The organism is Nocardia takedensis NBRC 100417 (genome assembly GCF_000308695.1).
In the GTDB taxonomy this organism is placed as follows: Bacteria; Actinomycetota; Actinomycetes; order Mycobacteriales; family Mycobacteriaceae; genus Nocardia; species Nocardia takedensis.
The window spans coordinates 172,464-223,346 of sequence record NZ_BAGG01000266.1; the positions used below are offsets into that span (position 1 = coordinate 172,464).

The window sequence follows — 50,883 nt, forward strand, 5'->3', positions numbered from 1 at the left end:
CGTCGCCCGCGAACGCGTCGAGGCCGCGGGCTTCCGGGTGGATGTCATCGGCGGCACGGGGCGCGGTCCCGGCGGCGGGCAGTGCGTCGTCGGCGAGCAGATCCCCGACGGCGGTCAGCAGGCGCCCGCCGATTCGCTGGTCACGCTGCGCACCCACGAAGTGGGGCCGACGACGCTCGCGTGCTGAGCGGCGGCGGATAGGGTTGGCAGGGGGGTCGGCTAGGAGGCGGCATGCGGTCGGCGGTGCGACGGTTCGGCGGAGCGGTCCGGTGTCCGCGCGTGCTCGCGGCCGTCGCCGCGGTGCTCGCCCTGCTCGTGGCGACGGGGTGTGCGGAGTCCGGGCGGGAGTCCGCCGTCCCGCGCGGCGAAGTCGTCTCGGTGGAGCCGCTGAAGTCGCTGTCGCAACCCGAGACCGCGGCCTACCTGGGCCGGTGGTCGATCGAGACGCCGGTGCGCAACGGTGTCGAGGCGTACCGGGTCGTCTACCGGACCGTGGACCCGCACGGTGACCCGATCACCGCCAGCGGACTGGTGGCGCTGCCCACGACCGAGCAGCACCGGTTGCGCGTGGTCAGCTACGCGCACGGCACCATCGTGCGTCGCGACGAAGCCCCGTCCGCCGACAGCGAGACCGACCGCGTCCGCACCCTCATGTTCGCCGCGGCAGGTCACGCCGCGGTCGCCCCCGACTACCTCGGCCTCGGCTCGGGCCCGGGCCGCCACCCGTACCTGCACGCGGGCGCCGAGGCGAGCGCGTCGCTGGATCTGCTGCGCGCGGCACGCGCCGTCGCCGCGGACAAGGGCCGCGAACTCGCCCCCGAGGTATTGGTCACCGGGTACTCCCAGGGCGGTCACGCCGCCGCCGCGCTGGCCCGGGCACTGCACGATCGCCCCGGCGATTTCACCCTCGGCGCGTTGTCGGCGATCAGCGGGCCGTACGCGCCGCGCGCAGTGCAGAATCCCGCGTCGTTCGACGGCCGGGTCACCCCGCGCAACGCGGTGGTCTTCCTGACCTACTGGATCACCGCGATGAACACGATCTTCCACCTCTACGACGATCCGGCCGAGGCGTTCCGCGAACCATACGCCGCCCGCGTCGGCGACCTGTTCGACGGCGACCACGACCTGCTGTCGATCAGCGGCTCGCTGCCTGCCGCCCCGGCGGATCTGCTCACCCCCGAATTCCGGGCCTGGGCCGACGACCCGACCGGTGCGGCGCTGCGCGCCCTCGACGCGAGCGAGGGCGTCTGCGACTGGACCGCCGATGTTCCCGTGCGACTGTCGGTGTCGAGCGCCGACCGCAGCGTGCCGCCGGAGAACGCCGACCACTGCCTGCGCACGCTGCGCGGCGACCGGGTCGAACGCGTCGATCTCGGCCCCATCGACCACGGGGCCACCGCGCGGGTGGGACTGGCCCTGACCCTGGAGTGGTTCGATCAGCTCACCGCCGCGCACTGAACCGGATTCGTCGTCCCGGTGAGGTCGGCGCTGTTCTGTCGTTTCGACCGAAGACCGCAACGCCGCGCACGCGGCGACGATGGCATGGAACCCCGATCCGGTCGGTCACGGAGGTGACCTGGTGAGCGGGTGCGACTTCGCGCGCACCGACTCGACATCCTGCGGCATCCCCACGGCGCCTGCCGAGACGGCAGTTCTACCGGCAGCGATTTCGATGTCGGGCGATGTGACGACGAAATGCTCTGCGTACCAGTGATTCTGGTACGCTAGCGAGCCGCGCGGATCACAGCCAGTGGTTGCGGCGGAAGACGACGACCAGGGACGTGCACAGCACGGCGATCAGGCCCAGCACCAGCGGGTAACCCCACGGCTGGTCCAATTCGGGCATGTGCTCGAAATTCATGCCGTAGATGCCGGCGAAGACCGTCGGAACCGCGGCGACGGCCGCCAGCGAGGAGATCTTGCGCATATCGGTGTTCTGCTGCACGCCGATCTGCGCCAGCGCGGCGTTGATCAGCGAGTTGAGCGATTCGCCCGCGTCGTGGATGCGGTCGGCGGCCTGCACGTGGTGATCGGCGACGTCGCGCAGATAGCGCCGGACCTCCTTGGGGAACGGTGTCTCCGGTTTGCCGAGGGCGATCAGCGCGGGCGCGAGCGGACCCACCGTGCGCCGCAACTCCACCACATCGCGTTTGAGCTGGTACAGGCAAGTGATCGGGACGTCGCAGCCGGGCGTGAACACGTCCTCCTCCATCGCGTCCACATCGCGTTCCACCGCGGCGGTGACCTCGAGGTAGGTGTCGACCACGCGGTCGGCGATCGCGTGCAGGGCCGCGCCCGGCCCCAGTCGGAGCCTGTCGGCGTCGGCGGCCGGCGCGCGCCGCAGGCCCGACTGGTCGCCCCGCCCCACGGCGACGACGAATTCCGGCGCGGTGAAGACCAGGAGTTCGCCCGTCTGCGCGATCGCCCCGGACTCGTGCGCGGCCTCCGCCCGGTAGGCGACGGTGCGCAGCACCAGGAACAAGGTGTCGTCGTAGCGTTCCAGCTTCGGCCGCTGACCGGCCTCGACGACGTCCTCCACCGCGAGCGGGTGCAGACCGAACGCCGTCGCCAGTTCGGCCATGTCCTCGGCGTCCGGATCGTGCAACCACACCCACACGAACCCCTCGCCCCGTCGGCGCACCTCCGCGAGCGCGTCGGCGGGCGTGAACCGGTCCGGTAACGCCCGCCCGCCCACGAAGACCGCGCAATCCGGCAGCGCGGCCTTCGCGAAGGTCTCGGCGGGCCGCTCAGTCGTAACCGTCATGCCACGCGGTTTTCCGGTCCGCCGCCGCCCAAACCCCTACCGCCGGTTCAGAGATAGCGGCGGATGGGGCGGACGGCGGCTTCGCGCAGGCGTTGCAGGGGGGAGCGGCGCTTCCAGCGGGAGCGTTCGATCCGGACGCTGACCTCGGCGTCGTCATCGAAGTGGGCGTCCAGGGTGGCCGTGAATTGCTCGTCGAGGACCGCGAGCATGATCTCCTCGTCGTGGTCGAGGGAGCGGCGGTTGAAGTTGGTGGAGCCGACCAGGGACGCGATGCCGTCGACGGTGATGATCTTGGCGTGCATCATCGTGGGCTGGTACTGCATGATCCGCACGCCGCAGGCCAGCAAGTCCTCGTAGTAGTGCTGTCCGGCCAACTGGCAGACCCGCTTGTCGGTGTGCGGTCCCGGCAGCAGGATCTCCACCTGCACGCCGCGACGGGCGGCGGCGCAGAGCAATTCGATGAAATAGCTGTCGGGGGAGAAGTAGGCGGTCGCCAGGCGCAGGCGCGACTCGGCGGATTCGATCACCACGCGCAGCAGGGTCTGCATGTCCTGCCAGCCGAAACTCGCCGATCCGCGCACCACTTGGATCAGGGCGTCACCGTGCTGTTCGTGCGCGGTGAACCGGTCGCGCTGGTCGTAGAGTTCGTCGTGGCATTCGGCCCAGTTCTGCGCGAACGCGGCGGCGATGCCGTCCACCGCCGGGCCTTGGACCCGCACGTGGGTGTCGCGCCACTCGTTCTCGTCGCGAGCGTCACCGCACCACTCCTCGGCGATCCCGACGCCGCCGGTGAACGCCGCCGTCTCGTCGGTGACCAGCACCTTGCGGTGGCACCGATGATTCTGCTTGAGCGGCGACAGGTACAGCGGTTTGCGGAACCACGCGATCTGGACGCCCGCGTCCTCCATGTCGGACAGCAGATCCTTCTCGATGGATCGGCTGCCGAACCCGTCGAGGAGCAATCGCACCCGCAGGCCCGCGCGCGCCCGTTCGGCCAGCGCGGCGGCGAATTCGCGGGCGATGTCGCCGCGCCAGTACACGAAGGTCATCATGTCGATCGTGTGCTCGGCGGTGCGGATGGCCTCGAGCATCGCCGGGAAGATCTCGTCGCCGTTGCGCAACACCGTCAGGGCGTTGCCTTCGGTGACGGTGATCCCGATCAACCGCTCCAATCGCCTGCGCATCCGTGCGACGCGCTCGTCGGGTGCGCCGACGGTGGGCGCGTCAGCGAGGGACCGATCCTGGGTACTGGTCACGACAAACTCCTCCACGGGCGGCCGCCGTTCCGGACCCGGCATGTCCGGTTCTCGCGGCCGGTAGATATCCAGTGACCCGGTGGACTCGCCGACGCGCCCCGTTTCCCATCGTGGCCGCGCCGCCGCGTCCGGCGTCACCGCATCATCTGGTACCCGCTCAGCGCCGGAATTCACCCCCTGGGACGGTTGTCACTCCTGGTGACCGATAATTCGGACAAATAGGGCGCATTCGCGATCAGGTGTCGGACCGCCGTGCGCGGGCGATACGGACGGCGCGCAGACCCTGAGGTGGCGCGTCGCGGAATTCGGGGGTGTCGTAGGCGGCCAGGAGGTCGGGGGCGGCGTGGTCTTCGAGGTCGGTGAAGCCGAAGGTGCGCAGACGCGCGGCGAGGTCGGCGGGTGTGGTGGTGCTCAGCACCGGTTCGCCTTCGGCGGCCAGACGTTCGGCGCGGGCGCGCGCGTAGTCGCGGTCCTCGTCGGTGTCCGGCGGTCGCAGGTAGTCGAAGATCACCTCGGTGGGCGCGGCCTGGGTCGCGATGTAGTCGAGGGTGGCGTCGACGGCTTCCGGCGTGAGATAGAAGACGACGCCGAGCCACACGAAGACCGCCGGCGCCGTGCGATCGAACCCCGCGGCCGCGAGTCCCGCAGCCAAGGTGTCGGTTTCGAAATCGACGGGGGCGAAGGTCAGCGTGGCGGGGACCTCGATTCCGGCGTCGGCGAGGCGTTCGCGCTTCCACGCCTGGGTCGCGGGGTGGTCGACCTCGAAGACGCGCAGATCCGTCCGCCGGCCGCGGTAGCCGAAGGTGTCCAGGCCCGCGAACCTACACATCGCGGCTGAGCCTGCGGGACCCTCGCGTGCGTTATCGTCGGGAGCCGAGTGACGCCGACTGTCCGGCGCTCGCCTGACGCGCGTATCAGGGAGGAATCGTGGACATCACCCAGCTCATCCTCGACGACCACCACGAACAGCGGCGACTGTTCGCGATCCTGGAACAGATCGACCGCGGCGACACCGGCGTGCTCGCCGCGATCTGGGACAGGCTCGCGGCCTTCCTCGAACTGCACGCGCAGGCCGAGGAGGAGATCTTCTATCCCGAACTGCTGCGCGTGGGCGTCGCGGCCCACCGGGCGGCCGGCGTCGAGGACGAAACCATCGACGCCATCGGCGATCACAACGAGATCAGGGACGCGGTCGCCGAAGTGGCGCGTCACCAGGTCGGCACCGACGAGTGGTTCGCGGCGGTCACCGCGGCGAACGAAGCCAACAGCGATCACATGGCCGAGGAGGAACGCGAAGGTCTCACCGACTTCCGCCGCCTGGCCGACCTCGCGCGCCGCCATCGCCTCGCCGTCGCCTTCGCCGCCTACGAGGCGCGCAACTACGCGGGCGTCCGCGCCGTCGACAAGGACCCCGTCGACTACGTCCGCGCCGAGGAGCGCAAACTGCGCACCACCGCGGCCGGTTCGCTGAGTGTGGGCACGCTCAAACAGAGCTGACCGCGCGCCCCGCGCCGGGATGCGCGTACGGTAGCGGTGCGGGGGCGGGGACCCTCGACCAGTGCCGTTTCCCGGAGGGTTCAGTGAAAGCGCTCGCCACCCGCGCGGCCCGGAGTCTGCGCGCCCGGGCCCGCCACGTCGCGGACCGGGTCGGCCCGCGCGCCGACGAACAGCGCGTCATCGCCGAAGCCGCCGACTACTGGACCAGCCCCACCGCGCGGGCCTGGGCGGGCAATTCGCATTGGCGAGAAGGCATTCCGGATCATTTCGACCGGGTCGGCCGCGAACATCTGGCGTTGTTCGACAAGCTCGCCCGAGTCCTGGACGCCCCGCCCGCCTCGGCGCGAATCGTGGAATGGGGTTCCGGCGGCGGAGCCAACGCGGTCGCCTTCGCCCCGCGCGCCGCGGAATTCGTCGCCGTCGACGTCGCGCGGGGCAGCCTCGACGAATGCGCCCGCACCGTCGGCTCGGTCTGCGACACCCCGGTCCGGCCCGTGTTGATCGACGTGGCCGACCCGGAGTCCGCCGTCGCGACCATCGGCCCCGGCAGTTGCGATATCTTCCTGTGCCTGTACGTGATCGAACTCGTGCCGTCCCGCGACTACGCCGCGCGCATCCTGGACATCGCCGCGCGGTTGCTCGCGCCCACGGGGGTGGTGTTCGTCCAGATCAAGTACCGCGACAGCGAGAATCGTTCACCGCACCGCCGCAACTACGGACGAAACCTGGCCTCCCAGACGATCTTCCCGATCGACGCCTTCTGGCAACTCGCCCGCGAGCGCGGCCTCGCCCCCGAGGCGATGACCCTCGTCCCGGACACCGACCTCGACAAGAACTACGCCTACTTCCTGTTGACTCTCGCGCGCTGACCGTCAGCGGGCGATGTCGCGGCCCAAGGTCCGCAGGATGTCCAGACACGCGGCGACCGAAGGCTGCGCCGCCGCGCCCGCGCGGGTGACGGCCTCGATCCGGCGCGCGACGCGGATGTCGCTGACCGGAATCCGAACCAGATCGCGGACCAGGCCGACGTAGCGGGGCAGCAGCGCGATGCCGACGCCCGCGTGGACGAGTTCCTCCACCACACGGAAGTCGTTGAGCCGCTGCACGATGCGCGGGGGAGTCCCGGTGATCGCGGACAGCGACCGCAGGACGTCGTCGGCCATCAGGCCGCCCTCGACGCCGATCCAGTCCTCCGCCGACAGTTCCGCGAGTTCGACGCTCGCGCGGGCGGCGAGGCGGTGGTCGGGCGCGAGCAGGATGTCCAGCGGTTCGCGCAGCAGGACCGCGGTGTCGAGGCGGTGGCTCCACGGCGTCACGTCGCGGTCGTCGCGGTGCACGACCACGATGTCGAAGTCGGCGAGTTGGCGCGGGGCGTGCGCGGCGGGAACGTCGATATCGCGGCCGACGATCTCGACGCCGAGCGCCCGCGCGGCCGACAGCAGACCGGGGAGCAGCATCGCGGCCCCCGACGGGAACAGCGAGATCCGCACCGCGCCACGGGGTGCGGCGCGGTAGCTGTCCATCTCGGCACGGGCGCGGTCCAGATCGCCGAGGACACGATCGGCGTGCCCGGCCAGCGCCCGGCCCGCCTCGGTCAGGCGGACTCGTCGTCCGTCGGGTTCCAGCAGTGCCACGCCCGCCTCGCCGCGCAAGGTCCGCAATTGCTGGGAGACCGCCGACGGCGTCATGGCCAGCGCCTCGGCCACCGCCGTGACGGTGCCGCGTTCGGCCAGTTCGCGCAGGATGCGCAGGCGTTCCAGATTCATGAAGGAACCCTACACAGATGTGCGGAACCCTTCGATTGTGCTACTCTGATCGCGCTGCCAGGCTCGACGGCGTGCCCGAAACGACAACCCTGCCCACCGCCGCCCGCGTCGACATCGCCTTGCTCGCCGTGGCGGTGACGTGGGGGTCGAGCTACGCGGTCGCCAAGGACGTCGTCACGCCGGACACCGTCTTCGGCTTCCTGGTCGCCCGGTTCGGCATCGCCGTCGCGGCGCTGTCGATCCCGCTGATCCCGAGCCTGCGCCGCACCACCCGCGCCGAATGCGGACTCGGCGTCGTGTTCGGCGCGATCCTCGCCGCGATCCTGGTCCTGGAGACCTCCGGCGTCACCCGGACCTCCGCCGCCAACGCGGGCCTGATCATCTCGCTCACCATGGTCATCACGCCGTTGCTCGACCGCCCCCGCGAGTTGCCGCGCGCCTTCCACGCCGCCACCGGCGCGGCCGTCCTGGGCGTCGTACTGCTCACGCAGGGTTCGGGTTTCGCCCTTCCCGGCCTCGGTGACCTGCTCGTGCTGCTGGCCGCCTGCACGCGCGCACTGCACGTCACCGCCATCGCGAGACTCACGGCGGGGCGCGAACACGACACCTCCCGGATGACCCTGATCCAGCTCGCCACGGTCTTGGCGGTCGCCGCTCCGCTCGCCGAGATCCACGGCGCCGGTCTCGCTCCCACGCTCGCGTCGATGACCGCGCCCGACTGGCTCCGCACCGCCTATCTCGCCCTGGCCTGCACGATCTTCGCCTTCTACGCGCAGATGTGGGCCGTCCGCCACACCTCGCCCTCCCGCGTCGGACTCCTCCTGGGTACCGAACCCGTATGGGCGCTCACCTGCGGCCTTCTCCTCGTCGGGGAGGCGCTGACCCCGACCGGTCTCCTGGGCGCGGCCCTCGTCCTGGCCGGAACCACCTGGGGCCGAGGCATCGACACCGCCTTACGCGCCCGCCCAACGCCGGTAGTGACGGGGCCACCTCCTGGCTCCGCACGCCCCGGCAGCCGACCTCCGCCCAATGGCCACGGGCAAACCTCTGGCCTGACCACGAGAGTCCGGATCGCGAACGGTCCAACTCGGCCGAGCGGATGTCCGGGTCGTGAATACGGGTCCGTCCGGGACAGTGGTCGTCGATACTGGGGTGGACGGTGCGGGTGTCCCTGGTCCGCTCGTTCGGCGCGTTCGAGGAGGAACGATGGGGATTGCACTGACCGATGAGCATCGGGAACTGGGCGCGGTGGTGCGCGCGTTCCTGGTCGGGCACAAGGCGCGGGCGGCGGCCCGGGAGACGCTGGACGCGGCGGAGGAGTCGCCGCCGGGGTTCTGGTCGGAGCTGGGGTCGGTGGGGTGGTTGGGGCTGCACGTCGACGCGGAGTACGGCGGGTCCGGGTACGGGCTGCCGGAACTGGTCGTGGTGGTGGAGGAGTTCGGGCGGGCGGTGGCGCCCGGTCCGTTCGTGCCCACGGTGATCGTGTCGGCGGTGGTCTCGGCGCGCGGGAGCGCCGAGCAGAAGGCGCGGCTGCTGCCCGGTCTGGTGGACGGAAGCGTCACGGGGGCAGTCGGTTTCGGGGGTGATGTGCGGGTGGCCGACGGTCGGGTCGAGGGCTCGGCGGGCATCGTGCTCGGGGCGGGCAGCGCGGATCTGCTGCTGGTGACCGCCGGTGACGACGTCCTGATCGTGCCGCGCGACGCGGACGGTGTCTCGGTCGAGACGCCCGCGAACCTCGATCCGACGCGGCGGTCGGGGCGGGTCGATTTCGCCGGGGTGGACCTCGGCGCGGTGCAGGTGCTGCCCGGCGCGCGTGCCGCGGCGCTGGCGCGGGCCCGCACGCTGGTGGCGGCCGAGGCGGTCGGCGGCGCGTCGGACTGCGTGGAGGTGGCGGTCGACTACGCCAAGGTGCGCAAGCAGTTCGGGCGCGTCATCGGCACGTTCCAAGCCGTCAAACATCATTGCGCGAACATGCTGGTGGCCGCCGAGGCGGCGTTGGCGACCGTCTGGGATGCCGCGCGCGCCGCCGCCGACGACGAGCAACAGTTCGAGTTGATGGCGGCCGCGGCGGCGACCTTGGCGCTGCCCGCCTACGTGCACAACGCCGGACTCGAGATCCAGGTGCACGGCGGTATCGGGTTCACCTGGGAGCACGACGCGCACCTGCACCTGCGGCGCGCCTTGACCGCGCGGGCGCTGCTGGGCGGCGACGGCCCGTCATGTGACGTGTTCGCGCGCACCGCGGACGGTGTGCGCCGCGACGACGCCTTGGACCTCCCGCCGGACAGCGAGGACCGGCGTGCCGCGATCCGAGCCGAGGCGGAGCGCTTCGCGGCCCTCGAGGGCGACGCGCGCCGCGACGAGTTGATCGCCACCGGCTATCTCATGCCGCACTGGCCGGAGCCGTGGGGTCGCGCCGCCGACGCCGTCGAACAGTTGTTGATCGAGGAGGAGTTCGCGCGCGCGGGTGTCCGCTCGCCGGACTATTCGATCACCGGGTGGGTCGTGCTGACGTTGATCCAGCACGGCACTCCCGACCAGATCGAGCGGTTCGTGGAGAAGGCTCTGCGCCAGGACGAAGTGTGGTGCCAGCTGTTCTCCGAACCGGACGCCGGGTCGGACGCGGCGGCGGTGAAGACCCGTGCGACCCGGGTGCCGGGCGGCTGGAAGATCGACGGCCAGAAGGTGTGGACCAGTGGCGCGCACTACGCCCAGCGCGGATTGGCCACGGTGCGCACCGATTTCGCGGCGTCCAAGCACGCGGGCATCACCACGGTCATCATCGATATGCAGGCGCCGGGCGTGCAGGTCCGGCCGTTGCGGATGCTGGTCGGCGGCTCGGAGTTCAACGAAGTGTTCTTCACCGACGTATTCGTGCCGGACGAGGACGTGGTGGGCGCGCCGGGCAGTGGGTGGACCGTGGCGCGAGCGACGTTGGGCAACGAGCGGGTCAGTATCGGCGGTGGGTCCGGGGCGGCGGCGTTCCCGGCGCGACTGTTGGTGGACGCCGTCACCCACCATCCCGCCCCGCTCGCCGACAGCGTCGTGCGGGTCGGGAAGTTCGTCGCCACCGATCACGCGTTGCGCCTGCTGAATCTGCGGCGGGCGGCGCGCAGCGTGACGGGCGCGGGACCGGGTCCGGAGGGCAACATCACCAAATTGATGGTCGCCGAACATGTCGTGGAGCGGGCCGCGATCCTGGCCGAACTGACCGGCCCCGATCTGGCCTTGGTCGACGGACCGGCCGCGACCGCGGGTCTCATGGCGCTGGGCGCGCGCGGGATGGCCATCGCGGGCGGCACGTCCGAGGTGACCCGCAATCAGATCGCGGAGCGCATCCTCGGTCTCCCGCGCGACCCGCTGATCGACTGAACCGCACGGGGATAGGCCGCGCGGTGTCGGATCAGGCGTCGAGCCATTCGGCTCGCGACGACCCGCGCGGCACCAGGACGGTGCGGTAGCGACCGGGCGTGCCGCTCATCCGGATCTGTTCGGTGACGCCCTGGTACCGGCCCAACGGCGTGTCGGCGGTGAAGGTCTCGGGGGCGAGGTAGCGGTGGCGCTCGTCGCTGTCGGCGATCTCGTGCGCGTACTGCCTGTCGAATACGCCCATGCCGAGAATCCACAGCGCGGCGCGGGTCAGCGAGACGTGCACGCGGTAGCTGCCGCCGTCGCGGGCGCGCCGCGCAAGCGCTTCGACGATGCCCGCGGTGAGCAGCCACGAGACGATGTAGTCGTTGACCACCAGGATCGGCGGCAGGGCGGGGACGCCGTCTTCGCCTTCGAGCAGCATCATCCCGGTCAGACTGCCCGCGGTCTGGTCGAAGCCGACCCGGCCCGCCCACGGACCGGATTCGCCGTTGAGCGAGGCGGTGGCGTGGATGATGCCCGGACGTTCGTGGGCGACCTGGTCGGCGGACAGTCCGAGCGAGTCGAGGTAGCCGGGTCGCCGGTTGGCGTAGAAGACGTCCGCCTCGGCGAGCAGTGCGCGGATGCGCCGCGCGCCGTCCTCGGTGTAGGGGCTGACGGTCGCCGAGCGCACGCCGACGTTGGCGCTGACGTAGGTGGCGTCGTGCTCGAATTCGGTGGGACGCCACAGGTTCAGCGCGTCCGCGCCGTGCAGGGCCAGCGCGCGGCCGACGCCCGCGCCCGCGATCACGTGGCCCATCCCGAGGGCGCGCACTCCCGAGAGCGGCTGGTCGCCCCCGGCGGGCAGCGGGATCGGATCGCTGTCACCGATCCTGGTGATCTCGACGAGCGGCAGGTCGGCCAGCACCTCGCGGTAGTGCGGTTCGGCCAGGATCTCGGTGACATCGCGCAGGACGGGCAACACCACCCCGGCGTCCACGCCCGCCGCCTCGAGGTCGGCGCTGTTCCACCTCGCGACGGCCTTGGCGACCGCGGCGTCCTCGTCGGGCACGCCGAGCAGTCGCTGCGCGCGCACCTTGATCTTCGGGTACGGGTTGAGCGGCATGACCCAGCGATCGTCGGCGGTCGGGTAGAAGCGGAAGCCGAGCGCGTTGGACGGGTTGGCGGGTGTGCCCGCGGGATAGCCGTTGACCAACTCCCAGCGGCGATCGTAGAAGGGGCACAGGCGATGCGGCGCGCTGCGCAGGTCCGCGGTGATGTCCTGCCCGTCGCCGCCGCGCAGTCGCCAGAGTTTCGCGACGGCCACCGATTTGGCCGCCAGCGCCAGCGCGGACGCGCCGCCGAGTCGCAAGGTGCTGGGGACCACCGGGTCCGCGCCCAGGAAGGTGATCCGGCCGCCCGCGTCGTCGGCGGTCTGTCCGATGCCCGCCAGCACCTGCTCCAGTTCCCGGTGCGGGTCGAAGGCGTCGTCGGTGGCCGGGTGGGCGACGGCGGCGGTGAGCCGTTCGGTCAGCGAGGTCAACGGGTCGACTCCTGGGTCGTCGCGGTGAGCAGGTCTTCGGGGACGGGCACGCGGCGCGCGCGCACGTATTCGCCGATCGCCTTGCCCACCTGGTCGATTCGGGTGTTGGCGGAGCCGCCCGCGCCGAGCAGTCCGCGCAGCACGAAATGCACCGCGCGCAGGTCGGGGAATTCGTGCCGGACGATGTCGAGGTCGGCGGCCTCGGGGATCAGCGTCCTGATCCGGTCGGTGCTCAGGTAGGCGCGCAGCCACGGCCACACCCGCGCGTCGGCGGTCCAGATCCCGAGATTGCTGTTGCCGCCCTTGTCGCCGCTGCGCGCGTGCGCGACCGTCCCGAGGGGGACTTCGCGCACCCGCTCGGCGGCCGGGGCGGGATCGGGTTCCGGATGCTCGGGTTGACGCGCGGTCTCGGTCCGCGCCGGCGGGTCGACGGTGAGTTCGCTGCCGTCGTCGAGTCGGACGCGGTGCGCGAGCGCGGCTTGGGGGAGCAGGCCCGGCCAGAACTCGACGCGCGGTCGCGGGGTGGTGTTCAGCCCGGCCGCGACATCGTGGAAATAGCCCGGAATGCTCTGGAGGTACAGGCCGCCGAGTCGGCGCGCGAGATCGGCGCGGTCCAGCGCTCCGGCGGTGGGCGCGGTCAGCATGACGCGCACCGCCACCGTCGCCGCCCACTGCGAGGCCGGGTCGGGGTCGGGTGCGCCGATGGTCGTCAGGTGCACCGTGACGTCCTCGGGCAGATCGTGTTCGAGTTGGGCCCGCAGCAGGTCGACCTTCTCCGCCACGTGCGGCGCGGTCACGTAGACCGTGTTCACGATCGTGTATCCGACGGGGGCGAACAGCGCGACTTTGGTGGTGGGTGGCGGGGGACCGCCGCGCGCGCCGCTCACCAAAACCCGGTCCGGTCCGGCCGCGGTGACCCGCACATCGTCCAGGCGCACACTGACGTCCGGGTTCAGATACAGCGGCCCTTGGATCTCGTAGACCACCTGCGCGGTGACGGTGTCCGGGGTGACCGTGCCGCCGTCGCGCGCGTGTTTGGTGACGACGCAATTGCCGTCGGCGGCGATCTCCGCGAGCGGGAATCCGGGGACGACGCGATCGGGGATGTCGAGGAAGCCCGAGAAGTTGCCGCCGACGGCGTGCGGACCGCATTCGATGATGTGTCCGGCGACGACGGCCCCCGCCAGTGCGTCCCAGTCCTCGGGCGACCAGTCGTGCCACCAGGCGGCGGGCCCGACGGTCAGCGACGCGTCGGTGACGCGCCCGCAGACCACGATGTCCGCGCCGGCGCGCAGGGCGGCGGCGATGCCCCAGCCGCCGAGGTAGGCGTTGGCCGCGAAGGGCGTGGCGGCCCAGTCGGCGAGCGCCGCGCCGGTGTCGAGGTGGTCGAAACGATGACCCGCCGCCCGTAGGCTCGCCAGGTCGGCCAGGATGTTGTCGCCTTCGATGTGGGCAACCCGCAGTGCCACGCCCGCCGCCGCGATCTCGGCGCGCAGCACCTCGGCCAGTATCGCGGGCCGGAAGCCGCCCGCGTTGGTGACGACCTTGATCCCGCGCTCCGCGATCGCCCCGAGGTGCGGGCGCAGTTGGTCGACGAAATACTCCACGTACCCGCGACTCGGATCGCGATGGTGGGCGGCCGAGAGCGAGGCGAGGGTGATCTCGGCCAGGTAGTCGCCGACCAGCACGTCGAACGGGTCGCCGCCCATCGCCTCGTCGAACGCGCTGAAGCGGTCACCGTAGTAGCCGGAGAAATTCGCTACGCGGACGGGCTGCCTGGCCATCGGCCACCTCCTCGTGGTCGGGATGTCCGCTCAGGCTAGGGCGCGGCCGCGGCCGGTCACCAGCATCGTTTCGCGAAGGTGGAGATGACCGGATCGGTCCTGGCGCGGGGGCCGCGGATAAGGTAGCGGCTGTGGACCTACTGCACCTGCGCTACTTCGTCGCGGTGGCCGAGGAACGGAGTTTCACGCGCGCGGCGGTCCGCTTGCACATGGCGGCCTCACCGCTGAGTCAGCGCGTCAAGGAATTGGAGCGCGAATTCGGCGTGGCCCTGTTCGTGCGCGCCCACCACCGCATCGATCTCACCGAGGCGGGCGCGGCGCTGCTGCCGCGCGCGATCGACGTCCTGGCGCGCGCCGACGCACTGCCCGCACTCGTGCGCGAAGTGCGCGCGGACACCGTGCGCACCGCGGTCGTCGGGATTGCGCCGGAGGTCTCGGCGCAGGTCCGCGACACGTTCCTGGCCGAACTGGCGCACCGGCACCCGGACATCGCGCCGCGCCTGGTCCCGGCCAGCACCGAACCCCTGCTGCGGGATCTGCGCGCGGGCAAGGTCGACCTCGCCCTGGTACACGGCCCGGTCGGCGGAACCGATATCGGCACCTCGCTGATCGAACGGCAACCGGTCGGCGTCGCGGTCGGCGTCGGCGCGGTGGCCGCCGACCGCACCTCGGTCCGCCTGGCCGAGTTGACCGGCATCGCCTTCGCCTCGATCAACCACTCGGCCGCACCGGAGATCTACCGCGACCTGGACCGCCTGCTCGACCGGCACGGCATCCGTGAGCGCGTCACCCTCGGCGGGGACAATTTCGCCGGCTTGGTGCACCTGGTCGCCACCGGTCAGGCGTTCACCCTCGTCGGACTCGGCAACGGGATGGTCAACCGTCTCTTCCACGGCGAACCGGTGCGCATCCTGCCCATCGAGGGCATGCGCGCGCGGATCAGCACCGTCGCCGCCTGGCGGGAGAACCGCGCGCGAACCGAGCGATTGGTGACCGAACTGGTCGCCGCGGTCGCCGATCTGCGTCTCGGGCCGTCCCCGACCGCCGACCGCGAGGCCGGCTGACCCACGGTCAGGGTTGCGGGGCGTAGCGCAGGATGCCCGCGGCCTGGACGCCGTCGGGAAGGTCCTCGGCGCGCACGGCCAGCACCCGACCGCCGGTGAGCAGGACCCGGCGGCTGACCTCGTCCAGCACGCCGGGCGCGCCGCCGTTGGCCGCGCCGCCGAAATCGACCGCGCCGTCCGGCGATATCGAACCGGGGACCGAGGCGTCCATGTCGACCAGCAGCGTGTCCACCGCGCCCGCCGAGGCGGCCCGGGCCAGATCCGACAGGTCGGTGGCGGCGCGTCCTTCGCTGCCGCGCTGTCCCAGCAGATCGACCAGATCGGCGAGTTCCTCGGCGTAGTGCCGGTCGAGGATTTCGCGGGACCGGTCGGCCAGTTCCTGGTCGGAGGTCTTCTCCGGGTTGCCGGGGATGCTCTCGGGCAACAGGTTGTCGTAGCTGTTGACCGAGCGGAACAGCGCGTCGGTGGGTTCGGCGGCGGCCAGGATCAGCGGGACGTGGCGGCCCGCGAGCACATCGCGCAGTTCCGAGTCGACCGCGCGGGCGTACTGCCGTACCCGCATCTTGCGGCCTTCGTGGCCCTGCACCCGCCCCTTCGGCGCGCGATCGCCCAGGCTGGCCTTGCCCGCGTGATCGGAGGCGCTGGTCGGCAGTCCCGGCACCCGCAGCGTCTCGGCGGGTTGGTCCGCGCTGACCTCGACCACGCGCACACTGCCCTCGGCCAGCGCGAGCACGAACGCCGACTGCGGGAAGGTCACCGTCCGCAGCAGGCGGGTCAGGTCGAAGCGGTCGCCGACGGTCTCCGAGGCGCGCAACTGGTTGGGCACCCGGAAGGTGCGGATGCGCGCGGGGGTGGCGAGGGTGACCAGGGTCCGGGCCTGATACCGCCAGAAGTCCGCGTCGTCGACGTAGGTGTCGAACTCCTCCTGCATCGCCTCGCGCGCGCCGGCGTCGGTGACGTTCTCGAGCGCCCGCCGGACCTGGTCGGCGAAAGCGATCCGGTTGCGATCCGGGTCGGCGGTATCCGATTCGGTGGGGGTGTAGATCGTGACGCACCAGTCGTCGGTCACGGCGGCCAGGGCCTGGATCTCGCGGTGGGTCGGGATATCGGTGTGCAACACGGACGAGCCTCCTCTGTCGGTCGGACCGGCGGCCCGCGCCGCATCCGGCGCGCCGGCTACTTTTCAGCGAACTCTACTGGACCGGGGTGGGCGCGCATTCCCGTCTCGGGCAACCCGCCGGTAGGCCACCGATCCGCGCGACGGGCGGCGCACATCGAGCCGGCCGACATCTCGGCCGCCCTTGTCGGGGGCCGTGGAATCGGCGGTGGTCGGCCCCGTGCCCCGGAGCAACCGGACGACCGCGGCGGTCGACTGCGGAAAATGCGGCGGTCGGCGGGCCCGGCCACGACGCGGTCGGTCGACGCCCCGAACAGTTACTCCGGCCGCCGCGGACCCGCGCCGCCGCCGTCCGTTTGCGGGCCTCGCGCCCCGCCGGCCGGCACCTGACAGGTCGGGTTCGAACCTCCGTGGTTTCGCAAAAACCGTTGATACAGTCCAGGTTGCGAACGCGGCACGATCCGTCCGGCCACGCAACGGGGCAGGCCCGGACCCATGCTCGACCGTTCACCCGAGGGGAGTGCACAGTGTCTTCGAGGTCAGGGACAGAGCTGCCGACCGGCGGTTCCAGGCCGTGGGCCGAGGCCGTCGCCGGAGCGACCGCGCGGGCCAAGTGGGGGGTGCTGGTCCTCTGGCTGGCGCTGCTGGTGCTCGGTGGGCTCGGCGCGGGATCGCTGGCCGAGCGGCTGAGCAACGGTTCGGGTCCGCCGTCGAGCGCGGACAGCGTACGGGTGGACGCCTTGCTGGCGGACGGATTCCAGGGCCGCAGCGAGACCACGATGGCGCTGGTGGTGCGCGACGAGCGCAACACCGCCGAGAGCGCGGCTTTCGACGCGCGCGTGCGCGGGGTCGTGGACGAGGTGCTCGCCGACCCGCGCCTGGGCGGGACCAGCGCCTACGGCTGGAACACCGCGGCCCCCGAACGGCGCGACGCTTTCGTCGGCGCGGACGACCGCACCGCGCTAGTCTCCGTCGGTCTCGGTCTCGACGACACCGCGGCGACCACGGCGCTGCCGTCGATGCAGCGGGAATTCGACGACCGGTACGGGCCCGAGGGGCTGCGGGTGGCGCTGGTCAACATCCAGGCGTTCCAGGGTGAGCTGATCGAGGAGAGCGCCGAATCGCTGGCCCGCGCCGAGATCCTGGCGCTGCCGCTGATCGTCGTCGTGTTGCTGCTGCTGTTCCGCAGCGTCACCGCCACGGTGGTCGCGCTGGCCACCACTCTCACCGGGATCGCGTTCACCCTGGGCATCCTGGACGTGATCGCGCAACACGTCCTGCTCAACGTCTTCGCCCAGAACATCGTCGTGATGCTGGGGCTGGGCGTAGGCGTGGACTACGCGCTGGTCATGCTCAAACGCTTCAAACAGGAACTGGCCGAAGGGGCGACGACGCACGCCGCGGTCGCGCGCACCGTCGCCACGGCGGGCCATACCGTGATCGCCTCGGCGTTGACGATCATCGTCGCGGTCGCGGCCTTGTTCGTGACGCCGATGAACGCCGTGATCTCCCTCGCGATCGGCGCGGCGCTGGTGGTGGCGATGGCGATGCTGGTCGCGGTGCTGCTGCTGCCCGCGCTGCTGCACGTGCTCGGGCACCGGATCAACGCGGGTCGGGTCTGGGTGCCCGCCGCACTGCGCCGCGACGAATCCGATCCGGAGTCGACCCGCTGGTACAAGGTGACCCTGTGGGTGATGAACCGGCCGGTGCTGTGCCTGGTCACCGTGGTCACCGCGCTCGCGCTGCTGGCCGTCCCGGTGTTCGGCATGAAGCTGTACACGCCCGACGCGCGCAGTCTGTCCGAGGAATCGGCGGTCGGCGCGGGCGCGCAGATCGTCGCCGAACAGTTCGGTCCCGGCGCGGCGAGCCCGATCGTGGTGGTGCTCGAGCCGAAGGACGACGGGCCGTTCGACGCCGCCGCGCTGGCCGAACTGACGCGCTTCGTCGGGGAGGTGAAGGCGCTACCTGACGTCGCCGCCGTCAACTCGGCGCTGCCCTTCCTGCAGGGCCTCTCGCCCGCCGATCCGCGCGCCGCGCTCGATCCGGCCGTGCTGGCGCGCGTTCCGGCGGATCTCGCCGCGGGCGTGCGTCACTTCGTCGCGGGCGACGGCGAGAAGTTCGTGGTGGAGGTGGTCGCCACCGGCCGCAGTTCCGAGGACGTGTCGCGGCGACTGCTCGACGACGTGCGCGCGCGTGCCGCCGAATCGCGCGTGCTGACAGCCGTCGTCGGTGGTGAGACCGCGCGCGGTGACGATTCGAACGCCGAGATCGCGCGGGCGCTGCCGCTGGTGCTGATCCTGATGCTGGTGGCCGTGTACCTGGTGCTGTTGGGCACCTTCCGCTCGGTGTTCCTGCCGCTCAAGGCGATCGCGACCAATGTGCTGACCGTCGGCGCCACCTTCGGCGTGATGGTGATGATCTTCCAATTCGGTTGGGCCCCCGACTGGCTGGGGCTGGGGTCGGCGGGCGGACTGTTCTTCATCGACCCGCTGATCGTGTTGGCGCTGATCGTCGGCCTCAGCACCGACTACGAGGTCTTCCTGCTCAGCCGGGTCCGCGAGGAGTATCTGGCCTCGGGGGACAACCGCGCGGCGGTGGCGCGCGGCATGGCGCGCACCGCGCCGATGATCACGGGCGCGGCGGTGTTGATGATCGTCGTGTTCGGCGCGTTCGGCTTCTCCGGGCTGATGCCGATCCAGCACCTGGGCATCGGTCTCGCGGTGGCCGTCGCCATCGACGCGACGGTGGTGCGCGTGGTCGTGGTGCCCGCGGCGATGCAGCTCATGGGTCGGTGGAACTGGTGGAATCCGCTCGAGCGCAACCCGGTTGGCCGGACCCTGCCATCCTCGTCGACAGGGTCGTCGCCGCGTTCGCCGTCCAGTAGCGTGGGTTGAGGCACCGGAGCGACCCGAAGTCGCGGTGCCGTGGAAGTATCCGCCGATCCGACCCGACTCGAATCAGTCCGCATCGTGGCGGGCCGCGATTCCACGTCGGCATGGTCCCTGCACAGCGTTGTTCGATGGTCCGGGAATCGGTAGCCGGCCGAATCCCGCATGTTCCCCGTGGCTCTCGCGCGTATTCACGGTGTACGACCAGCGATGGACCGTGCCGTCGGATCGGCGTGTCTCCGGAGATCCCGAGGGAGCCCGACAGTGAACAATCCAGCACGACAGGCATTGCACGGAGCTATCGCCACGAACAACAACACCCGGATATCGGTGAGCGCGGTGGCCTGGGAGCCGGTCGCCGCGATCGAATGCGAAGAATGGCTGCGCCACGGCGGACGCCTCGGCACGATCGGCCGGGCAGCGGCCTGGTGGATCGGTGACTGGGTCAACTACGGCAACATCAAATTCGGCGAGAAGTATTCTCGGGCCGCGCGAATCACGGGCTACGATGTGCAGAGCCTGATGAATATGGCCTATGTGGCGTCTCGTTTCTCGATCGAGCGTCGCCGCGAACGGCTCTCGTGGAGTCACCACGCCGAAGTCGCGGCGCTCGAGCCGCACGCGCAGGACCAGTGGCTGCTGCACGCCGAGGAGTCCAAGTTGTCGGTGCGCGGCCTGCGCGAGGAATTGCGGGCCGAGCGACGCAAGGCGGCCGCCGCGGAGGACGGCGAGACGGCCGAGGCGAGCGCGATGGAACCGGTGGAGGGGTTGCCCACCGCGGAGCCGGTCTGTCCGCAATGCGGATTCCATCTCGCCCAGAGCGCGGAATCCGGCACGCGGGTCACGCGCAAGACGGCGTTGCGATCGGCCTAGCCGCGCGCGTCTCCCGACGTCGGTAGATTCGTCGCGTCCGCCGCCACGGACGCGTCATCACCGAAATTCGCTGCGATTCATCGACTTTGCGGCCTTTGATCCCGCTCCGGTAAATGTGGGATGCGTCGGATGTTCCTGTTCCATCGACAGTGATTCGGGGTGCGTTGATCCATGACGGACGACCAGAAGATGCTCGACTACCTCAAACGAGTCACGGTCGAGTTGCAGGCGGCGCGCAGGCAGATCCAGGACTCCGAGGACCGGACCCACGAACCGATCGCCGTGGTCGGGATGTCGTGCCGCTATCCCGGTGGCATCGATTCCCCCGAACGGCTGTGGGATCTGGTGGCCGAGGGCGGCGACGCGATCGCCGATTTCCCCCGCGACCGCGGGTGGGATGTGGACGGACTCTACGACCCCGACCCCGACCATCCCGGAACGACCTACACCCGGCAGGGCGGATTTCTCGCCGGGGCAACAGATTTCGACGCCGAGTTCTTCGGCGTCGGCCCGCGCGAGGCGCTGGCGACCGACCCGCAACAGCGTCTGCTGCTGGAGGGGACCTGGGCGGCGCTGGAATACGCGGGCATCGACCCGATCGCGCTGCGCGGCAGCGACAGTGGCGTGTTCATCGGCGGATCCACCTCGGATTACGCCCATCTGGCGCGCTCGAGCGGCACCGATCTGGGCGGCTACTGGGGTATCGGCACGGCGGGCAGCGTCCTGTCGGGGCGGCTGGCCTACTCCTTCGGGCTCGTCGGCCCGGCGGTGACGGTGGACACCGCGTGCTCGTCCTCGCTGGTGGCCGCGCATCTGGCGATGCAGTCGTTGCGACGCGGCGAATGCGGTCTCGCCATCGCGGCAGGCGTCGCGGTGAACGCGACTCCCGGTGTGTTCGTGGAGTTCTCGCGGCAACGTGGGCTCGCCCCCGACGGCCGGTGCAAATCCTTCGCCGCGGGCGCGGACGGGACCGGATGGTCCGAGGGTTTGGGCGTGCTGGTGCTCGAACGGCTCTCGGACGCGCGCCGCCACGGGCACACCGTGCTGGCGGTGCTGCGCGGGTCGGCGGTGAACCAGGACGGCGCGTCCAACGGCCTGACCGCGCCCAACGGTCCGTCACAGGAGCGCGTCATCCGCGCCGCGCTGGCGGACGCGCGACTGGGTACCGGCGACGTGGACGCCGTGGAGGCGCACGGCACCGGCACGGTGCTCGGCGACCCGATCGAGGCCCGCGCGCTCGCGGGCACCTACGGACTCGGCCGCGACGGCGAACCGCTGTGGCTCGGGTCGGTGAAGTCCAACATGGGCCACACCCAGGCCGCCGCGGGCGTGGCCGGGGTCATCAAGATGATCATGGCGATCCGCCACGGCGTGCTGCCCCGCACCCTGCACGTGGACACCCCCACCCCGAAGGTGGAATGGAGCGGGGCGGGCGTGCGACTGCTCACCGAGCAGCGCGCGTGGCCCGCGGCCGACCGGCCCAGGCGCGCGGGTGTGTCGTCCTTCGGCGTCTCCGGCACCAACGCGCACGTCATCGTGGAGCAGGCGCCGCCCGAACCGGTGGCCGACGCCGCCGTGCGCGAACTGCGTCCCGCCGAACCCGCCCCGCGCGTCTTCGCGGACGGCCCGGTGGTGTGGGTGCTCTCGGCGCGCTCGCCCGGTTCGCTGGCCGAACAGGCGCGGCGACTGCGGGAGCGGGTGCGCGCCGACGCGGACGCGGACGTGGTCGACATCGCGTACTCCCTGGCGACCGGCCGGGCTCGGCTGAGCCATCGCGCGGTGGTGGTGGGCACGGACCGGGAGGATCTGCTCGCGGGCCTGTCCGCGGTGGTCGAGGGCCGCGCCGACGTTCCCGAGCGCACGAGCGTGCGGGTGGTGACCGGCCGTTCCGACCGGACGGGCCGGGTCGGCTTCGTCTTCCCCGGCCAAGGGGCGCAATGGGACCGGATGGCGGTCGAACTGCTCGACACCTCACCGGTTTTCGCAGCACGCGTGGCCGAGTGCGCGACCGCGCTGGCACCGCATCTGGACTGGGATCTGCTCGACGTGCTGCGCGGCGCTCCCGGCGCGCCCACCTTGGAACGCGTCGATGTCGTTCAGCCCGTGCTGTTCTCGATGATGGTGTCACTGGCGGCGCTGTGGGAGTCCTTCGGCGTCCGCCCCGAAGGGGTGGTCGGCCACTCGCAGGGCGAGATCGCAGCGGCGTGCGTGGCGGGGGTGCTGTCGCTGGCCGACGCGGCCAGGATCGTCGCGGTGCGCAGTCAGCTCATCCAGCACGAGATCGTCGGCGCGGGCGCGATGCTCTCGATCGTGGAATCCGAGGCCACCGTGCGCTCGCTGCTCGACGGCGCCGCCGACAAGATCTCGATCACCGCGATCAACGGGCCGCAGTCGGTGGTGGTGGCGGGCGAACCGGCGGCGCTGGCACGCTTCGAGCGTGTCCTGGCGCGGGCCGGGATCATGCGCTGGATGGTGCCGGGCGTCGACTTCGCCGCCCATTCGCCCGCGGTGGCCGCGCTGGAGAACCGTCTGATCCGTGAACTGGCCTCGCTGTGGCCCCGCGAGGTCGAGGTGGCCTTCCACTCGACGGTCGTCGGCTCGGTGGTGCCCGCCGAAACCCTCGACGGCGCCTACTGGTACCGGAATCTGCGCGAACCGGTGCGCTACGAGGCCGCCACCCGGGCCATGCTGGCGGGCGGACACGATGTCCTGGTCGAGGTGAGCCCGCATCCGATCCTGACCTTGGGCACCGAGGAGACCATCGCCGACGCGGGTGTGCGGGCGGGGGTGATCGCCTCGCTGCACCGCGACGACGGCGGCGCGCACCGGATGCTGACCGCGCTGGCCGAGGCGTACGTGGCGGGCGCGGACGTGCGCTGGCCGGTGCTGTTCGAGGGCCGCGCGGTGCGGCGGGTCGACCTGCCCACCTATCCGTTCGAGCGCGAGCGGTTCTGGGCGGTGCCCGCCGAGACCGGCGACCTGCGCGCGTTCGGTCTGCGCGGCGCGGAACATCCGCTGCTGGCGGGTTCGGTGCGGTTGGCCAACGGCTCCGGCCGGTTGTGGACCGGCCGCTGGTCGGTGGACCGCTACCCGTGGCTGGCCGACCACTCGGTCTTCGGCGAGGTCGTGGTGTCGGGGACGACGCTGGTGGAACTCGCGGTCGCGGCGGGCGAGCGGGTCGGCAGCCCGGTGCTGGCCGAACTGGTGCTGGAGGCCCCGCTGATCGTGCCGGTCGGCGCGGCCGTCGCGGTCCAGGTCTGGGTCGGCGAACCCGATGCCGAGGGCCGCGCGGAGTTCAGCGTGCATTCCGGCGCGGACGACGACGCGGGCGCCTGGGTCCGGCACGCCACCGGCTCGCTGGGCGCCGAGGTCGCGCCCGTCGGGACGGCGACGGGCGACGGGTGGGGCGTGTGGCCGCCCGCGGGCGCGCGCGCCGTCGAGATCGGCGACTGGTACGACGCGCTGGCCGCGACCGGGATCGGCTACGGTCCGGCCTTCCGCGGTTTGAGCGCGGTCTGGCGCGACGACGAGGCGATCTACGCCGAGGTCGAGACCCCGGACGGCGCCGGGGGATTCCTGGTGCATCCGGCGGCCCTGGACGGCGCGCTGCACGCCGCGCTGCTCGACGCGGGCGGCTCGGACGTCACCGGCGAGGTCGCGTTGCCCTTCGCCTGGTCGGGCGTGCTCCTGCGGCAGGGGCACGAAACCGGGCCGCTGCGAGTGCGTTTGGCGCCCGCCGGTCAGGACGCGGTGAGCTTGGTCGCCACCGACGCGCGCGGCGACGTTGTCGTCTCGGTGGACTCGGTGTCCTCGCGGCGCATCTCGGCCGCGCAGTTGTCGGCCGCGCGTCCGCGTCGCGCCGAATCCCTGTACGTCCTCGACTGGGTCGGCGCGGGCGCGCCGCGACCGTCCGCCGAACCGCTGACCGTCCTCGCGGCGCACCTGGGCCCCGACTCGTTCGACGCCCAGGTGCGATGGCACGCCGAGGTGGCTTCGGTCGCCGTCGGGCCGGAGAAGCCGGAAACCGTTGTCGCGGTGCTGCCATCACCCGGTGACGTCCCGGTGCCCGAGGGCGTGCGACTGGTCACCGGCCGGGCGCTGTCGCTGCTGCGGGAGTGGCTGGGCACCCCCGAACTCGCCGAGACCCGACTGGTGGTGGCGACGCGCGACGCGGTCGCCGTGACGGCCGACGCGGCCCAGGATCTGGCCGCCGCGCCGGTGTGGGGTCTGCTGCGCAGCGCCCAGGCCGAGAATCCGGGCCGCTTCCTGCTCGCGGACGTCGACGTCGACCCGGCGGCGGACCCGGAGGGCTGGACGCGCGCGGTCCGGCTCGCGATCGGGGCGGACACCGATCAGCTCGCGGTGCGCGACGGGAAACTCCACCTGCCGAAACTGCGTGCGGCCTCCGGTGATTCGCAGGCCGAGGAGCTGTTCGACGGCGAGTCGACGGTGCTGATCACCGGCGGCGTCAGTGGTCTGGGCGCGCTGCTGGCCCGCCACTTGGTCACCGAGCGCGGCGTGCGGCACCTGGTGCTGGCCAGTAGGCGTGGTCCGGACACCGACGGCGCGGCGGCGCTGACCGAGGAATTGACCGGGCTGGGCGCGTCGGTGCGCGTCGCCGCCTGCGACGTGGCCGACCGCGACGCGGTCACGGCACTGGTCGACTCGATCGAACCCGGCGCGCCGCTGCGGGTGGTCGTGCACACCGCGGGCGTCCTGGCGGACGCCACGATCGGTTCGCTGACCGACGAACAACTGGACCTGGTGCTCGCGCCGAAGGTGGACGCCGCCTGGAACCTGCACGAGGCCACCGCGCATCACGACCTGCGCGGATTCGTCCTGTACTCCTCGGCCGCCGGTCTGCTCGGCGGTCCGGGGCAGGCGAACTACGCCGCCGCCAACGTCTTCCTGGACGCGCTCGCCCAGACCCGCCGCGCCGCGGGACTGCCCGGCACGTCGCTGGCGTGGGGTCATTGGGCCCTGGACACCGGGATGACCCGCGATCTGGGCGATCTGGACATGGTGCGGTTGGCGGCGCTCGGCGTCCTCCCGCTGTCCGGCGCGCAGGGGTTGGCCCTGTTCGACGCCGCGACCGCGTCGCGGGCCGCCGTTCTCAGCCCGATCCGGCTCGACGTCGGCGCGCTGCGGGCGATGGGCCGCGCCGGGACGCTGCCCGCCGCCTTCGACACCCTGATCCCCGTCGACGCGGCGGTGCGCGAGCGCGGCGAACCCGGCGCGAAACTGCGCGCCCGACTGGCCGAGGTGCCCGCGCACGAACGCGAGGACCATCTGCTGCGGGTCGTCGCCGACGACATCGCCGCCGTCCTGCACCACCGCGACGCGGGCGCGATCGATCCCGAACGCGCGCTGAAGGATCTGGGCTTCGACTCGCTGGCCGCGGTGCAGTTCCGCAACCGTCTCGGCGCGACCACCGGCCTCACCCTGCCCCCGACGCTGGTCTTCGACTATCCGACCGCGCGCGCGGTCACCGGGCGACTGCTGGAACTGCTCGAGCCCGCCCGCGCGGACCGGCCGCGGGTGCCGGTCGTGACCGGCGTCGCGGCCGACGAGCCGATCGCGGTGGTGGGGATGGCGTGCCGGTATCCGGGTGGCGTCACCTCCGGGCAGGCGCTGTGGGATCTGGTGGCGGGCGGGATCGACGCGGTCTCGGAGTTCCCGGACGACCGCGGCTGGGACGTCGAGCGCCTCTACGACCCGGACCCCGACCATCCCGGCACCACCTACTCCCGATCCGGCGGATTCCTCTCCGACGTCGCCGATTTCGACGCGGGCTTCTTCGGCATCGGTCCGCGCGAGGCGTTGGCGATGGACCCGCAGCAGCGGTTGTTGTTGGAGGGGGTGTGGGAGGCGTTCGAGGACGCGGGCATCGACCCGACTTCGGTACGCGGCAGCGAGACCGGCGTCTTCGCGGGCGTCATGCACCAGGACTACGAATCGCTGGCCCGCACCCGTCCCGATCTCGGCGGCTACTGGGGCGTCGGTTCGGCGGGCAGTGTCGCCTCGGGCCGTATCGCGTACTCCTTCGGGTTGGTCGGCCCGGCCGTGACGGTCGACACCGCGTGCTCGTCGTCACTGGTGGCCACGCATCTGGCGATGCAGTCGCTGCGCCGCGGGGAATGCGCGATGGCGCTGGCCGCGGGTGTGACCGTCAATTCCACGCCGACGGTCTTCGTCGAGTTCTCGCGCCAGCGCGCGATGTCGGTCGACGGCCGGTGCAAATCGTTCGCCGACGGCGCCGACGGGGCCGGGTGGTCGGAAGGCATGGGCGTGCTCGTGCTGGAACGGCTGTCGGACGCGCGCCGCAACGGTCACCCGGTGGTCGCCGTGCTGCGCGGGTCGGCGGTGAACCAGGACGGCGCGTCCAATGGCCTGACCGCCCCGAACGGGCCGTCCCAGGAGCGGGTCATCCGTGCCGCGCTGGCCGACGCGGGCCTCACGACGGCCGACGTCGACGCCGTCGAGGCGCACGGCACCGGCACCAGCCTCGGCGATCCGATCGAAGCGCAGGCGCTGATGGCGACCTACGGGCAGGGGCGCGCCGGACATCCGCTGTGGCTCGGGTCGATCAAATCCAATATCGGGCACAGTCAGGCGGCGGCGGGCGCGGCGGGCGTGATCAAGATGATCATGGCCATGCGCCACGGCGTACTGCCCAAGACGCTGCACGTGGACGCCCCCACCTCGAACGTGCACTGGCCGGAATCGGGTGTCGAACTGCTCACCGAGGCGCGGGCCTGGCCCGAGTCCGAGCGCCCGCGGCGCGCGGCGGTCTCCGCGTTCGGCGTCTCGGGCACCAACGCCCACATCGTCATCGAGCAGGCGCCCGCGCGGACGCCCGAGCCGTCGCCGCCCGCCGAACCGGACGCCCCGCCGGCCGGGCCGGTCGTCTGGGTGCTGTCGGCCCGTTCTGCGGGAGCACTCGCCGGACAGGCGCGCCGACTGCGCGAGCGCATCCTCGCCGATCCCGCGCTGGACCCGGTCGACGTCGGCTATTCGCTGCTGACCACCCGCGCGCGGCATCCGCACCGCGCGGTCGTGCTCGGCGAGGACCGCGCGGACCTACTCGCCGGACTCGACGCGGTTGTCGAGGGACGCACGGTGCTCGAGGAGCGCCCCGGAGCGCGGGTGGCGATGGGGCGCGCGCATCGCGCGGGCCGCGTGGGGCTGGTGTTCCCCGGCCAAGGCGCGCAGTGGCCCGGTATGGCGGTCGAATTGCTCACCGCCGCGCCAGTTTTCGCCAAGCGCATCGCCGAGTGCGAGCGCGCCTTGGCCCCGCACGTCGACTGGTCGCTGACGGCGGTGTTGCGCGGCGAACTCGGCGCGCCGTCGCTGGATCGCGTGGATGTGGTGCAGCCGGTGTTGTTCTCGATGATGGTGTCGTTGGCGGCGTTGTGGGAGTCCTTCGGGGTGCGGGCGGACGGGGTGGTGGGTCATTCGCAGGGTGAGGTGGCCGCGGCGTGTGTGGCGGGTCGGCTTTCGTTGGAGGACGCGGCGCGGATCGTGGCGGTGCGCAGTCGTCTGGTGCGGGAACTCGTGGTCGCGGCGGGTGGTACCGGCCGCATGATGTCGGTGGCCGAACCGGTGGACCGGGTGCGGGACCGGTTGCGGCGCTGGGACGACGGCGTTTCCGTGGCCGCCGTGAACGGCCCCGTGACGGTGACGCTGTCCGGTTCGGCCGAGGTCCTGGCCGAGGTGTACGACAGCTGTGTGGCCGACGGCGTCTGGGTGCGCTGGATCCCCGTGGACTACGCCTCGCATTCGGCCGAGGTCGACGTGGTGCGCGAACCGCTGGTGGCCGCGCTCGCCGGGCTGACGCCGACGCCCGAGGGCGGCGCGCGATTGTTCTCCACCGTGGTCGCCGACGGGGAGCCGGATCTGCTCGACGCGGGGTACTGGTTCCGCAACATGCGCGATCCGGTGCTGTTCGACACCGCGGTCCGCGCGATGGTCGACCAGGGCTACCGAACGTTCGTGGAGGCCAGTCCGCACGAGGTGCTGACGGTGCCGGTGGGGCAGTCGATCGAGGCGGCGGGCCTGGAACCGGGCGACGCGCGCGTCATCGGGTCGCTGCGCCACGACGACGGCGGCGCGGATCGCTTCCTGCTGTCGCTGGCCGAGGCGTTCGTGGCGGGTGTGGAGGTGCGCTGGTCGACGCTGTTCGCCGGCCGCGACGCCCGCCGGGTGGACCTGCCGACCTACGCCTTCGACCGCGAGCGGTTCTGGATCGACGGGGCCGTCGACACGGCCGCGGTCCAGGGCCCGGAGCGGGCGCTGTGGGAGTCGGTCGAGCGCGGCGACGTCGCGGAGTTCGCGCGCGTGCTCGAGGTCGACACCGAGGCGGAGGCGGGGGCGCTGGACACGGCCCTGACCCTGCTGTCCCGGTGGCGCGCGGGTCACCGTCCCGGCAACGCCGAATCCTGGCGTTATCGCGTCGAGTGGACACCCGCCGGGTTCGCCGAACCCGCCGACGGCGAATGGCTGGTCCTGCTGCCCGCCGGTCACGAGGGCGCGCGGGATAGCGTGCGCGCCTTGGAGGACATCGGCGTGCAGCCCACGGTGCTCGAGATCGACACGGCCAGCGTGGATCGCGCTTCCCTGGCGCGCGCGCTCGAGGCCGTCAAGAGCGAGCACGTCGTCGGCGTGCTCTCGCTGCTCGGCCTCGACGCCCGAGCGAACGGCGAATTCCCGTGGATCGAGGCGGGCGCGGTGGCGACCGTCCTGCTCACCCAGGCGCTCGGCGACGCGGGTTTCGCGGCGCCGCTGTGGGTGGCGACCCGCGGGGCCGTCGCACTCGGCGACGAAGCGCCCGCCGATCCCGCCCAGGCCGCGCTGTGGGGTTTCGGCCGCATCGCCTGCCTGGAACTGCCCGACCGCTGGGGCGGATTGCTCGACCTGCCCGAGACGCTGGACGCGGCGGGCGCGCGGGCGGTGCTCGCGGCGCTGGGCAACCGCGACGGCGAGGACCAGATCGCGGTGCGCGCGGACGGCGCGCACGTGCGCAGGCTGCGGCGCGAACGCGCGCAGGGACCCGGCGCGGCGGGCTGGCGGCCGGGCGGGACCGCACTGGTGACCGGCGGGACGGGCGCGCTCGGCGGCCACGTCGCCCGCTGGCTCGCCGCCGAGGGCGTCGAGCACCTCGTGTTGCTCAGCCGCGGCGGCATGGCCGCGGACGACGCCGAAGCGCTCGGAGCCGACCTCGCCGCGCACGGTACGACGCTGGCTGTCGAGACCTGCGATGTCGCCGACTTCGACGCGCTGTCCGCGCTGTTCGACCGCTTGCGCGCGGACGGCCGCGACCCGCGCACCGTCGTGCACTGCGCGGGCATCGCCGAACCGGTCGCCGTCGAGGCGATGACACCGGCGACGCTGGCCCAGGACATGGCGGCCAAGACCGTCGGCGCGCGGAATCTGGCGCGCCTGATCGATCCGGCCGATCCGGCAGTGTTGGCGCTGTTCAGTTCCGGCGCGGGTGTGTGGGGCAGCGGTCTGCTCGCCGGATACGGCGCGGCCAACGCCTACCTCGACGCCTTCGCCCACCGGTTGCGCGCCGACGGCATCCCGGCGACCGCCGTCGCCTGGGGCGCCTGGGCGGGCGAGGGGATGGGAGCCGACGAGGTGGGGCGGGAACTGCGCCGCCGCGGCATCGTCGGGATGGCCCCGGAACGGGCGGTGCGCGAACTGCATCGGGCACTCGGCAACGACGCGACCACTACGGTGGTCGCCCACATCGACTGGCCCGCGTTCTTCGAGGCGTTCGCCGTCCGCAGGCCCAGTCGACTGCTCGAGGAACTGTCCGGGGTGGCGGCGACGCAGACGGCGCGGCCCGCGGTCGAGCTGATCGACGGCTTGGCCGACATGCCCGCCCGTCAACGCGCGAAAGTGCTGCGCCGCACCGTGCTCCAGCACGCGGCGGCCGCGCTGGGCTACACCGACACCGCGCCCCTGACCGCCGACGCCACCTTCCAGGAACTCGGGTTCGACTCGATCGCCCTGGTGCAGACGGTGCGCAGGCTCTCCGAGGCCACGGGCGCGCAACTGCCGACGACGGTGATCTTCGACCATCCGACGCCGCAGCGATTGGCCGAACACCTCGACAGCCTGATCACCGCCCGTCGGCCCGCCGCGGCGGGGACGGACCGCGTCGGTGATCTGGCGGACTGGCTGCGCGGCCTGGAACCCGGTGGCGCGGAGCACGCGGAGGCGGTGCGTCGCCTGACGGACCTGATCGGCGCACCGACGGGCACCGGGAACGGTGCCGCCGAGAACAACGGCGCGGCCGCCGATTTCACCGGCCTGTCCGACGACGAGCTGTTCGACTTCGTCGACGACGAGCTCGGTCTGTCCTGAGGCGGGCCGGTGGGAGCCATACCGGAACAGAGATGAGGCTCGAGTGGACGAGAACACCCAGAAACTCCGGGAGTACCTGCGCAAGGTCACCGCGGAACTGCATTCCTGCCGCGCGCAGTTGCGCGAGGCCCGCGAGACGGTGCGCGAACCGATCGCGGTGGTCGGCATCGGCTGTCGCTATCCCGGGGGCATCACCTCACCGGAGGATCTGTGGCGACTGGTCTCCGAGGGGCAGGACGCGATCTCGGCGCCGCCGATGGACCGCGGCTGGTTCCCTGACCCCGCCGCGGTGGCGTATCTGCGGCAGGCAGCGGGCGGATTCCTCTACGACGCGGGCGATTTCGACGCCGAGTTCTTCGGGATGACACCGGAGGAGGCGCGCGCGACCGATCCGCAGCAACGCCTGCTGCTCGAGGTCGCCTGGGAGGCGATCGAACGGGCCTGCATCGATCCGAAATCTCTGCGCGGCAGCCGGACCGGCGTCTACATCGGCGCGTTCTACCGCCTGTACGCGGCCACCGCCTCACTGTTCGACGATCCGGACGACCACCTGGTCACCGGCGTGGCGGGCAGCGTCATGTCGGGCCGGGTCGGCTATGCGCTGGGGTTGGAAGGCCCCGCCGTCACCGTGGACACCGCGTGCTCGGCCTCCCTGGTCGCGGTGCACATGGCCTGCCAGTCGCTGCGTCTGGGCGAGAGCGAACTCGCGCTGGCGGGCGGCGTCGCGGTCAACGCGACACCGCACATGTACACCGAATTCGCCCGGTCGATCGGGCAGGCCCCGGACGGTCGCTGCCGTTCCTTCGCCGCCGACGCCGAGGGCACCGGGTGGAGCGAGGGCGTGGGCGTGCTGGTGCTGGAACGGCTCTCGCGCGCCCGCGCCAACGGACATCCGGTGCTGGCGGTCATCCGCGGGTCGGCGACCAACCGGGTCGGCGCCTCCAACGGTCTGGCCGCGCCGAACGGGCAGAGTCAGCAGCGGGTGATCCGCCAAGCGCTCGCGGACGCCGGTCTCGGCCCCGAGGACGTCGACGTCATCGACGCGCACGGTTCGGGGACCCGACTGGGCGATTCGATCGAGGCGCACGCCCTGCAAGCGGCCTACGGCAGTGGGCGTCCCGCCGACCGACCGCTGCTCATCGGGTCGGTGAAATCCAATATCGGCCACGCGCAGTCCTCCAGCGGGATCGCCGGGATCGTGAAGCTGATCGAGTCCATGCGGCACGGGGTCGTCCCGAAGACGCTGCACGCGGACGACCCGTCCCCGGATATCGACTGGTCGAGCGGCACACTGGAACTGGTCACCGAGAACGCGCCGTGGCCCGCGCACGACCGCCCGCGCCGTGCGGCGGTGTCCTCGTTCGGCATCTCCGGCACCAACGCCCACATCATCCTGGAATCCGCGCCGGACCAGGCGGACGAACCGGCCGACGGAACCACGGAGATCCCGGTCGTTCCGTGGACCATCTCGGCGGCGAGCCCGCGAGCTCTGGCCGCGCAGGCACGGCGGCTCCTCGAGCACCTGGCGGTCCATCCCGACCCGAGCGCGGTCGATCTCGGATACTCACTCGCGACGACCCGCGCGCATCTGACCCATCGCGCCGTCGTCCTGGCCGAGGACCGCGACGCCGCGCTCGCCGCGCTCACCGCGCTCGCCGACGGTGTGGACGGCGCGGTGATCCGCGGGACGGCGGGCGAGGAACCCGGTGTGGCGCTGGTCTTCCCCGAGACCGCCGAACCGGACGACTCGCTGCGCGTGTTCCCCGTCTACGCGCGGACCTTCGACGACATCCGGCACCGCATCGCCGGATCGGCCGGCGAGATCGGCAAGGAGTCCTCGACCTTCGCGCACGAACTCGCCGTCGCCGCGCTCTACGAATCCTGGAATCTGACACCGGAAGTCGTGACCGGCCGCGGCGTCGGGGAGATCGCGGCGGCCCACGTCGCGGGCATCCTGTCGCTCGCGGACGCCTGCCGGTTGGCCGCGGCCCGTTCGGCGGACGCGCGGGAGATCGACGCCGCGGCGCGCGCCGTGGAATTCTCCGCACCGCACCTGCCGATCGTGGCGAGCGTCGCCGAGGACCCGGCGCGCCTGCGGACCCCGGACTACTGGATCGGCCAGGTCCTCGAGGCGGCGCGGACCGATCTCACCGCGGCCCTGCGGGCCGAGGGCGGCGGGCACACCGTCGAGGCCGACACACGCGACATCCGGGCCGCGATGGAGACTGCGGCCCGGATGCATTGTGCGGGAGCGGAGATCGACTGGTCGGCGCTGTTCGCGGGATTCGGTGCGGTGCGCGTCGCGCTGCCGACCTATCCGTTCCAGCGCGACACCTACTGGTGGACCGCGTCGGTGGCCACGCGCTGAGAATGACCGAGATCAGGGGACACGAGCCGCAGCGCGGCGGGCGGTTCGTGGACCTCCGGCACCAGGTGCAGGCGGCTCAGCTCCTGCTGGGCGGGCGGCAGTTCGGCGCGGCAGGCGCACGGATCGTCGGTGTACCCCGCGAAGCGGTAGGTGATGTCCATGATCCGATTGCGTTCGGTCGCGCGGAAATCGGCGATGAGGTGCACCTCGTTGCGGGCGGCCTGGGTGGCGATCCACTCCAGGATCGCCGACCCGGCGCCCAGGGAGACCACCCGGCACGAGGTCGCCAACAGCTCGAGATGCCACACCGAGTCGAACTTCTCCAGCAGCACGATGCCGATCGCGCCGTACGGGCCGAAACGGTCCGACATCGAGGCCACCAGCAGTTCGTGACGCGGCGAGTCGACCAGGGTCCGCAGCGTCTCCTCCGGATAGAACACGCCGGTGGTGTTCATCTGGGTGGTGCGGACCGTGAGCTCCTCGACCCGGGCCAGATCGGCTTCGGCGGCGCGGCCGATGCGCAGTTCGAGTTCCAGTGTCTGCAAGAAAGCGTGGTCCGGGCCCTGGAAACTCTCCCGTTCGGCGTCGCGGCGGAAGTTGGCCTGATACATCGTGCGCCGCCGCCGCGAGTCCACGGTGACGGTGGCCGGGGTGAACTCCGGCAGCGAGACCAACTCGGCGAGCTGTTCGGCGGTGTAGCAGCGCACCTCGGGCAGGTGGTACTGCACCTCGGCCCGCTCGGTCGGCTGATCGTCGATGAACGCGATCGCCGAGTGGGCGAACTTCAGTTCCTTCGCGATCTGTTCGACCGACCGCGATTTCGGACCCCAGCCGATCTTGGGCAGCACGAAGAACTCGGCCAGTCCCAGCTCCTCGAGTCGCCGCCAGGCGTCCTCGTGATCGTTCTTGCTGGCGATCGAATGCAGGATGCCGCGCTGGTCGAGGGTTTCCAGGGTGTCGCGCACCGTGTCGAACAGCGCACCCGCGCTGCCCTCGAGCAGGGTGCCCGTCCACAGCGTGTTGTCGAGATCCCAGACGAGGCATTTGATGGGGGAGGTTTCCGCGGTCATGAGGCAAGCCCTTCGACGGTGTCACTTCCGGATGTCTTGATCGCGTGGTCGGCGAGCATCACCTGGCAGATCTCGTTGCTGCCCTCGATGATCTCCATGAGTTTGGCGTCGCGGAAGGCGCGGGCCACCACGCCGTGGTCGTCCGCGCCGGCCGAGGCCAGCACCTGCATCGCGGACGCGGCGCCCGCGGCCGCGTGTCGGGCGCTGGTGTACTTGGCCAGCACCGTGGCGGCCACGACCTCCGGGGAGTTCGCGTCCCAGCAGCGGCTGGCGTGTTCGCAGGCGCGGGTCGCGGCCTGCTCGGAGACGTACAGTTCGGCGATGTGCCGCGCGACGAGTTGGTGCTGGTCCAACGGCACGCCGAACTGTTCACGGGTGTGGGCGTGTTCGGCCGCGGCGGCCAGGCACGCGCGCAGGATGCCGACGCAGCCCCACGCCACCGAGAACCGGCCGTACGCCAGCGCCGCGGTCACCAGGAAGCTCAGCGGCGGCCCGCCGCCGCCGAGGATGTTGGCCGCGGGCACCCGCACCCCGTCGAGGTCGATGTGCGCGTGGCCCGCCGCCCGGCAGCCCATCGGGGCGCGGACCGGGTCGAGTCGGACGCCGGGGGTGTCGGTGGGCACCAGAACCGCCGCGCCGCCGTCGCCGAACTGCCCGAACACCACCAGCACGTCGCTGGAGACCGCGGCGGTGGTCCACCGCTTGCGGCCGTCGATCACCACCGTGTCGCCGTCGGGGCGGATCCGGGTGCTCATCGCCGCCAGATCGCTGCCCGCGCCCGGTTCGGACATGGCCACCGCGGCCAAGCGGCCCGCGACCAGTTCGCTCAGGTGCTCGCGGCGCTGGGCGCGCGAGCCCAGGCGACGGATCGACCAGGCCGCCATGCCCTGGGAGGTCATCACGCTGCGCGTCGAACTGCACAGCGCGCCCGCGAAGGCGGTCAGCTCACCGTTGTCCAGACTCGTCAGTCCGAGGCCGCCGAACTCCGAATCCACCTGTGCGCACAGCACTCCCGCCTTGCCGAGGCCGCGCAGGACCTCGATCGGCACGGCGCCTTCGGCGTCCCAGGCGTCGGCGTGATCGGCGACCGCGGCGCGCACCAGGGCGCGTGCTTCGGCCGACCGGTCAGGCATCGAGACTCTGCTCCTCTTCGGCGCGCAGGCGCAGGACGAGTTCCACCATGCGCGCGACCGAGCGGAAGTTCTCCAGCTTCAGGTCAAGGCCGACGATGGCGATGTCGAAGCGGCCCTCCAGGAACACCACCAACTCCATGGCCAGCATCGAGGAGGACAGGCCGGTCTCGACCAGGTCCTGATCCACGGCCACGACGGTCTTGGTCTTGGTCTGCAAGTAGTCGATCAGGGCCTTCTCCACGTCGCCGTCGGTCACCGAGGTGGAGGTGGTGGGTACGTCGCTGGTCATGTCGCCATCCCGTCGTAGGTGTAGAAACCGGCACCGGTCTTCTGACCGAGGTCGCCCCCGCGCACTTTCTCCAACAGCGCCTCGCAGGGGCGGAAGCTGTCGTCGCCGAGGCGCTCGGCCAGCACGTTCAGCGAATCGGCGAGGTTGTCCAGGCCGATCAGGTCCGCGGTCCGCAGCGGCCCGGTCGGATGGCCGAGGCAGCCCTGCATGAGGGCGTCGACATCCGCCGCGCTCGCCACGCCTTCGCCGACCAGGCGCGCGGCCGCGTTGATCATCGGGTGCAGCAGCCTGCTGGTGACGAAGCCGGGGGAGTCGTCGACCACGATGCTGCGCCTGCCGAGTCGGTCCAGCAGCGCCGTGACCGCCGTCATCGCGGCCTCGCCCGAGCGCGGTCCGCGGATCACCTCGAAGGTCTTGATCAGATACGGCGGATTCATGAAGTGGATCCCGACGAGTTGCTCGGGCCTGGTCACCGCGGTGGCCAGTTCGGCGATCGGGATGCTCGAGGTGTTGGAGATCAACAGGGTGTCGTCGGCCGCGACCGCCGAGACCTCGGCGAGCAGTTTGCGTTTGAGATCGACGTCCTCGGTGATGGCCTCGACGGCGGCCGCCGAGTCGATGCGGCCCTCGGTCGAGGTCGCCGTGGTCAACTCGCCGAATTCCACGTCGGCGGGCAACGCGCTCATCATCTGCGCGTGCCGCAATTGTTTCTTCACGGTCGTCCGCGCGCGCTCGAGCGCGGCGGGGTCGAGATCGATGAGATGCACCGGTATTCCGTGGCCGACGGCCAGGGTCGTGATACCCGATCCCATGACGCCCGCGCCGAATACCGTAATTCCTCGGGTCATCGAACCTCCCTTTTCCGCTATCGCTTGCGCGCGAGTGTGATGCCGTCGGCCATGACCAGCAGCGAGGTGTCGACGCGGCTGTCGTCGGAAATCCGACTGTTGAGTACGCGCACCGCCGCGGCCTCGGGGTCCGTCGCCTCCGGATCGATGACACGTCCACGCAACAACGTGTTGTCGATGACGATCAGACCGCCCGGCCGCAGCAGTGTCAGGGCGGATTCGTAATACTCCGGATAGTTGACCTTGTCGGCGTCGATGAAAACCAGGTCGAACGAATCGGCGCCGAATTCGTCGGCCAGCTCGCCGAGCGTTTTCAACCCGTCGCCGATGCGCGACTCGATCCGGTCGGTCACGCCCGCGCGCTGCCACGCCTCTTCGGCGATGCCGAGCCAGCGGGCGGAGTTGTCGCAGGTGACGACCTTGCCACCGGGTTCGAGGGCCTCGGCCATCGCCAGCGCGCTGTACCCGGTGAAGGTGCCGAGGTCCACGACCCGCGCGGCACCGCACAATTTGACGAGAAGTGCGAGCAGTTGTCCTTCTTCCGGCATCAGTTGCATTGCCGTACCCAGGGGCAGTCCCGCGGTCGTCTCCCGGAGTTCGCGTAGGACCGGATCCTCGCGCAGGGAAATATCGCGGACATATGCCATCAACGCATCGGACACTTCCACCTGATCAGCCATGGATCACCTCGGACGGTAGGCAGCAGTGGCCAGCCTGCGCAGCAGCGCACGGACCGGCCTTGATTCGACGGTAGGCGCTGTGCGCGGCCCGCCTCAAATCTCCCGACGCCGGGAGGCGGGATCTCCCGACGTCGGGAGATTCGTTGCCGCCGTACCTGATCCGGCCGTCGGAAGTTTACGGTCGCTCGCGGGCTGCGGTAGATTGCTCGTGTCAGGACCTGGGTGTACGGCGAATAGTGCCGCACTCGTCTTTGTCAATGGAGTTCCACAATTATCCAAGCTCTTCGGCGATGCCGATTCGAATCGGTTGGATGATGGTGCGGATATGTGACGAGTCCCGTGACGCGACTCGATTCAGGAGGTAATTGCATTGATTACGATCGGCGAAGTCGAAGCCCTCATCCGCCGACAACTGCGTGGCAAACAATCCAAGGACATCGTCATCGACGAGACCACCGAATTCCGCGACATCGGGCTGTCGAGCCTGCAGATCGCGGAAGTGGTGTTCAGCCTCGAGGAGGAGCACGAGGTCGAGTTCGACCCGGCCCGCTCCGCGGACGTGGTGACCCTGGGTGACCTCGTCCGCCTCGGCAACGAAGCGATCGCAGGCCGCGAGGCCGTGGCGGAAGGACAGGCCGGTGGACGGGCGTGACCATTACGGCTTCATCCTGGCCTCCTCACTGTTGCCGTTCCTCGGCGTCCTCGCCGCGATCGTGCTGCTGTGGAACAAGTACGTGGGGGTCTCGGATCTGATCGCGTTGGCGATCATGTACTCGATCGCCATCCTGGGCATCTCGGCCGGCTACCACCGGTTGCTGACCCACCGGGCGTTCGCCACCTCGCGGCCGATCAAGATCTTCCTGGCCGTGGCGGGCACGATCGCCGGACAGGGCCCGGCCCTGATCTGGTGCGCCCATCACCGGCGTCACCACCGCGTGGCCGACAAGCCCGGCGACCCGCACAGCCCGTACCTCGATCACGAGCCGGGCATTCGCGGTGCGCTGCAAGGGCTCTGGCATTCGCACCTGGGTTGGCTGTTCGACAAGGACCTGACCTCCGATCCGATCCGGTACTGCCCGGATCTGGCGCGGGACCGCGACATCCGTTTCGTCTCCCTGCATTTCGTGGAGATCGTGATCGCGGGCATCGTGCTGCCCGGTCTGATCGGCTTCGCCATCGCCCAGACCTGGCAGAGCTTCCTCACCGGCATGCTCTGGGGCGGCCTGGTGCGCATCTTCCTGGCCAATCACGTGACCTACGCGGTCAACTCGATCGGTCACTACTACGGCCGCCGCCGGTTCGACACACCCGACGAATCGCGCAACGTGGCCTGGCTGTCGATCCCGTCCTTCGGCGAGGCGTGGCACAACAACCACCACGCGTTCCCGAAGGCCGCCTTCCACGGATTCCGCTGGTGGGAAGTCGATCTGACGGCCATCTTCATCCGGTCGCTGGAGGTCACCCGGTTGGCCTGGGACGTGGTGCGCATCCCGCAGGATCGCATCGACGCCCGCGCGGCGGGCCTGGCCCGCACCGGCGGCGGTCGTCTGGCGCCCGCCGCGCCCGCCAAACCGCTGGCCGAGCGGCCCACCGCCGACGGAACCGCCGATGTCGAGTGAACGACGTTCCGGCCCGGCGCTGTGGGACCGGCTGACCGGCGGCGCCGGGAAGTTCCGGAACTCCCTGCACTGCTGGGTCGGCGATCGTTACCAGGAGTCGAGCTGGGACGAGGTGATCCGCGACGCGGAGGCGACCACGGCGGGTCTGCGCAACGCCGGGGTGCGCCCCGGCACGCGGGTCGCCGCCGTGTTCACCAACAACCCGCACGTCGTGCGCGGGTTGCTGGGCGTGTGGTTCGCGGGCGGGTCGGTGGCCTCGCTGCCGGTCCCGGCCCGCGGCATGACCTTCGAGGAGTACGCCGACCAACTGGCCGTCATCGGCGACCAGCTCGAGCCGGTGGTGTTCCTGATCGAGGAGAAACTGCTGGGCCTGCTGCCGGATTCGCTCACCGCGCGATTCCCGTTCCGCACCTGGGAGTCCTTCGCCGACAGCGGCCGGGTCGAGCCCTCGCCGCCCGGCGAGGACGAATTGGCCTTCATCCAGTACTCCTCGGGCAGCACCAGTTCCCCGAAGGGCTGCACGCTGACCCCGCGCGCGATCGCGGCGCAACTCGACATCATCGCCGACCTGATCGACGCGCGGCCGCACCGGGACGTGTTCGTCTCGTGGCTGCCGCTCTCGCACGACATGGGTCTGTTCGGCGGTCTGCTCTCCTCGTGGGGCAACGACTTCTCGCTGTACCTGTCCACACCGGAGCGGTTCACCTTCTCCCCGGGGTCCTGGTTTTCGGACATGGCGGAATTCGGCGGGCGTTCCAGCGCGGGGACCAACACGGCCCTGTATCTGGCGGCGCGCGCGGCCAAGCGCGGCCGGAGCATGCCCTCCGGCGGTCTGGGTACGGTGGAGAACTGCATCATCGGCGCGGAGCGGGTCGAATGGGAGACGCTGAACTTCGCGGCGGAGTCCATGGCCCCCTTCGGGTTGCGTCCCGAGGGCATCGTGCCCGCCTACGGACTGGCCGAGGCGACACTGGCCGTGACCTACATGCACAAGGGCGCCGAGCCCTGGCGGCGGGTGGTGGTCGACGCGACCGCGCTGGCCGACTCCGAACTGGTCGAGGTCGAGGCCGATCATCCGCTCGGCGCGGCCGTGGTCAGCGCCGGACTGCCCTGTCAGGACGTCGAACTGATCGATACGGGCAACGGTCGACTCGAGGAGATCGTGGTGCGTTCGCCCAGTCTGGCCACCGGCTACTGGGCCGACGAACTGCGTACCGCCGAGACCTTCCGCGACGGCGCCCTGCACACCTCCGACCTGGGGTTCGTCAAGGACGGCCATCTCTACCCGGTCGGCCGCATGGACGATCTGATCTCGATCTCGGGCCGCAAGGTCTACGCGCGCGAGGTGGAGAGCGTGGTCGACGGTATCGACGGGGTGCGCCGCGGGTGTTCGACGCTGGTCGCGCACCGCGCGGGGACCGCCCAGCGGTTGACGTTGTTCATCGAGGTCAGCGGCAAGGAGACCGACTATCACGACGTGGCCTCGGCCGCCGCCGTCGCCGCCATGTCCAAAGCGGCTGTGGCGCTGGACGAATGCGTGTTCCTCGGTCGCGACAGCCTGCCCAAGACGCCGACCGGCAAGATCCAGCGGCACCGGTGCCGGAACATGTTCGAGGCGGGGCGATTCGAGCCGCTGGCCGTAGTCGATCTGACGAGGATGTGATCACATGGTGCGCACCGCACTGCTCACGGGTGTCTCCGGCGTGGTCGGCCGCGCGGTCGCCGCGGAACTGCGCGATTTCCACGTCGTCGGACTGGCGCATTCGGCCACCGATGTCACCGAAGCCGACGAGGTCCTGACCGCGGACCTGCGCGAACCGCTGCTCGGCCTGGACGAGCGGACCTGGCACGAGCTGGCCGAGCGGGTCGACGTCGTCATCCATTCCGGCGCGCTGACCAACTGGGGTCAGCCGCGCGAGATCTATCAGGGCATCAACATCGACGGCACCGCGCGGGTCCTGGAGTTGGCCAAGGCCGCGGACGCGCCGGTGCACATGATCAGTTCGTGCTTCGTGCACGCCATCGAACTGGGCCGGATCGACGATCTGCGTCCCGGCAACGTGGTCACCCCCTACATCTGGTCCAAGCTCGAAGCCGAACATCTCGTGGAGCGCAGCGGCCTGCCGTACACGATCCACCGGCCCACCAACGTCATCGGCGATTCCAGAACCGGGGCCAGCAGTCGTCCGCAGATCGTCGTGCAACTCTCGGAGTGGCTGGCTCGCGGCAAGGCGCCCTACATCCCGGTGCATCCGGGCAACCTGATGGATTTCGTCCCGCTCGACGTCACCGCGCACGGCATCGCCCGCGCGGTGGAGGCCGACGCCACGGGGCGCACGCTGTGGCAGACCTACGGCCCCGAGGCGATGAGCGTCGACGAGGCGCAGCAGATCATGGTCGACCACGGCATCGCGCTCGGGCGCAAGATCGCGCCGGTGCCGGTGGTGGACCCCACCCTGCCGCTGCCGGTGCCGTTGGAACGGATCGCGCCGATGTCACGGACGTTCCTGCAAGTGCTCATCGATACCAGCGAGGTGACCAGCTACTGCGGCGGCGTGCTGCCGACCTCGCTGCCCGAACTGCGCGAGAAGTTCGACGTGCCCGCCGTCGACGACCGCGAGGCGTTCCGGCGCACCCTCGAGTACTGGGCGGGCCCGGCACTGGACTCCGATCGGAAGGAATCAGCGTGAGCGACACCGACACCGACAACGGTTGGCGGCCACCGGAACTGGCCTCGAAGGTCGCGATCGTCACGGGGGCCAGTCGCGGCGTGGGCCGCGGCATCGCGTTGGCGCTCGGCGAGGCGGGGGCCAAGGTCTACGTGACCGGTCGCAGCGTGCGCGGCGGCAAGACCACCGAGGATCTGCCCGGCACGATCGAGGACACCGCCGACGAGGTGACCGCGCGCGGCGGCCTCGGGGTGGCGGTGCGCTGCGATCACACCGTGGACGAGGACACCGAGAAACTGTTCGCCCAGGTCGAGGCGGCGGACGGCAAACTGGACCTGCTGGTCAACAACGCCTGGTCGGGCTACGAACGGTGGCCCGAGGCGAAGTTCGACGCGCCGTTCTGGAAGCAGCCGGCCTGGCGCTGGGAACTGTTCGCGGGTTCGCTGCGCGGGCAGTTCGTCGCCGCGAGACTGGCCGCGCCGCTGATGATCCCGAACAAGAGCGGGTTGATCGTCAACGTCTCGTTCACCGACGGGGACGTGTTCCTCGGCCAGACCGCCTACGACGTGTGCAAGACGGCCTCGGACCGCATGGTGGTCGGTCTCGGCTACGAACTGCGCAAGCACGGCGTCGGCGCGGTCGCGGTGCACCCGGGATTCGTGCGCACCGAACGGGTCGAGGCGGCGTGGGATCTGTTGGGGGAGGGGCCCGCCCAGGTCGTGCACACCCCGGAGTACGTCGGTCGCGCCATCGCGCACCTGACCGCCGACCCGGAGGTGGTCGAACAGTCCGGGCAGCGCCTGGCGGTCGGCGACCTGGCCGTGAAGTACGGGTTCTCCGATATCGACGGACGGCAGATCCCGCCGTTCCACCTGGAGGGCCGGATCACCTTGGCAGCCCGGATGGAGCGGCTCAACCGCGTCGTCGCGGCCGGACGTGAGGCAGGTGCGAAATGACCGCGGAGATCGACTACCTGGGCGCTTCGGCGGAGGCCATCCAGAGTCACTACGACGTCGGCAACGAGTTCTACGCCCTGTGGCTGGACACCTCGCTGACCTACTCCTGCGGGCTGTGGCTCGACCCGCACGGCACGGCGCCCGAGGACACCCTCGAGGCCGCCCAGGATCGCAAACACGATCTGCTGATCACCGAATCGCGCGCCGCGGGCGCGCGGCGGGTGCTCGACGTGGGCAGCGGGTGGGGCGCTTTGCTGCGCCGGTTGGTGCGCACCCACGACGTGGCATCGGTCACCGGCCTGACCCTGAGTCAGGCGCAGGCGGATTCGGTGGGGACCTGGGCCGACGAGCACTACGACGTCCGGGTGGAGAACTGGGCCGACCACCGGCCCGAATCCGGTTACGACGCGATCATCTCCATCGGCGCGTTCGAGCACTTCGCCGATATGGGCCTGCGGCGCGAACAGCGGGTGCAGGCCTACCGCGAGTTCTTCGCGCGCTGCCGCGAATGGCTGCCCCCGGGCGGGCGACTGGCGTTGCAGACCATGCTCAAGGGCAACAACACCCGGATGGACCGGCAGACCGTGCGCGATCTGCTGTTCATGATCGACACCATCTTCCCGGAATCCGAACTGCCGTGGCTCTCGGAGATCTTCGAGGCCAGCGAACGGTTGCTCGACGTGGTGTGGGTGCGCAACGACGCCGACCACTACGCGCGCACCTGCCGGGAGTGGAACCGGCGGATGCTGGCCAATCGCGCACTCGCCGAACGAGTGGTGAGCAACGAAGTGATCGACAACTACGAGCGCTACCTCAACGCGGCCGCCGACGCGTTCGAGAAACGGCACTTCGGCTTGGGTCGGTTGATCTTCGAACGGGTCTGAGCTCGCGCTGATCCCGGGCGGTGCCGGCCGCCCGGGATCAGCCGTCCCCGCCATCGTCTCCCCGGCATTCCGTCCGCGACATCGAAGGGTCGACATGTCCGATCACGCCTTGCCTGCGTCGCTGCTGTCCCGGCGTCTGGCGGGCGTACCCGCCGGGGAACGCTTCGCCGTCGCGTTGGAGATCGTCCGGGAGGAGACCGCCGACCTCATCGGCAAGGGCGTCGAGGCCGTCGACCCGGACCGGGCCTACCAGGACTACGGCTACAACTCCCTCGCCGCGGTCGAGTTGACCCGGATGCTCTCGGAGGCCAGCGGTTTCGAGTTGCCGATGACGCTGCTGTTCGACTATCCGACGCCCGCCGCGGTGGCCCGCCACCTGCTGGCCCGCTTCGATCCGTCGAGCGTCGAGGACGACCCCGCCGACGACCCGCGGCGCGCCGACGACCAGGACGATCCGATCGCGGTGGTGGGCATCGCCTGCCGGTACCCCGGTGGCGCGAATTCGGCCGACCGACTGTGGCGGGTGGTGCGCGACGGGGTGGACGCGGTCACCGACTTCCCGACCGACCGCGGCTGGGATCTGGACGCGGTCTACCACCCGGACCCGGACAACGCGGGCACCTCCTACGCGCGATCGGGCGGATTCCTTTCCGGCGCGACCGATTTCGACGCCGAGTTCTTCGGGATCGCGCCACGGGAAGCCCTCGCGATGGACCCGCAGCAGCGGCAGTTGCTCGAAGGCGTGTGGGAGGCGTTGGAGGACGCGGGGATCGATCCGGCGTCGGTGCGCGGCAGCGAGACCGGCGTCTTCGTCGGCGCCTGCGATTCGGACTACCGGCACCTCGCGCGGGCGAGCCGCGACGAACTCGAGGGCTATTGGGCCGTCGGTTCGGCGGGCAGCGTGCTCTCGGGACGGGTCGCCTACACCCTCGGTCTGATCGGTCCGGCCTTGACGGTCGACACCGCCTGCTCCTCCTCGCTGGTCGCCACGCACCTGGCGATGCAGTCGCTGCGCCGCGGTGAATCCTCGCTCGCGTTGGCGGCGGGCGTCACGGTCTACGCGACGCCCGCGCTGTTCGTGGAGTTCTCCCGGCAGCGGGCCATGTCGCCCGACGGCCGGTGCAAATCCTTCGCCGCCGCCGCCGACGGCGCGGGATGGTCCGAAGGCGTCGGCGTCCTTGTGCTCGAACGCCTCTCCGATGCCGAGCGCAACGGCCACCGCGTACTCGCCGTGCTGCGGGGGTCGGCGGTGAACCAGGACGGCGCGTCCAACGGACTGACGGCCCCGAACGGCCCCTCGCAGGAACGGGTGATCCGCGCCGCGCTGGCGGACGCGGGCCTGACCGCGACCGAGGTCGACCTCGTGGAAGCGCACGGCACGGGCACCACCCTGGGCGACCCCATCGAGGCGCGGGCGTTGATGGCCACCTACGGTCGCGATCGCGCGGGCGACCCGCTGTGGCTCGGCTCGATCAAATCCAATATCGGCCACAGTCAGGCGGCGGCCGGTGCGGCGGGCCTGATCAAGACGATCATGGCGATCCGCCACGGCGTCCTGCCCGCGACCCTGCACGCCGAGGTCCCCACCGACAAGGTCGACTGGGACGGCGCGGGCGTGCGCTTGCTCACCGAGGCCAGGGACTGGCCCGACAGCGGAAGGCCACGGCGAGCCGGGGTCTCGGCCTTCGGCATCGGTGGCACCAACGCCCACGTCATCGTGGAACAGGCCCCAGAACCCGAGGTGGTCGCGCCTCCCGAAACGTCCCCGGAAGCGTTGTCCCCGTTCGTGTCCGGTGCGGTGGTCTGGGTGCTGTCGGCCAAGTCGCGTGCCGCGCTGACCGCGCAGGCCCGTCGACTGCGCGAGCGCGTGCTGGCCGACCCGGACCTGGACTTGGACGATCTCGCCTACTCGCTCGCGGTCACCCGGGCCAGCTGGGAGCATCGCGTCGCCGTCGTCGGCAGCACGCGCGCGGATCTGCTCACCGCGCTGGACGCCGTGGTCGACGGAACCTACGAGGACCGCACCGACCTGCGGATCGCCGCGGGCCGTGCCGCCCGCGTCGAGCGTGTGGGCTTCGTGTTCCCCGGTCAGGGCGCGCAGTGGGAGCGCATGGCGGTGGGACTGCTGGAGTCCTCCCCGGTGTTCGCGGCGCGGATGTCGGAGTGCGCGCGGGCGCTGGCCCCGCACATCGACTGGTCGCTGATCGACGTGCTGCGCGGCGACGGGGGCGCGCCGTCGCTGGATCGCGTGGATGTGGTGCAGCCGGTGTTGTTCTCGATGATGGTGTCGTTGGCGGCGTTGTGGGAGTCCTTCGGGGTGCGGGCGGACGGGGTGGTGGGCCACTCGCAGGGTGAGGTGGCCGCCGCGTGTGTGGCGGGGTGCATCTCGCTGGAGGACGCGGCGCGGATCGTGGCGGTGCGCAGTCGTCTGGTGCAGGAACTCGTCGTAGCGCCGGGTGGTACCGGCCGCATGATGTCGGTCGCCGAACCGGCGGAGAAGATGCGGGAGCGGTTGCGCCGCTGGCCCGATCGCGCCTGGGTGGCCGCCGAGAACGGTCCGGCCATGGTCACCCTCGCCGGCGGCGAACAGACGCTCAAAGAGGTCCACGACAGTTGCGTGGCCGACGGCGTCTGGGTGCGCTGGGTGTCGGTGGACTACGCCTCGCATTCCCCCGAGGTCGACCCGATCCGCGAACCGCTGCTCACCGCGCTGCGCGGCCTCACCGCCGCCGACACGCCCGTGCGTTTCCACTCCACCGTCACGGGGTCGACCGCCGAACCGACCGGTGACTACTGGTTTCGGAACATGCGCGAACCGGTGCTGTTCGACACCGCCGTGCGCGGCATGGTCGAACAGGGCTACCGGGCCTTCGTGGAGGTGAGTTCGCATGCCGTGCTCACCGTGCCGATGGAACAGTCCATCGCGGCGGCGGGTGTGGACCCCGCGCGGGTGTGCGCGGTCGGCTCACTGCGCCACGACGACGGCGGTCAGGAGCGGTTCCTGCTCTCGGTCGCCGAAGCGTTCGTCGCGGGCGCGCCCGTCGACTGGGCGGCGCTGTTCGCCGACCGCGCCGTCCGGCCCGTGCCGCTGCCGCACTACGCCTTCGAGCACGAACGCTTCTGGCCCGTCGTCGCCGAACAGCGCGCAGACGCCCGCTCGGTCGGCATGTCCGCCGGCGAGCATCCGCTGCTCACCGGCGCGGTCCGCATGGCCGACGGATCGGGCTGGCTGTGCACCGGGGCGTGGTCGGTCGACCGATTCCCCTGGCTGCTCGACCATCTCGTCTTCGACGAGGTCGTGGTGTCGGGCACCGTGCTCGTGACCGCGGCCGCCGCGGCCGGTGCGCGGGCGGGCGTGCCCGTGCTCGACGAACTCCTGCTGGAGACGCCGCTGCTGGTGCCGGACGGCGCGGAGGTCGCGATCCAGGTGCGCGTCGGCGAACCCGACGAAACGGGTCGCGCGCGCTGCACCGTGCACTCCAACGTCGCCGTCGGGGCCGGGGCCGACTGGGTGCGCAACGCCTCGGGAGTCCTGGTCGGGGAGCAGGACACGGCCGCCGCCGTCGCGGAGACCGTGCCGCCCGGCGACGCGACCGCCGCCGAGATCGCCGACGCCTATCCCGCGCTCGCGCAGCGCGGCTTCGGCTACGGTCCGACCTATCAGGGGATGCGCGCGGTCCACCGCCACGGCGCGGACACCTATGTCGACATCGTTCTGCCGGAGACGGATTCCGGCTTCGTCCTGCACCCCGGCGCGCTCGACGCCGCCTTCCACGCGGCATTGGTCGGGGACGCGGCGATCGCGCCGGACGGCGTGGTCCTTCCGTTCGCGTGGTCGGGAGTCCGGTTGGCGCGTCGCCCTTCCTCGCCCGTCCTGCGGGTGCGACTGACGCCGGCGGGCGCCGACGCGGTGCGCATGGTCGGGACCGACGAGAGCGGAAACCTCGTCGTCTCGGTGGATTCGGTGGTCTCGCGCCCCGTCTCGCCCGAACGTCTGGCCGCGGCCCGCTCGCACACCGATGCGCTGTTCGCGGTGCGCTGGCGCGAGGTCGCCGCGCCCGCCCCGGACACACTCACCCGCCCGGCGCTGCTCGGCTTCGCGGAGACGACCGCGATCGGTGAGACCTATGGCGACGTCGCCGACCTGGTCTCCGCCGTCGCAGGCGGTGCGCCCGCCCCGGAATTCGCGGTCCTGCGCGTCACGGCCGCGGAAGACGACCTCCCCCACGCCGCCCACGAGATCACCCGTCGGACACTGGCCTCGGTCCGGGACTGGCTCGCCGCACCCGATCTGGCCGCGACCCGCCTCGCGGTGGTGACCGAACGCGCGATCGCGGTGGACGTCGAACCGGATACCACACTCGCGGCCGCCCCGGTCTGGGGTCTGCTGCGCAGCGCGCAGACCGAGCACCCCGACCGGTTCGTCCTGGTCGACCTCGACACCGAGTACCCCGACGACCCCGAACGCTGGTGGCGCGAAGTGGATCTCGCGCTCGGCACGGGCGAAGCGCAGATCGCGGTGCGCGCGGGCCGCTTGCGCGTGCCGAAACTCGCGCCCGCGTCGGTCTCCGGCCGCGCGAGCATGTTCGACGCCGATTCCACGGTGCTCGTCACGGGCGGAACCAGCGGTCTCGGCGCGCTGACCGCGCGTCACCTGGTGGCCGAATACGGTGTCCGCCACCTGATCCTGGCCAGTCGCAGTGGCTCGTCGGCCGCGGGCGTCGACGCGCTCGTGGACGAATTGACCGCCGCGGGCGCGCACGTCCGGGTCGCCGCCTGCGATGTCAGCGAGGCCGCCGCGGTGGACGCGCTGATCGCGGGCGTCCCGGCCGACCATCCGCTGCGCGTGGTCGTGCACAGCGCGGGGGTGCTCGCCGACGGCGTGCTCGAGGCGATGACCGCGGAGCAGGTCGACCGCGTGCTGGCGGCCAAGGTGGACGCCGCCTGGAATCTGCACCGGGCCACCGCCCACCTCGACCTGTCCGGTTTCGTCCTGTTCTCCTCGGCCTCGGGCATCGTCGGCGGTGCGGGGCAGGCGAACTACGCGGCCGCCAACGTCTTCCTGGACGCGCTGGCCGCGACCCGCCGCGCGGCCGGCCTGCCGGGCACGTCGCTGGCCTGGGGCTACTGGGCCGACACCACGTCGCTGACGCAGCGGGCCGACGCCGACCTGCTGGGCGAATCCGGCGTGGTCGCCATGTCGGCCGCCGAGGGCCTGGCACTGCTGGACGCCGCGCTGGCAGGCGAGGACGCCCTGCTGTGCCCGGTGCGACTGGACAAGCCGACCCTGCGGACCCAGGCGGCCGCGGGCAGGCTCGCGCCGATCCTGGACGGCCTGGTCACCGTCGCGCCCGAGGCGCGCGCCGCGGACCCGTCGGTGGCCCTGCGCGCGACGCTGACCGCCATGGACGCCGAGGATCGCGAATACCGCCTGTTGCAGGTGGTGCGCGAGGCGGTCGCGACCGTCCTGCACCACCGCACGCCGCAGGCGGTGGCCCCCGAGCGGGCCTTCAAGGATTTCGGCTTCGACTCCCTCGCCGCGGTGCAACTGCGCAATCGCCTGGGCCGCGCCACCGGTCTCACCCTCACGCCGACGATCGTCTTCGACCATCCGACCCCGCTCGCGATGACCCGGCATCTGCTCGACCGGATCTTCCCCGACCTGCCCGAAGCCCCCGCCGCGCCCGCCCCGGCCGCCGGACAGGTCGAGGATCCCTCCGGATTCGACGACATGGATGCCGAAACCCTTGTCCAGCTCGCCCTGCGCGGCAACCGGTAGTAGGAGGATCGGGCCCGATGTCGATGTCGATGAACGAGGTCGTCGAGGCGTTGCGCGCGTCGATGAAGGACAACGCGCGCCTGCGCGGCGACAACCAGCGCCTGCTCGACGCGGCGCACGAGCCGATCGCCGTGGTGGGCATCGCCTGCCGTTACCCCGGCGGCGTGGCTTCACCGGAGGACCTGTGGCGGCTGGTGGCCGACGAGGTCGACGCGGTCGCGGACTTCCCGCTCGACCGCGATTGGAACATCGAGGCCGCCTACGATCCCGATCCGGAGCATCCGGGCACCACCTACTGCCGTTCGGGCGGATTCCTGTCCGGCGCGGGAGATTTCGACGCGGGCTTCTTCGGCATCGGTCCGCGCGAGGCGTTGGCGATGGACCCGCAGCAGCGGTTGTTGTTGGAGGGGGTGTGGGAGGCGTTCGAGGACGCGGGCATCGACCCGACTTCGGTGCGCGGCAGCGACACCGGTGTCTTCGCGGGCGCGATGTACCGCGACTACGAACTGGTGACCCGCACCATCGATGATCTCAGCGGCTACTGGGGCGTCGGTTCGGCGGGCAGTGTGGTGTCGGGCCGCGTCGCCTACTCCTTCGGGTTGGTCGGCCCGGCCGTGACGGTCGACACCGCGTGCTCGTCGTCACTGGTCTCGACGCATATGGCGATGCAGTCGCTGCGGCGAGGGGAGTGCGGGCTCGCGATCGCCGCGGGCGTCACGGTCCTGGCGACACCCGGTGTGTTCCTGGAGTTCTCGCAGCAGCGGGTCATGTCGCCCGACGGCCGCTGCCGCTCGTTCGCCGAGGACGCCGACGGCGCGGGCTGGTCGGAGGGCATGGCGGTCCTGCTGCTGGAACGGCTCTCCGACGCCGAGCGCAACGGCCGGACCGTACTGGCCGTGCTGCGCGGGTCGGCGGTGAACCAGGACGGCGCGTCCAACGGTCTGACCGCCCCCAACGGCCCCTCGCAGGAACGGGTGATCCGCGCCGCGCTGGCCGACGCGCGCCTGACCGCGACCGAGATCGACGCGGTCGAGGCGCACGGCACCGGCACCCCGCTGGGCGACCCGATCGAGGCGCACGCGCTGCTGTCCACCTACGGCGTGGACCGCGCGGGCGACCCGCTGTGGCTCGGCTCGATCAAATCCAATATCGGCCACAGTCAGGCGGCGGCCGGTGCGGCGGGCCTGATCAAGATGATCATGGCCATGCGTCACGGTGTGCTCCCGAAGACCCTGCACGCGCGGACGCCGACGGAGAAGATCGACTGGGCCGCCGGGGTGTCGCTGCTGACCGAGGCCCGGCCGTGGCCGGAGAACGGTCACCCGCGCCGCGCGGGAGTGTCCTCGTTCGGGGTGTCGGGCACCAACGCCCACGTCATCGTGGAACAACCACCCGCTCCCGACAGCGCGGCGGAAACCGCACCGGGCACAGCGCCGTTCGGCTCCGCGCCGATCGTCTGGGTGCTCTCGGCCAGATCCGCTCCGGCGCTGGCCGGTCAAGCCCGGCGACTGCGCGAACGACTACTCGCCGATCCCGACCTCGACCCGGTCGACGTCGGCTGGTCACTGGTGACGACCCGCGCCCGGCACGAGCACCGCGCGGTGGTCGTGGGAGCCGACCGGGCCGAACTGCTCGACGGACTCGCCGCGCTCGCCGAGGGTCGCAAAGTCGCGGGCGTAGTCACCGGTCGAGCGGATCGCGCCGGCCGGGCCGGATTCGTCTTCCCCGGCCAGGGCGGGCAGTGGCCCGCGATGGCGGTCGAACTGCTCGACACCGCACCGGTGTTCGCCGACCGTCTGGCCGAGTGCGCGGCGGCGCTGGCGCCGCACGTCGATTGGTCGCTTCTCGACGTGCTGCGCGGCCGGCCGGACGCGCCCACCCTCGATCGCGTCGATGTCGTCCAGCCCGTGCTGTTCTCGGTCATGGTGTCGCTGGCGGCGCTGTGGCAGTCCTTCGGCGTGCGCCCGCACGGCGTCATCGGCCACTCGCAGGGTGAGATCGCGGCCGCGCACGTGGCGGGCGCGCTGAGCCTCGCGGACGCGGCGCGCCTGGTCGCCGTGCGCAGCAAGCTGATCGCCGAGCGCGGGAAGAAGGGCGGCGGGATGCTCTCCATCGTCGACTCGGCCGACTCCGTGCGCGCCCTGCTCGACGACTTCGACGGCGACCTGTCCATCTCGGCGGTCAACGGACCGCGCGCGGTCGTCGTCGCCGGACCGCGCGAACCGCTGGCCCGGTTCGAGCGCGTGCTGGCCCGCGCCGGAATCATGCGCTGGAACGTCGACGGCGTCGACTTCGTCGCGCATTCGGCCTTCACGTTGGA

31 protein-coding genes (1 of these 31 cut by a window edge) are annotated in these 50,883 nt (G+C 71.4%); 19 read left to right on the forward strand and 12 right to left on the reverse strand.

Annotation, left to right across the window (positions count from 1 at the left end; translation table 11 throughout):
- Together ON30_RS35595 and ON30_RS35600 are read left to right on the forward strand one after the other, a co-directional pair.
- On the forward strand, positions 1 to 187 hold the 3' portion of the coding sequence (locus tag ON30_RS35595; RefSeq protein ID WP_040714891.1) for a PASTA domain-containing protein. 164 nt of this gene lie to the left of the window's left edge; the window shows 187 of its 351 coding nt (coding positions 165-351); its start codon lies beyond the left edge, outside the window; its stop codon occupies positions 185 to 187.
- A gap of 44 nt (positions 188 to 231) precedes the next feature.
- A complete protein-coding gene (locus ON30_RS35600) occupies positions 232 to 1,458 on the forward strand; it encodes a lipase family protein (protein WP_051030465.1) in 1,227 nt (408 codons plus the stop codon).
- A gap of 283 nt (positions 1,459 to 1,741) precedes the next feature.
- Here the strand turns inward: ON30_RS35600 and ON30_RS35605 are convergent, their stop codons facing one another.
- The 3 genes from ON30_RS35605 to ON30_RS35615 all read right to left on the reverse strand — a co-directional run bounded on the left by ON30_RS35605 (position 1,742) and on the right by ON30_RS35615 (position 4,849).
- Positions 1,742 to 2,764: a magnesium and cobalt transport protein CorA gene (locus ON30_RS35605; RefSeq protein WP_083911924.1), complete on the reverse strand. Its 1,023-nt coding sequence runs from the start codon at positions 2,762 to 2,764 to the stop codon at positions 1,742 to 1,744.
- A 47-nt stretch (positions 2,765 to 2,811) separates the two neighbouring features.
- Positions 2,812 to 4,020, reverse strand: a complete 1,209-nt coding sequence (locus tag ON30_RS35610) for a phospholipase D-like domain-containing protein (protein ID WP_040714974.1) — start codon at positions 4,018 to 4,020, stop codon at positions 2,812 to 2,814.
- Between the two features lie 235 nt (positions 4,021 to 4,255).
- Positions 4,256 to 4,849: a class I SAM-dependent methyltransferase gene (locus ON30_RS35615; RefSeq protein WP_051030466.1), complete on the reverse strand. Its 594-nt coding sequence runs from the start codon at positions 4,847 to 4,849 to the stop codon at positions 4,256 to 4,258.
- A gap of 98 nt (positions 4,850 to 4,947) precedes the next feature.
- On the opposite strand from ON30_RS35615, the gene ON30_RS35620 reads away from it, so the two are divergent.
- Together ON30_RS35620 and ON30_RS35625 are read left to right on the forward strand one after the other, a co-directional pair.
- Complete coding sequence (locus ON30_RS35620) at positions 4,948 to 5,517, forward strand: hemerythrin domain-containing protein (protein ID WP_040714892.1); 570 nt, start codon at positions 4,948 to 4,950, stop codon at positions 5,515 to 5,517.
- A gap of 83 nt (positions 5,518 to 5,600) precedes the next feature.
- Complete coding sequence (locus ON30_RS35625; protein WP_051030467.1) at positions 5,601 to 6,386, forward strand: class I SAM-dependent methyltransferase; 786 nt, start codon at positions 5,601 to 5,603, stop codon at positions 6,384 to 6,386.
- A gap of 3 nt (positions 6,387 to 6,389) precedes the next feature.
- Here ON30_RS35625 and ON30_RS35630 read toward each other — a convergent pair whose 3' ends face one another.
- Positions 6,390 to 7,283, reverse strand: coding sequence for a LysR family transcriptional regulator (locus ON30_RS35630; protein WP_040714894.1), 894 nt, complete (start codon positions 7,281 to 7,283; stop codon positions 6,390 to 6,392).
- A 71-nt stretch (positions 7,284 to 7,354) separates the two neighbouring features.
- Here ON30_RS35630 and ON30_RS35635 point away from each other — a divergent pair, with 71 nt between their 5' ends.
- On the forward strand, positions 7,355 to 8,512 hold the full coding sequence (locus ON30_RS35635) for a DMT family transporter (RefSeq protein ID WP_063720017.1): 1,158 nt from the start codon (positions 7,355 to 7,357) through the stop codon (positions 8,510 to 8,512).
- Positions 8,490 to 10,655, forward strand: coding sequence for an acyl-CoA dehydrogenase family protein (locus tag ON30_RS35640; protein ID WP_040714896.1), 2,166 nt, complete (start codon positions 8,490 to 8,492; stop codon positions 10,653 to 10,655). Before ON30_RS35635 ends, ON30_RS35640 begins: the two co-directional genes overlap by 23 nt.
- A 31-nt stretch (positions 10,656 to 10,686) precedes the next feature.
- Here the strand turns inward: ON30_RS35640 and ON30_RS35645 are convergent, their stop codons facing one another.
- Both ON30_RS35645 and ON30_RS35650 read right to left on the reverse strand, forming a co-directional pair.
- Positions 10,687 to 12,174, reverse strand: a complete 1,488-nt coding sequence (locus tag ON30_RS35645) for a CoA transferase (protein ID WP_040714898.1) — start codon at positions 12,172 to 12,174, stop codon at positions 10,687 to 10,689.
- Positions 12,171 to 13,958: an acyclic terpene utilization AtuA family protein gene (locus tag ON30_RS35650; protein ID WP_040714900.1), complete on the reverse strand. Its 1,788-nt coding sequence runs from the start codon at positions 13,956 to 13,958 to the stop codon at positions 12,171 to 12,173. The genes ON30_RS35645 and ON30_RS35650 overlap by 4 nt, the downstream gene beginning before the upstream one ends.
- Positions 13,959 to 14,089: 131 nt before the next feature.
- Between ON30_RS35650 and ON30_RS35655 the strand changes: the two genes are divergently transcribed.
- Positions 14,090 to 15,022 carry a LysR family transcriptional regulator gene (locus tag ON30_RS35655; RefSeq protein WP_169334983.1) on the forward strand — a complete coding sequence of 311 codons (933 nt, stop codon included), beginning with the start codon at positions 14,090 to 14,092 and terminating at the stop codon, positions 15,020 to 15,022.
- A 7-nt stretch (positions 15,023 to 15,029) separates the two neighbouring features.
- Here ON30_RS35655 and ON30_RS35660 read toward each other — a convergent pair whose 3' ends face one another.
- Positions 15,030 to 16,142: a baeRF11 domain-containing protein gene (locus ON30_RS35660; protein WP_040714902.1), complete on the reverse strand. Its 1,113-nt coding sequence runs from the start codon at positions 16,140 to 16,142 to the stop codon at positions 15,030 to 15,032.
- A 524-nt stretch (positions 16,143 to 16,666) separates the two neighbouring features.
- Between ON30_RS35660 and ON30_RS35665 the strand changes: the two genes are divergently transcribed.
- The 4 genes from ON30_RS35665 (at position 16,667) to ON30_RS40800 (ending at position 32,636) form a co-directional block, all read left to right on the forward strand.
- Positions 16,667 to 19,033: an MMPL family transporter gene (locus tag ON30_RS35665; RefSeq protein ID WP_169334984.1), complete on the forward strand. Its 2,367-nt coding sequence runs from the start codon at positions 16,667 to 16,669 to the stop codon at positions 19,031 to 19,033.
- Between the two features lie 258 nt (positions 19,034 to 19,291).
- Positions 19,292 to 19,900 carry an LmbU family transcriptional regulator gene (locus tag ON30_RS35670; RefSeq protein WP_157184088.1) on the forward strand — a complete coding sequence of 203 codons (609 nt, stop codon included), beginning with the start codon at positions 19,292 to 19,294 and terminating at the stop codon, positions 19,898 to 19,900.
- Positions 19,901 to 20,071: 171 nt separating this feature from the next.
- Entirely contained in the window at positions 20,072 to 30,268 is a 10,197-nt protein-coding gene (locus ON30_RS35675; protein WP_051030469.1) for a type I polyketide synthase, read from the forward strand.
- Positions 30,269 to 30,311: 43 nt separating this feature from the next.
- The gene (locus ON30_RS40800; RefSeq protein WP_051030470.1) at positions 30,312 to 32,636 is read left to right on the forward strand and encodes a type I polyketide synthase; all 2,325 of its coding nucleotides are present in this window, start codon (positions 30,312 to 30,314) and stop codon (positions 32,634 to 32,636) included.
- Here the strand turns inward: ON30_RS40800 and ON30_RS35685 are convergent.
- From ON30_RS35685 to ON30_RS35705, 5 genes are read right to left on the reverse strand one after another with little or no spacing between them, the layout of a single operon-like run.
- Positions 32,603 to 33,706, reverse strand: a complete 1,104-nt coding sequence (locus ON30_RS35685) for an HAD-IIIC family phosphatase (protein ID WP_040714906.1) — start codon at positions 33,704 to 33,706, stop codon at positions 32,603 to 32,605. The two genes, ON30_RS40800 and ON30_RS35685, sit on opposite strands and share 34 nt — an antisense overlap.
- Entirely contained in the window at positions 33,703 to 34,839 is a 1,137-nt protein-coding gene (locus ON30_RS35690; protein ID WP_040714908.1) for an acyl-CoA dehydrogenase family protein, read from the reverse strand. The genes ON30_RS35685 and ON30_RS35690 overlap by 4 nt, the downstream gene beginning before the upstream one ends.
- Entirely contained in the window at positions 34,832 to 35,128 is a 297-nt protein-coding gene (locus ON30_RS35695) for a phosphopantetheine-binding protein (protein WP_040714910.1), read from the reverse strand. Before ON30_RS35695 ends, ON30_RS35690 begins: the two co-directional genes overlap by 8 nt.
- Positions 35,125 to 35,976, reverse strand: coding sequence for a 3-hydroxyacyl-CoA dehydrogenase family protein (locus tag ON30_RS35700; protein ID WP_040714913.1), 852 nt, complete (start codon positions 35,974 to 35,976; stop codon positions 35,125 to 35,127). Before ON30_RS35700 ends, ON30_RS35695 begins: the two co-directional genes overlap by 4 nt.
- Before the next feature lie 17 nt (positions 35,977 to 35,993).
- Positions 35,994 to 36,656: an O-methyltransferase gene (locus tag ON30_RS35705; protein ID WP_040714915.1), complete on the reverse strand. Its 663-nt coding sequence runs from the start codon at positions 36,654 to 36,656 to the stop codon at positions 35,994 to 35,996.
- A 370-nt stretch (positions 36,657 to 37,026) separates the two neighbouring features.
- Between ON30_RS35705 and ON30_RS35710 the strand changes: the two genes are divergently transcribed.
- From ON30_RS35710 to ON30_RS35745, 8 genes are all read left to right on the forward strand, one after another.
- Positions 37,027 to 37,308: an acyl carrier protein gene (locus tag ON30_RS35710; RefSeq protein WP_051030471.1), complete on the forward strand. Its 282-nt coding sequence runs from the start codon at positions 37,027 to 37,029 to the stop codon at positions 37,306 to 37,308.
- A complete protein-coding gene (locus ON30_RS35715; protein WP_040714917.1) occupies positions 37,295 to 38,275 on the forward strand; it encodes an acyl-CoA desaturase in 981 nt (326 codons plus the stop codon). The genes ON30_RS35710 and ON30_RS35715 overlap by 14 nt, the downstream gene beginning before the upstream one ends.
- Entirely contained in the window at positions 38,265 to 39,938 is a 1,674-nt protein-coding gene (locus tag ON30_RS35720; protein ID WP_083911932.1) for an AMP-binding protein, read from the forward strand. The genes ON30_RS35715 and ON30_RS35720 overlap by 11 nt, the downstream gene beginning before the upstream one ends.
- 4 nt (positions 39,939 to 39,942) lie before the next feature.
- A complete protein-coding gene (locus tag ON30_RS35725; protein ID WP_040714919.1) occupies positions 39,943 to 40,965 on the forward strand; it encodes an SDR family oxidoreductase in 1,023 nt (340 codons plus the stop codon).
- Positions 40,962 to 41,900 carry an SDR family NAD(P)-dependent oxidoreductase gene (locus tag ON30_RS35730; protein ID WP_040714920.1) on the forward strand — a complete coding sequence of 313 codons (939 nt, stop codon included), beginning with the start codon at positions 40,962 to 40,964 and terminating at the stop codon, positions 41,898 to 41,900. The genes ON30_RS35725 and ON30_RS35730 overlap by 4 nt, the downstream gene beginning before the upstream one ends.
- Positions 41,897 to 42,784: an SAM-dependent methyltransferase gene (locus ON30_RS35735; RefSeq protein WP_040714922.1), complete on the forward strand. Its 888-nt coding sequence runs from the start codon at positions 41,897 to 41,899 to the stop codon at positions 42,782 to 42,784. The genes ON30_RS35730 and ON30_RS35735 overlap by 4 nt, the downstream gene beginning before the upstream one ends.
- A gap of 94 nt (positions 42,785 to 42,878) precedes the next feature.
- Positions 42,879 to 48,563, forward strand: a complete 5,685-nt coding sequence (locus ON30_RS35740; protein ID WP_051030472.1) for a type I polyketide synthase — start codon at positions 42,879 to 42,881, stop codon at positions 48,561 to 48,563.
- A gap of 17 nt (positions 48,564 to 48,580) precedes the next feature.
- Positions 48,581 to 50,883: type I polyketide synthase (locus ON30_RS35745; protein WP_174387648.1), on the forward strand; the 2,303-nt coding region annotated here is incomplete at its 3' end.

Bases quoted from the DNA above. Each gene is read 5' to 3' on its own strand.
- ON30_RS35600 (WP_051030465.1), top strand. From the start codon at position 232: ATGCGGTCGGCGGTGCGACGGTTCGGCGGAGCGGTCCGGTGTCCGCGC.
- ON30_RS35605 (WP_083911924.1), bottom strand. From the start codon at position 2,764: ATGACGGTTACGACTGAGCGGCCCGCCGAGACCTTCGCGAAGGCCGCG.
- ON30_RS35615 (WP_051030466.1), bottom strand. From the start codon at position 4,849: ATGTGTAGGTTCGCGGGCCTGGACACCTTCGGCTACCGCGGCCGGCGG.
- ON30_RS35630 (WP_040714894.1), bottom strand. From the start codon at position 7,283: ATGAATCTGGAACGCCTGCGCATCCTGCGCGAACTGGCCGAACGCGGC.
- ON30_RS35640 (WP_040714896.1), top strand. From the start codon at position 8,490: ATGGGGATTGCACTGACCGATGAGCATCGGGAACTGGGCGCGGTGGTG.
- ON30_RS35650 (WP_040714900.1), bottom strand. From the start codon at position 13,958: ATGGCCAGGCAGCCCGTCCGCGTAGCGAATTTCTCCGGCTACTACGGT.
- ON30_RS35675 (WP_051030469.1), top strand. From the start codon at position 20,072: ATGACGGACGACCAGAAGATGCTCGACTACCTCAAACGAGTCACGGTC.
- ON30_RS35685 (WP_040714906.1), bottom strand. From the start codon at position 33,706: ATGACCGCGGAAACCTCCCCCATCAAATGCCTCGTCTGGGATCTCGAC.
- ON30_RS35690 (WP_040714908.1), bottom strand. From the start codon at position 34,839: ATGCCTGACCGGTCGGCCGAAGCACGCGCCCTGGTGCGCGCCGCGGTC.
- ON30_RS35695 (WP_040714910.1), bottom strand. From the start codon at position 35,128: ATGACCAGCGACGTACCCACCACCTCCACCTCGGTGACCGACGGCGAC.
- ON30_RS35700 (WP_040714913.1), bottom strand. From the start codon at position 35,976: ATGACCCGAGGAATTACGGTATTCGGCGCGGGCGTCATGGGATCGGGT.
- ON30_RS35705 (WP_040714915.1), bottom strand. From the start codon at position 36,656: ATGGCTGATCAGGTGGAAGTGTCCGATGCGTTGATGGCATATGTCCGC.
- ON30_RS35720 (WP_083911932.1), top strand. From the start codon at position 38,265: ATGTCGAGTGAACGACGTTCCGGCCCGGCGCTGTGGGACCGGCTGACC.
- ON30_RS35725 (WP_040714919.1), top strand. From the start codon at position 39,943: ATGGTGCGCACCGCACTGCTCACGGGTGTCTCCGGCGTGGTCGGCCGC.
- ON30_RS35735 (WP_040714922.1), top strand. From the start codon at position 41,897: ATGACCGCGGAGATCGACTACCTGGGCGCTTCGGCGGAGGCCATCCAG.
- ON30_RS35740 (WP_051030472.1), top strand. From the start codon at position 42,879: ATGTCCGATCACGCCTTGCCTGCGTCGCTGCTGTCCCGGCGTCTGGCG.